At 62.8% G+C, this 55,451-nt stretch carries 53 protein-coding genes, 1 tRNA gene and 10 pseudogenes (2 of these 64 cut by a window edge); 27 read left to right on the forward strand and 37 right to left on the reverse strand.

The genetic code is table 11. The features are described 5' to 3' along the window. Positions 1-349: the 3' portion of a zinc-binding dehydrogenase gene (locus ACFQH2_RS00305; RefSeq protein ID WP_377055731.1), read on the forward strand. It extends 698 nt beyond the left edge of the window; the window shows 349 of its 1,047 coding nt (coding positions 699-1,047); the start codon falls outside the window, past its left edge; it ends in the stop codon at positions 347-349. Further along, a complete protein-coding gene (locus tag ACFQH2_RS00310; RefSeq protein ID WP_377055733.1) occupies positions 333-689 on the forward strand; it encodes a hypothetical protein in 357 nt (118 codons plus the stop codon). Before ACFQH2_RS00305 ends, ACFQH2_RS00310 begins: the two co-directional genes overlap by 17 nt. On the opposite strand, the gene ACFQH2_RS00315 is transcribed toward ACFQH2_RS00310, so the two are convergent. The 3 genes and pseudogenes from ACFQH2_RS00315 to ACFQH2_RS00325 all read right to left on the reverse strand — a co-directional run bounded on the left by ACFQH2_RS00315 (position 686) and on the right by ACFQH2_RS00325 (position 2,382). Next, complete coding sequence (locus ACFQH2_RS00315; RefSeq protein ID WP_377076313.1) at positions 686-991, reverse strand: hypothetical protein; 306 nt, start codon at positions 989-991, stop codon at positions 686-688. The two genes, ACFQH2_RS00310 and ACFQH2_RS00315, sit on opposite strands and share 4 nt — an antisense overlap. Positions 992-1,280: 289 nt before the next feature. Continuing rightward, positions 1,281-1,848, reverse strand: a pseudogene (locus tag ACFQH2_RS00320) (NUDIX hydrolase). Between the two features lie 120 nt (positions 1,849-1,968). Next, positions 1,969-2,382: an Lrp/AsnC family transcriptional regulator gene (locus tag ACFQH2_RS00325; protein WP_377055739.1), complete on the reverse strand. Its 414-nt coding sequence runs from the start codon at positions 2,380-2,382 to the stop codon at positions 1,969-1,971. Positions 2,383-2,486: 104 nt separating this feature from the next. Here ACFQH2_RS00325 and carA point away from each other — a divergent pair, with 104 nt between their 5' ends. After that, the gene (carA, locus tag ACFQH2_RS00330; RefSeq protein ID WP_377055741.1) at positions 2,487-3,554 is read left to right on the forward strand and encodes a glutamine-hydrolyzing carbamoyl-phosphate synthase small subunit; all 1,068 of its coding nucleotides are present in this window, start codon (positions 2,487-2,489) and stop codon (positions 3,552-3,554) included. Between the two features lie 53 nt (positions 3,555-3,607). Here carA and ACFQH2_RS00335 read toward each other — a convergent pair. From ACFQH2_RS00335 to ACFQH2_RS00350, 4 genes and pseudogenes are all read right to left on the reverse strand, one after another. Then, positions 3,608-4,794 (reverse strand): annotated as a pseudogene (locus ACFQH2_RS00335) (ABC transporter ATP-binding protein). Between the two features lie 4 nt (positions 4,795-4,798). Next, positions 4,799-5,817 (reverse strand): annotated as a pseudogene (locus ACFQH2_RS00340) (carbohydrate ABC transporter permease). Next, positions 5,814-6,824 (reverse strand): carbohydrate ABC transporter permease, encoded by a 1,011-nt coding sequence (locus ACFQH2_RS00345; protein ID WP_377055747.1) that lies wholly within the window; start codon positions 6,822-6,824, stop codon positions 5,814-5,816. Before ACFQH2_RS00345 ends, ACFQH2_RS00340 begins: the two are co-directional and overlap by 4 nt. 125 nt (positions 6,825-6,949) lie before the next feature. Continuing rightward, the gene (locus ACFQH2_RS00350; protein WP_377055749.1) at positions 6,950-8,392 is read right to left on the reverse strand and encodes a substrate-binding domain-containing protein; all 1,443 of its coding nucleotides are present in this window, start codon (positions 8,390-8,392) and stop codon (positions 6,950-6,952) included. Positions 8,393-8,594: 202 nt separating this feature from the next. Between ACFQH2_RS00350 and ACFQH2_RS00355 the strand changes: the two genes are divergently transcribed. The 3 genes from ACFQH2_RS00355 (at position 8,595) to ACFQH2_RS00365 (ending at position 10,114) form a co-directional block, all read left to right on the forward strand. Further along, positions 8,595-9,062, forward strand: coding sequence for a hypothetical protein (locus ACFQH2_RS00355; protein ID WP_377055751.1), 468 nt, complete (start codon positions 8,595-8,597; stop codon positions 9,060-9,062). Between the two features lie 183 nt (positions 9,063-9,245). Then, positions 9,246-9,950, forward strand: a complete 705-nt coding sequence (locus ACFQH2_RS00360) for a hypothetical protein (RefSeq protein ID WP_377076314.1) — start codon at positions 9,246-9,248, stop codon at positions 9,948-9,950. Beyond that, complete coding sequence (locus ACFQH2_RS00365) at positions 9,950-10,114, forward strand: hypothetical protein (protein ID WP_377076315.1); 165 nt, start codon at positions 9,950-9,952, stop codon at positions 10,112-10,114. Before ACFQH2_RS00360 ends, ACFQH2_RS00365 begins: the two co-directional genes overlap by 1 nt. A 466-nt stretch (positions 10,115-10,580) precedes the next feature. On the opposite strand, the gene ACFQH2_RS00370 is transcribed toward ACFQH2_RS00365, so the two are convergent. The 7 genes and pseudogenes from ACFQH2_RS00370 to ACFQH2_RS00400 all read right to left on the reverse strand — a co-directional run bounded on the left by ACFQH2_RS00370 (position 10,581) and on the right by ACFQH2_RS00400 (position 16,663). Then, on the reverse strand, positions 10,581-11,003 hold the full coding sequence (locus tag ACFQH2_RS00370) for a DUF4382 domain-containing protein (RefSeq protein ID WP_377076316.1): 423 nt from the start codon (positions 11,001-11,003) through the stop codon (positions 10,581-10,583). Between the two features lie 23 nt (positions 11,004-11,026). Continuing rightward, the gene (locus tag ACFQH2_RS00375) at positions 11,027-11,551 is read right to left on the reverse strand and encodes a hypothetical protein (protein WP_377076317.1); all 525 of its coding nucleotides are present in this window, start codon (positions 11,549-11,551) and stop codon (positions 11,027-11,029) included. Positions 11,552-11,794: 243 nt separating this feature from the next. After that, positions 11,795-15,012 (reverse strand): annotated as a pseudogene (gene carB, locus ACFQH2_RS00380) (carbamoyl-phosphate synthase large subunit). Between the two features lie 142 nt (positions 15,013-15,154). Further along, positions 15,155-15,496, reverse strand: a complete 342-nt coding sequence (locus tag ACFQH2_RS00385) for a glutaredoxin family protein (RefSeq protein WP_377055759.1) — start codon at positions 15,494-15,496, stop codon at positions 15,155-15,157. 43 nt (positions 15,497-15,539) lie between these two features. After that, positions 15,540-15,785 carry a BolA family protein gene (locus ACFQH2_RS00390; RefSeq protein WP_377055761.1) on the reverse strand — a complete coding sequence of 82 codons (246 nt, stop codon included), beginning with the start codon at positions 15,783-15,785 and terminating at the stop codon, positions 15,540-15,542. Between the two features lie 61 nt (positions 15,786-15,846). Next, positions 15,847-15,969 (reverse strand): hypothetical protein, encoded by a 123-nt coding sequence (locus ACFQH2_RS00395; protein WP_377076318.1) that lies wholly within the window; start codon positions 15,967-15,969, stop codon positions 15,847-15,849. An 82-nt stretch (positions 15,970-16,051) separates the two neighbouring features. Then, entirely contained in the window at positions 16,052-16,663 is a 612-nt protein-coding gene (locus ACFQH2_RS00400; protein WP_377055763.1) for a hypothetical protein, read from the reverse strand. Positions 16,664-16,939: 276 nt separating this feature from the next. On the opposite strand from ACFQH2_RS00400, the gene ACFQH2_RS00405 reads away from it, so the two are divergent. The 3 genes from ACFQH2_RS00405 (at position 16,940) to ACFQH2_RS00415 (ending at position 19,280) form a co-directional block, all read left to right on the forward strand. Next, positions 16,940-18,031, forward strand: coding sequence for a hypothetical protein (locus ACFQH2_RS00405; RefSeq protein WP_377055765.1), 1,092 nt, complete (start codon positions 16,940-16,942; stop codon positions 18,029-18,031). A 143-nt stretch (positions 18,032-18,174) separates the two neighbouring features. Continuing rightward, positions 18,175-18,627 (forward strand): CoxG family protein, encoded by a 453-nt coding sequence (locus ACFQH2_RS00410; RefSeq protein WP_377076951.1) that lies wholly within the window; start codon positions 18,175-18,177, stop codon positions 18,625-18,627. After that, positions 18,624-19,280, forward strand: a complete 657-nt coding sequence (locus ACFQH2_RS00415; RefSeq protein WP_377055769.1) for a flavin reductase family protein — start codon at positions 18,624-18,626, stop codon at positions 19,278-19,280. Before ACFQH2_RS00410 ends, ACFQH2_RS00415 begins: the two co-directional genes overlap by 4 nt. On the opposite strand, the gene ACFQH2_RS00420 is transcribed toward ACFQH2_RS00415, so the two are convergent. Beyond that, positions 19,277-19,573 carry a hypothetical protein gene (locus tag ACFQH2_RS00420; protein ID WP_377076319.1) on the reverse strand — a complete coding sequence of 99 codons (297 nt, stop codon included), beginning with the start codon at positions 19,571-19,573 and terminating at the stop codon, positions 19,277-19,279. The genes ACFQH2_RS00415 and ACFQH2_RS00420 overlap by 4 nt on opposite strands. Next, positions 19,573-20,058 (reverse strand): ABC transporter ATP-binding protein, encoded by a 486-nt coding sequence (locus tag ACFQH2_RS00425; protein ID WP_377076320.1) that lies wholly within the window; start codon positions 20,056-20,058, stop codon positions 19,573-19,575. The genes ACFQH2_RS00420 and ACFQH2_RS00425 overlap by 1 nt, the downstream gene beginning before the upstream one ends. Before the next feature lie 284 nt (positions 20,059-20,342). Between ACFQH2_RS00425 and ACFQH2_RS00430 the strand changes: the two genes are divergently transcribed. The 3 genes from ACFQH2_RS00430 to ACFQH2_RS00440 all read left to right on the forward strand — a co-directional run bounded on the left by ACFQH2_RS00430 (position 20,343) and on the right by ACFQH2_RS00440 (position 23,069). Then, positions 20,343-21,635 (forward strand): ABC transporter substrate-binding protein, encoded by a 1,293-nt coding sequence (locus ACFQH2_RS00430; RefSeq protein ID WP_377076321.1) that lies wholly within the window; start codon positions 20,343-20,345, stop codon positions 21,633-21,635. Positions 21,636-21,658: 23 nt separating this feature from the next. Continuing rightward, complete coding sequence (locus ACFQH2_RS00435) at positions 21,659-22,339, forward strand: ABC transporter permease (protein WP_377076322.1); 681 nt, start codon at positions 21,659-21,661, stop codon at positions 22,337-22,339. Positions 22,340-22,439: 100 nt separating this feature from the next. Then, positions 22,440-23,069 carry a winged helix-turn-helix transcriptional regulator gene (locus ACFQH2_RS00440; protein ID WP_377055777.1) on the forward strand — a complete coding sequence of 210 codons (630 nt, stop codon included), beginning with the start codon at positions 22,440-22,442 and terminating at the stop codon, positions 23,067-23,069. Between the two features lie 83 nt (positions 23,070-23,152). On the opposite strand, the gene ACFQH2_RS00445 is transcribed toward ACFQH2_RS00440, so the two are convergent. The 15 genes and pseudogenes from ACFQH2_RS00445 to ACFQH2_RS00515 all read right to left on the reverse strand — a co-directional run bounded on the left by ACFQH2_RS00445 (position 23,153) and on the right by ACFQH2_RS00515 (position 35,447). Next, positions 23,153-24,148: an ABC transporter substrate-binding protein gene (locus ACFQH2_RS00445; protein WP_377055779.1), complete on the reverse strand. Its 996-nt coding sequence runs from the start codon at positions 24,146-24,148 to the stop codon at positions 23,153-23,155. 37 nt (positions 24,149-24,185) lie between these two features. Continuing rightward, entirely contained in the window at positions 24,186-24,677 is a 492-nt protein-coding gene (locus ACFQH2_RS00450; protein ID WP_377055781.1) for a (2Fe-2S)-binding protein, read from the reverse strand. Next, positions 24,674-25,528 carry an FAD binding domain-containing protein gene (locus ACFQH2_RS00455; protein WP_377055783.1) on the reverse strand — a complete coding sequence of 285 codons (855 nt, stop codon included), beginning with the start codon at positions 25,526-25,528 and terminating at the stop codon, positions 24,674-24,676. Before ACFQH2_RS00455 ends, ACFQH2_RS00450 begins: the two co-directional genes overlap by 4 nt. Before the next feature lie 178 nt (positions 25,529-25,706). After that, positions 25,707-26,504 carry a xanthine dehydrogenase family protein molybdopterin-binding subunit gene (locus ACFQH2_RS00460; protein ID WP_377076952.1) on the reverse strand — a complete coding sequence of 266 codons (798 nt, stop codon included), beginning with the start codon at positions 26,502-26,504 and terminating at the stop codon, positions 25,707-25,709. 132 nt (positions 26,505-26,636) lie between these two features. After that, positions 26,637-27,787 (reverse strand): annotated as a pseudogene (locus ACFQH2_RS00465) (xanthine dehydrogenase family protein molybdopterin-binding subunit); the annotation flags it as partial. Beyond that, the gene (locus ACFQH2_RS00470; RefSeq protein ID WP_377055787.1) at positions 27,774-28,226 is read right to left on the reverse strand and encodes a CoxG family protein; all 453 of its coding nucleotides are present in this window, start codon (positions 28,224-28,226) and stop codon (positions 27,774-27,776) included. The gene ACFQH2_RS00470 and the pseudogene ACFQH2_RS00465, both read right to left, overlap by 14 nt. Positions 28,227-28,346: 120 nt before the next feature. Further along, positions 28,347-28,954: pseudogene (locus ACFQH2_RS00475) on the reverse strand (nucleotidyltransferase family protein). A 71-nt stretch (positions 28,955-29,025) separates the two neighbouring features. Next, entirely contained in the window at positions 29,026-30,174 is a 1,149-nt protein-coding gene (locus tag ACFQH2_RS00480; RefSeq protein ID WP_377076323.1) for a hypothetical protein, read from the reverse strand. Between the two features lie 395 nt (positions 30,175-30,569). Next, the gene (locus tag ACFQH2_RS00485) at positions 30,570-31,100 is read right to left on the reverse strand and encodes a DoxX family membrane protein (RefSeq protein WP_377076324.1); all 531 of its coding nucleotides are present in this window, start codon (positions 31,098-31,100) and stop codon (positions 30,570-30,572) included. Positions 31,101-31,280: 180 nt separating this feature from the next. Next, on the reverse strand, positions 31,281-31,793 hold the full coding sequence (locus ACFQH2_RS00490) for a pyridoxamine 5'-phosphate oxidase family protein (protein WP_377076325.1): 513 nt from the start codon (positions 31,791-31,793) through the stop codon (positions 31,281-31,283). A gap of 67 nt (positions 31,794-31,860) precedes the next feature. Further along, complete coding sequence (locus tag ACFQH2_RS00495) at positions 31,861-32,073, reverse strand: hypothetical protein (protein ID WP_377055797.1); 213 nt, start codon at positions 32,071-32,073, stop codon at positions 31,861-31,863. Positions 32,074-32,159: 86 nt separating this feature from the next. Then, entirely contained in the window at positions 32,160-32,693 is a 534-nt protein-coding gene (locus ACFQH2_RS00500) for a DUF5815 family protein (protein ID WP_377055799.1), read from the reverse strand. A gap of 77 nt (positions 32,694-32,770) precedes the next feature. Beyond that, the gene (locus ACFQH2_RS00505) at positions 32,771-33,187 is read right to left on the reverse strand and encodes a DUF7124 domain-containing protein (protein WP_377055801.1); all 417 of its coding nucleotides are present in this window, start codon (positions 33,185-33,187) and stop codon (positions 32,771-32,773) included. Positions 33,188-33,239: 52 nt separating this feature from the next. After that, a complete protein-coding gene (locus tag ACFQH2_RS00510) occupies positions 33,240-34,151 on the reverse strand; it encodes a universal stress protein (RefSeq protein ID WP_377055803.1) in 912 nt (303 codons plus the stop codon). A gap of 52 nt (positions 34,152-34,203) precedes the next feature. After that, a pseudogene (locus ACFQH2_RS00515) lies at positions 34,204-35,447 on the reverse strand (NAD(P)/FAD-dependent oxidoreductase). Between the two features lie 138 nt (positions 35,448-35,585). Between ACFQH2_RS00515 and ACFQH2_RS00520 the strand changes: the two are divergent. Further along, positions 35,586-36,206 (forward strand): DUF6149 family protein, encoded by a 621-nt coding sequence (locus tag ACFQH2_RS00520; RefSeq protein ID WP_377055807.1) that lies wholly within the window; start codon positions 35,586-35,588, stop codon positions 36,204-36,206. Here ACFQH2_RS00520 and ACFQH2_RS00525 read toward each other — a convergent pair. Then, a complete protein-coding gene (locus ACFQH2_RS00525) occupies positions 36,185-36,709 on the reverse strand; it encodes a hypothetical protein (RefSeq protein ID WP_377076326.1) in 525 nt (174 codons plus the stop codon). The two genes, ACFQH2_RS00520 and ACFQH2_RS00525, sit on opposite strands and share 22 nt — an antisense overlap. 138 nt (positions 36,710-36,847) lie before the next feature. On the opposite strand from ACFQH2_RS00525, the gene ACFQH2_RS00530 reads away from it, so the two are divergent. Then, positions 36,848-37,099 carry a hypothetical protein gene (locus tag ACFQH2_RS00530; RefSeq protein WP_377076327.1) on the forward strand — a complete coding sequence of 84 codons (252 nt, stop codon included), beginning with the start codon at positions 36,848-36,850 and terminating at the stop codon, positions 37,097-37,099. Here ACFQH2_RS00530 and ACFQH2_RS00535 read toward each other — a convergent pair. Further along, a complete protein-coding gene (locus tag ACFQH2_RS00535; RefSeq protein ID WP_377076328.1) occupies positions 37,059-37,514 on the reverse strand; it encodes an FAD-dependent oxidoreductase in 456 nt (151 codons plus the stop codon). The genes ACFQH2_RS00530 and ACFQH2_RS00535 overlap by 41 nt on opposite strands. Before the next feature lie 78 nt (positions 37,515-37,592). Between ACFQH2_RS00535 and ACFQH2_RS00540 the strand changes: the two are divergent. The 3 genes and pseudogenes from ACFQH2_RS00540 to ACFQH2_RS00550 all read left to right on the forward strand — a co-directional run bounded on the left by ACFQH2_RS00540 (position 37,593) and on the right by ACFQH2_RS00550 (position 39,162). After that, a pseudogene (locus tag ACFQH2_RS00540) lies at positions 37,593-38,470 on the forward strand (homoserine kinase). Next, positions 38,467-38,823, forward strand: a complete 357-nt coding sequence (locus ACFQH2_RS00545; protein ID WP_377055813.1) for a hypothetical protein — start codon at positions 38,467-38,469, stop codon at positions 38,821-38,823. Before ACFQH2_RS00540 ends, ACFQH2_RS00545 begins: the two are co-directional and overlap by 4 nt. Before the next feature lie 30 nt (positions 38,824-38,853). After that, a complete protein-coding gene (locus tag ACFQH2_RS00550; RefSeq protein ID WP_377055815.1) occupies positions 38,854-39,162 on the forward strand; it encodes a lycopene cyclase domain-containing protein in 309 nt (102 codons plus the stop codon). Here ACFQH2_RS00550 and ACFQH2_RS00555 read toward each other — a convergent pair whose 3' ends face one another. Next, complete coding sequence (locus tag ACFQH2_RS00555) at positions 39,163-39,435, reverse strand: HalOD1 output domain-containing protein (protein ID WP_377055817.1); 273 nt, start codon at positions 39,433-39,435, stop codon at positions 39,163-39,165. 149 nt (positions 39,436-39,584) lie between these two features. Next, entirely contained in the window at positions 39,585-39,740 is a 156-nt protein-coding gene (locus ACFQH2_RS00560; protein ID WP_377055819.1) for a hypothetical protein, read from the reverse strand. Between the two features lie 165 nt (positions 39,741-39,905). On the opposite strand from ACFQH2_RS00560, the gene ACFQH2_RS00565 reads away from it, so the two are divergent. The 4 genes and pseudogenes from ACFQH2_RS00565 (at position 39,906) to ACFQH2_RS00580 (ending at position 46,229) form a co-directional block, all read left to right on the forward strand. Then, complete coding sequence (locus ACFQH2_RS00565; RefSeq protein ID WP_377055821.1) at positions 39,906-42,296, forward strand: penicillin acylase family protein; 2,391 nt, start codon at positions 39,906-39,908, stop codon at positions 42,294-42,296. Beyond that, positions 42,293-42,673 (forward strand): hypothetical protein, encoded by a 381-nt coding sequence (locus ACFQH2_RS00570; protein WP_377055823.1) that lies wholly within the window; start codon positions 42,293-42,295, stop codon positions 42,671-42,673. Before ACFQH2_RS00565 ends, ACFQH2_RS00570 begins: the two co-directional genes overlap by 4 nt. Before the next feature lie 198 nt (positions 42,674-42,871). Then, positions 42,872-44,930, forward strand: a pseudogene (locus ACFQH2_RS00575) (hypothetical protein). A gap of 144 nt (positions 44,931-45,074) precedes the next feature. Beyond that, positions 45,075-46,229, forward strand: a complete 1,155-nt coding sequence (locus ACFQH2_RS00580; RefSeq protein WP_377055827.1) for an AI-2E family transporter — start codon at positions 45,075-45,077, stop codon at positions 46,227-46,229. Between the two features lie 153 nt (positions 46,230-46,382). Here the strand turns inward: ACFQH2_RS00580 and ACFQH2_RS00585 are convergent. Next, positions 46,383-46,457: transfer RNA gene (locus ACFQH2_RS00585), tRNA-Val, on the reverse strand. Positions 46,458-46,623: 166 nt separating this feature from the next. Between ACFQH2_RS00585 and trpD the strand changes: the two genes are divergently transcribed. Genes trpD through trpG form a run of 4 tightly spaced genes read left to right on the forward strand, consistent with a single transcriptional unit; the run spans position 46,624 to position 50,573 of the window. Next, entirely contained in the window at positions 46,624-47,688 is a 1,065-nt protein-coding gene (trpD, locus tag ACFQH2_RS00590; protein ID WP_377076329.1) for an anthranilate phosphoribosyltransferase, read from the forward strand. Continuing rightward, the gene (locus tag ACFQH2_RS00595) at positions 47,618-48,286 is read left to right on the forward strand and encodes a phosphoribosylanthranilate isomerase (protein ID WP_377055831.1); all 669 of its coding nucleotides are present in this window, start codon (positions 47,618-47,620) and stop codon (positions 48,284-48,286) included. Before trpD ends, ACFQH2_RS00595 begins: the two co-directional genes overlap by 71 nt. Beyond that, positions 48,283-49,956, forward strand: coding sequence for an anthranilate synthase component I (gene trpE / locus ACFQH2_RS00600; RefSeq protein WP_377055833.1), 1,674 nt, complete (start codon positions 48,283-48,285; stop codon positions 49,954-49,956). The genes ACFQH2_RS00595 and trpE overlap by 4 nt, the downstream gene beginning before the upstream one ends. After that, positions 49,953-50,573 (forward strand): anthranilate synthase component II, encoded by a 621-nt coding sequence (gene trpG, locus ACFQH2_RS00605; protein ID WP_377055835.1) that lies wholly within the window; start codon positions 49,953-49,955, stop codon positions 50,571-50,573. The genes trpE and trpG overlap by 4 nt, the downstream gene beginning before the upstream one ends. Here trpG and ACFQH2_RS00610 read toward each other — a convergent pair. Continuing rightward, on the reverse strand, positions 50,570-50,776 hold the full coding sequence (locus ACFQH2_RS00610) for a hypothetical protein (RefSeq protein WP_377055837.1): 207 nt from the start codon (positions 50,774-50,776) through the stop codon (positions 50,570-50,572). The genes trpG and ACFQH2_RS00610 overlap by 4 nt on opposite strands. A 394-nt stretch (positions 50,777-51,170) precedes the next feature. On the opposite strand from ACFQH2_RS00610, the pseudogene ACFQH2_RS00615 reads away from it, so the two are divergent. Beyond that, a pseudogene (locus ACFQH2_RS00615) lies at positions 51,171-51,677 on the forward strand (ribonucleotide reductase N-terminal alpha domain-containing protein); the annotation flags it as partial. Between the two features lie 39 nt (positions 51,678-51,716). Then, positions 51,717-55,451 carry the 5' portion of an LAGLIDADG family homing endonuclease gene (locus tag ACFQH2_RS00620; RefSeq protein WP_377057122.1) on the forward strand. 30 nt of this gene lie beyond the right edge of the window, so only the first 3,735 of its 3,765 coding nucleotides appear in the window; the start codon lies at positions 51,717-51,719; its stop codon lies off the right edge, out of view.

Raw genomic sequence — 55,451 nt, forward strand, 5'->3', positions numbered from 1 at the left:
ACGAGGGGTCGACGTCGTCGTCGACCACGTCGGCGCGGCGACGTGGACCGACTCGCTGGCGAGTCTGGCGAAGGGCGGCCGCCTGATCACCTGTGGCGCGACGACCGGCCACGCGCCCGAGACCAACATCAATCGGATCTTCTGGAACCAGCTTTCGGTGCTCGGATCGACGATGGCGACGCCCGGCGAGATAGACGACGTCCTCGAACTCGTCTGGGACGGCAGCTTCGACGTGCGGATCCGCGACCGACTGCCGATGAGCGAGACGGCACAGGCCCATCGCATACTGGAGAACCGTGAGGGCTTTGGGAAAGTAGTGATAACTCCTGACAGTGAGTTCGACGCCTGACGCGGAGACCGACGGGGAGACGGCCAGTGATGGTTCGGGAGCCGAGGCTATGGATGCGAGAGAGGACGCCACGGACGGCGGGTACACCCACGAACCGGGCACGTTCGACGAGGACGGTGAGAGCGTCGACGAGTCAGTCCATCCCGCCACGGTCGACCGCGAGTTCGGCTGGCGTGGCTGGGTGCTGATCGGTACACTGATCCTCGCGTTCGTCATCGCGCCGGTGACGGTGTATCTCCGCCCGCCAGCACTGCCGTTCTGGGTCTCGTTGATCGTGATGCCAATGGTCCCCGCGCTGGTACTGGGTGCGGTCGCAGTATGGGCGACGACCCGCCGCTAGCTGATCGCTGTCGGGGGTTCGACAAAGGACTCGTCGAGGCGCCGTGCGACGTCGATGGCCGCCGTGACGTCTTCGGTCGGCGTGTCGGGAGATTCCGCGTACTCCCTGAGTGCGCGTCGCACCCGCCACGCCTCGTAGCAGGTGAACGAGCGATCCCCGTCGTCACGCTCCGTTACCGGCCGGTCTTCTAGCTTTTCCAGGACCGCAAGTGCCCACCACGGCGGCGACTCGTCGTCGTCATAGCGTGCTTCGACCTCGGCGAGCATGACGTGATGGACGACCCACTGTTCGGTTCTGCTCATGCTGATGCGGGTCCGGCCACGGCGCGTTGCGGTCGTACTCATTGTGGACTCATCTGGATGGGTCGCCGTCTCGGCGACGGCTTCCCTACCTGTATCTACGGTTAGGTGCCGTTGACTTATAAACCCTTGTCGATTGATAGCATATATCACAACACCGTCGAGAAGGGGAGATGTCGTCACGGAACGACGCCCACAGGGAGGCCAGACGAACGAGATCAGATCGCCGGAGGAGCCGTCACTCCGGTAGCTGTGTATTCCGTTTCGAGGAACAGCGAAGAGGGTTCCGACGCTACTGATTGAGGTCCCGGCGCATCGCGATTTCTGAACCAGGGGCAGAGACGCAGTTGTCGGTACCACTCGGGGTGTTCGTGCAGGCGCTCGTACGGCACCCACATCAGGCCAGCAACCTCCTCCTCGTCGGGATCGAGGCTGGTATCGTCGAGAGTTATCTGGAGGACGGCACAGACCTCGTGTTCGAGGCCCGCGTTCTCGTAATACCGTTTGTACTCGAAACGGTCCGTAAGTCGCAGGTCGGAGTACTGGTCGGGTGTGATGCCGAGTTCCTCTTCGAGACGTTCTCGTGTCGCCTCCTTCTGGCTCTGGCCCTCGACGGGGTGGGAGGCGACGGTGCCGTCCCAGTAGGTGTCCCAGAGGCGTTTGTTCGGGGCGCGCTGGGCGAGCAGGATGCGACCGTTGCCGTCGAAGATGAGCGCGGTAAACGCGCGGTGGCGGATCCCGTCGCCCGTATGGGCGTCTAGTCGGTTCACGAGCCCCTCGGGCTCGTCCTCGGCGTCGACCGCAATAACGTCCTGACCGGCATTCTCGTGTACTGGCGCGTCGGCGTCCTCGGTACTCATTATGAAAACGATCGAATACCAGCGTAAAACCGGCTTCGGTTTTGCGTGCGACCGAGAGCGGGACCGAACACCCCTTACTGACCACATTTCGAGACTCGAAGGACCTGACGAGAGATGCCGTTAGCCCAACTGCTCGTCGAGAATCAGGCGCGTCTCGGTGCTCACGACGTCGTCGAGTTCGCGGGTTTTCGTGATCAGTTCGTTGAGATCCTGTGTGTCCGCGGCGTCGACGACCAGCACGACGTCTTCCTCGCCGCTGACCTGCCAGACGAAATCGACCTCCTTCCAGTCGGTCATGCGCTCGGAGACGGCAGTCGTGTCGACGTCGACTGCGACGCTGACCTCGATCATCGCTTTGACGTTTCCGGTGCGCGTCGTGACGGTAAAGCGCTCGATAACGCCGTCCTCGGTCATCCGCTCGACGCGGTTACGGACGGTGCCTTCGGAGGTATCGACCTGTTCGGCGATCTCCGTGTACGGCGTCCGGGCGTCCCGCCGCAGGACATCCAGTATCTCTCTGTCGAGGTCGTCCATGATACACCAACGTTTCATCTCGGTACACTTACCGATTACGAAATTCGTAGCCTGGCTTCGAAAGAAATCTTTATGAGCGGTGAGACTGTACGCATTTCGTAACGATGGATGCCTACGTAGCGCTGGAGGGTGGCCATGTCGTCGAGGCACGTGGTCGCGTTCCCGGAAGTACACACGGCGAACTCGTTTTCACGACAGCATACACGGGCTACGAGGAGAGCCTGACCGACCCCTCATACGAGGAGCAGGTGCTCACTTTCTCGTACCCGCTCATCGGCAACTACGGCGTCCGAAAGGAGCGATTCGAGTCCGGACGCGTCCACCCCAACGCCGTCGTCGCCCGAGAACTCACCGAGGAAATCGTCGAGTGGCTGGACGAAGAGGACGTCCCCGCCGTCGACCACCTCGACACGCGTGACCTCGTGACCGACATCCGCGAAGAGGGTGCGATGAAGTGTGGTATCGTCGTCGGCGAGGACGTCACCGAGGCGGACGCGCTGGCACAGCTACACGCCTGCAAGGAGATGAGCGAGCACACGGATATCGGTGCACAGGTGAGCGTCGATGAGCGCGAGACCCACGCAGGAGACGGGGAGGCCTCGATCACGCTGATCGACTGTGGCCACAAGGGTTCGATCGTCGACTCGCTACTCGAGCGCGGCGCTGACGTCGACGTACTCCCCTACGACGCCACCGTCGAGGACGTCGCGGCGACCGAACCGGACGTGCTCTTCATCTCGAACGGCCCCGGCGATCCGGCCAACTTCGAGAGCGCCGTCGAACTGGTAGACCACTACGCGGGCGAGGTGCCGATCGCGGGGATCTGTCTCGGCCAGCAGATCGTCGCCCGGGCGCTCGGCGGCACCACCGAGAAGATGGACTTCGGCCACCGCGGCGTCAACCAGCCAGTCATGGACGTCCGCACCAACCGCGTCGTCATGACGACCCAGAATCACGGTTACACCGTCACCGACCCCGGTGAGAACCTCGATGTGACCCAGTTCAACGTCAACGACGACACCCCCGAAGGACTCGACAACGACGACCTGGAGATCATCACGCGCCAGTACCACCCCGAAGCCAACCCCGGCCCGCACGACTCGCTGGACTTCTTCGACGATGTGCTCGGGATGGTCGACGCTGCGACCGATCCGGTCGTCGCGGACGACTGACTGCGCGCAGTTTTTTCCCACAGAGAGCAACCGCGAGCGGCGGCTACTGGCAGTCATTGATACGGAAAACGAACGCGAGTCGAAAGGGAGCGTCTGGGTTCGGGCACTGACTTCGGTTCGAGGCCGTGGACGATGGCGTCCCCGGTGTTCGTGTCGAAGAGGTGGATCTTCTCGCGGTCGAGGATGACCGTTACCTCCTCGTCCTCGGCGATAGTCGTGTCCGGGCCGACGCTCATCAGCAACTGCCCTTCGCCGCGGCCCTCGGCGCTTGCTTCGACGTCACGCTCCATCAGCAGGTAGACGAACAGTTCGTCGCCCATCGGTTCGAGCACGTCCGTCACGACGTTGAACGTCCGGGTCGCCACGGCGGCGTCCGACTGATCGCGTTCGAGGTGGACGTCCTCGGGACGCACCCCGAGCGTGACCCGCTGGCCCGGTTCGACATCGTGTGTCGTCGGATCGAAGTCGATCGTCGCGTACTCGGACGTGAAACCGTCCTCGGTGATCTCCCCGTCCATGAAGTTCATCGACGGCGAGCCGATGAACCCGGCGACGAAGAGGTTCGTCGGCGTGTTGTAACACTCCAGCGGCGACGCGACCTGCTGGAGATTACCGGCGTCGATCACCGCGATCCGATCGGACATCGTCATCGCCTGAGCCTGATCGTGCGTGACGTAGATGATCGTCGTATCCAGTTGTTTATGGAGCCGCTGAAGCTGGGTCCGCATATGGACCTTGAGTTCCGCGTCGAGGTTCGCCAGCGGTTCGTCCATCAGGAAGACGTCCGGATCCCGAACGATCGCGCGTGCGATCGCGACACGCTGGCGTTGGCCGCCGGACATCTCGGAGGGCATCCGGTCCATCATCCCCTCAGCTGGACGATGTCGGCGGCCTCCTCGACGCGCCGGTCGACCTCCTCCTGGTCGTACTTTCGGAGCCGGAGCCCGAAGGAGATGTTGTCGTACACGTCCATGTGCGGGAACAGCGCGATGTTCTGAAACACCATCGAGATGCCCCGGTCTTTCGGCGGGAGGTTCGTGACGTCCCGTCCGCCGATGTGGACGGTGCCCTCCGTCGGGAGCGTGAGCCCCGCAATCGTTTCCATCGTGGTCGACTTCCCACAGCCCGAAGGCCCGACGAGCGTGACGAACTCGCCGTGTTCGATATCGAGGGTCATGCTGTCGACCGCCGTTACGTCTTCGTACCGTTTCGTGACGTTGTCGAGTGTTACTTCTGCCATTGGTTTACTCCTTGACTGCTCCTTGTGTAAGTCCGCTCACGATCTTTTCCTGTGCGACGATCACCAGTATCGCGATCGGCAATACGGCGATAATACTGGATGCCGCCATCAGATTGAACAGGGTCTCGTACTGGCCCTGAAAGCTCAACACGCCTTCGAGCATCGGTGCCCAGTCGTCGGGACGCCCGGACGTCATCAACGAGGAAAAGAAGTACTCGTTGTAGATGGTGATAAACGACAGCACACCAGCGGTCGCGACGCCCGGAGCAGACAGGGGAACGATGACGCGGAACAGCGCGCCGAGGCGGGTCGTCCCCTCAACTCTGGCGGCGTCCTCTGCCCATCCGGGATCTGGGAGTAGAACACCATCAGGATGAAGATAGCGAGCGGGAGGTACAACGCCGAGACCGGAATGATGATCGCCGATGGATGGTTGTACAGCGAACCGTTCGAGACGATCGGTTCCAGCACGGCGAAGTTCCGGCTGAACAGCCGGTTTAGTGGCACGAAGAAGGCTGCTGGCGGGAAAAAGGACACGACCAGCACGGTCAACAGTAGCGGCGTCTTCCCCCGGAACTGGAGTCGTCCGAAGACGTAGCCTGCCAGCGATGCCACAAAGAGGACGAGCACCGTCCCGATCGTAGCGATCAGGAAACTGTTGAACACGAACCGGTGGAACGGGAGCGTCGTGAAGACGTCGATGAACGCACCCGGATTGGTCCCCATGGCGATATCACCCTCTGTAAGCAACGAGGCGTCGAATCCGCCGGGCGTGAGGACGATACTGTCCCGTCCGAACTGGCCTGACGGCGTCAGCGCGAGCATCAGTAGCCAGTAGAACGGGAACAGCGTGGTCAGCAAGAACGCGATCGTAAAGGTGTAAAACGCCATCTTGTAGGCGCGTTCGGGGTTGCTGATCATCCTCGCAACCCACGCCTCTACGAGACCCCGATCGATCTCGGGTTCGTCCGTCATCTGTTGCTGTGCGGCGATATCTGGGTGTTCTTCGGTATCGGTACTCATGATAGACTCTCACCTCCAGTATCTCGCAGGAAGATCAGGTAGACGAGGACGAACAGCGAGATTACGATGGCGGTCAGGAACGCCACCGTCGACGCCGTTGCCCAGCGTCTGGTCTGATCCAGCGAGATAATCACAAGACAGGTCATAGATGGGACCGTCGAGCAGCCGACGCTGGCGTCGATGAGCCCGTAGATGCGCATCGCGTCCATCGTTCGGAACAGCATGGCGACGATCAGTGCGGGTCCGACTAGCGGTAGCGTGATGTATTTGAACCGCTGCCACGGCGTCGCCCCGGACACTTTTGCGACGTCGTACAGGGATCGATCGATACTCTGGAGTCCGGCGAGGATCAGCAACGCCATGAACGCCGACGTCTTCCAGATATCGGCCACGGTGACGATTATAAACGAGTCGCGCGTGCTCGCCAGTGGATTCGCTCCGAACAGCCCAAGCGATTGCATCGGATCGCTCAGGAAGCCGACGTTCGGGTTGAAGACCAGGAAGAAGATCATTGCCTGGATGACGATCGGTACGGCCCACGGGATGATGACCGCGACCCGGACCCACCGGTTACCCCGGAAGTCCTTATCGAGAACGAGCGCCTGTCCGAAGCCGATCAGCGTCTCGAACAGGACGCTGATGATCACGAACGCGAGCGTGACGAACAGCGCCTGCCGCAGGAACGGCGCTCCCATCTCGATATACGGGAATCCGCTCGTAGTCGTGATGTCGATGAACTGTCGTGGCACTCGTGCATCACCCGTCAGCACGTCGATGTAGTTGTCGAGGCCCACGAACCCACCGAACACTTCGACCGCCGCAGTCTGGTCCTTGAGCATCGAGAACCGGAGCGTCTGGAGTAGCGGATAGAACGCCACTAACCCCAGCAACGCGAACGCTGGCGCGAGCAAGATGTAGGCGTACACCTCTTCGGTCTGTGTTTCGAGCCAGTTGAGCGGCCGCATCAGGAGCCGCGAACTCTGGCCAGATTGTTGATCTGTTGACATGATTCTGGTTATCCCCCGGTCATCAGTGATCGACTGTTGTGCGCGATCATCTGTGTTGATTAATAAGTAACATTGGAAATGAGTATTAAACCTATCGGGGAGCGGGTCCGACAGGCGTTACACCCTTACTGTTCGGAACTTTCGAGCTGGGTTTGGAGTTCAGACATCGCGTCTTCGGGAGTCTTTTCGCCCCTGTAGGCATCGTGGACCTCCTGGTAGACGAGTGCGGACTGCTCGGGCCAGAGATCGGTCACCGGCCGCGGAACGGTGTTCTCGGCGATGAACGACAGGGTGTCGAGGTGATCGCCGATCGGTCCGACCGCCTCCGGGTCGGCGTTCGACAGGACATTCGGGTCCGGCGGGAGCGTCGCCTGCAACTCGAAGACCTCGAGCATCACGCTCTCGTTGGCAAAGGCCTCGAGCACCTGCACAGCGTCGTCGACGCTGTCCGAGTTGGGGTTGACAGTGAAGTGCCAGCCGCCAAGGGCGTGAGAGCTACCGCCAGCACCCTCGTACTCGGCTTCCGATTCTTCGACCGCGTAGGGGAGCGGCATCGTTCCGACCTCGCCGACACCGTCCTCGGCGTGGATCGGGATGACGTACGGCCAGTTACGCATGAAGATCGCGTTCCCGCCTGTGAACGGGGCCCGGGCCTCCTCTTCGCCGAATTCGACGAGATCGCTGTTGGTGATCTGTGGGTAGCCGTCGAGGGTGTTCTCCTCGTCGGGACCGTACATGAACGACCGCATCATGCGGATCGTGTCGTACATCGGCTCGTCGTCGACGGTGACCGGCCGGTCACCGACCGGCCCGAAGAGGTTCTCGTGGTCGCCGAAGTACGCACCGCCCCACGAGGTCATCGTCTCGTTGAACGTACAGCACGAAAGGCCCTCGTAGGCCTGTGCCTGCGTGGTGAACCCGTAGTCGTAATCGCCGTCGGAGCCGCCGTGGTACTCCCAGACCTCGGCGGCGACTTCGGCGAACTGCTGCCAGGTCATCGGCTCGGTCGACCAGTTCTCGGCTTCCGGATCGAACCCGGCCTCCTCGACCAGATCCTTCCGGTAGTTCATCATCGGGTAGTCCGGGAAGAACGGGAGCGCCTGCAGTTCGCCAGTTTCCGGATTGGTTGCGGTGTCGACCGAGGCCTGCAGGTAGTCGTTCTTGACGGACTCGAGCGTCTCGTCCGAGAGTTCCTCTTCGAGGTTGACGACCTGCTCGCGGAGCATAAACGGAATCGTCCAGCCGGAGTCCATCATGAAGACGTCCGGACTGGCACGGCCCGCGTCCAGTGTATTCGTGTAGTCTGCCCGTCGTGAGTCAGTCTCGAAGTCGCCTGGCAGGATCCGGATTTCGATGCCCTCGTCGAGACCCGCGTCCCAGAGCGCCTGCTGAATCTCGTCTTCGATTCCGGCGAAGTTGTCGTCCGCCGAGATTTCTATTCCCTCGAATTCGTCCCCGAGACAGCCAGCAACGCCCATTGCGGCGCTCGCCGCTCCTGTAGCTTGCAGGAACCGGCGTCGGGAAACGCCACTCGGCTTTCCGTCAGTGGTCGGATCGTTTTCAACCATTACACCTGTTGTTAATGATACTATCCTACTTATAGATACCGCAAGTCTCGAATGATCAATCATCAAATACGAATAGCGAACAGTAAGATTCGTCTCCGAGAACCCGCTCTTCTGGCGCACCTCAGAGACTCACAGTCGGGAGAGTAGCCACCTGGTGACGCTGAAAGCGTTAAGTCGGTGGATGCAGAACACGATACTGATTGTGACGACCTCAGAGAACGCGGCCGACGACGCGATCGAAGAGAGCCTTGGGCTGTTTGGCTGGCTGGAGGAGATTTTCTTCGCCGGGGTCGAGCTATCGGTCCTGGCGACGCCTGGCTTTCTGGCAGTGTTCCTGCTGCAGTACCAGTATCCCGATGCGGTCCCGCTGGCGGGTCTCATGGCACTGTTCGTCGGCTATCTGTCGCTCGCGGGCTTTCGCCAGCAGACGATCGATGTCGGGAAGTGGCCCCGTCGCGGCGAGTTGACGAGCGCGCCGCTCCGGGTGCTGTACTTTAGCGTCCTGTATTTTATCTCGTCGTGGGGCGTCGGAGCGGCGGCGGTTTCGCTGGGATCGTACTGGTATACCCTCTTCGGCGGCGTCGTTATCGCGCTGGGACTGGCGGCGTTCCCGAGCGTGTACCGACTCGTCCACGGCGATCCGACGACGAAACCGGCCGAAATGGTCTGATCGCCACCGTAGTCGATATTTTTACAACACCTGAAGCAAACGATTTGGTATGTCACTGATCGATAGCCTCGCGCGGGGGCCGAGGCGATTCGTCGTCCGGAGTACACCGGCGAGAATCGCTGCGAGTCGTGTACGGTTGTCAACGCCGCGATAGTCGCGATAATCGGCCTGATCCTCTACAAGGTGCGAAAGCCGCTCGGCTATCTCGCCGTCGGCGTCGGGAGTGTACTGATCTACCTCCGTGGTTACGTCGTTCCGGGCACGCCGTCGTTCGCTCCCGATCTGGTTCGCCCACTCCCGGTCGACTTCGACCACGACGAACCGGAGGGCGTCGGGTCCGGGTCGCTCACCGGGAGCGACGACACGGAGGCCGATCCGGCCAACTTCGAGGGCGAAGAGATCATTGAGGCACTCGCCGGGGCAGGCGTTATCGAAGCCGGCGAGGAAGAGCTATTCCTGAACGAGTCGTTCCGGGATAGCTGGGAAGACCGGATCGAAGAACTCGCCGACCTCGAACCGCAGGCGCTGGCGGACCGAACGGCGGCGGCCTCACCACACGACGTCGAAGGGGAGGCCCACGGCAGTCGGATCCTGATCAAGGGCGCGGGCCGCGATATCTGGCTCAGCCACCCGATCGCGATCGCCGAGGTGGCGGCAACCGAGACGCTCGCTAACTGGGACGTGGACGCCGATATGCGCGCGGCGGCGGCAGAGCCGCTGCGAACGTTCATCGAACTCTGTCCGAACTGTGGCGGCGACGTCATCGAGACGACGATCCGGAACTGCTGTGGCGGCCCCGGCACGTATCAGCGCCGACCGGGACAACTGGTGCTCGCGTGTGAAGACTGTGATACCGTCCTCTTCGAGTTCGACGAGGCCGCTGTCTAGTGGTAGCCGACCCGGGCCGCCGTTTCTTCGGCGACGCGGGGGAACAGCAGGATCGAGACGATAGCCACGGGACCAGCCCAGAGAACACCCGCGGGCGGCCAGCCGAGGGCGGCGGCGACCACGACCCCCCAAAGGCCGACACCACGAAGGCGAGATTGAAGTAGACGACCCGAAGTGCGAGTAGCCAGGGCGAGAGCGTCACCCAGCCCGCAGTCTCCGTCGCAAGGGGCTGGATCCACCCGCCCCGGATCAGCGTTCCGACGGCCGTCATCAGCATCCACGCGACAAGCGCGGTCGCCGTGGCATCGTACCAGACACCGGGCGGGAGCAACATCACGAGCACCAGCACTGGCAACGATAGCACCGAAATCTCGGCGTAGATTCGGATGACGTCCTGCAGAAGCATGCCGAGGGGATCTTTTTCGACCCGCCTGAGCGTCCCGTGACCGTACCAGATGCGTCGCTCCGTAGAGTCGGCAGCCTGCGTTTCCCGCCCGGGCGCTCCGTCACGACGTCTCATACGCGATAGTTACGACGCGCTGAGTAAGGAGGTATGGGGTGGGACGTCGATATAGGGTACAAAGGGACGTCAACTACTGTACTACGGCGTCAGAGACCGGAGTCGATACGTTACTGGGTAGAGTTGTCAGTCGAGTCATCCCCATCGGCGTCGTTCGAATCCTGCTCTGTGTTCTGTTCGTCGCTGTCATCCGCGTCTTCGGCGTCTGCTTCGTCGGCCGCTTCATCGTCTTCTTCTTCCTCTTCGTCCTCGTCATCGACCTCTTCGACGTCGACGTCTTCGCCGTTGACACCGCTCCCCGAGATGACGGGGCGCAGATTATAGCCGCCGTTGCCTTTCCGGACGACGTGAATGTCGAAGACGAAGGTCGTGGTCTCCTCCGCACGAACCTCGAACCCGTGGACTATCTGGAGTTTCCCGCTGGGAATCTTCACGTTGACCTCCTCGCCGTCGACCATTCCCACGATGTTCTCCGCGTAGAGTTCGACTTTGGAGTACTTGCCGGCGTCGAGTTCGCCCTCGAAGACGGCCATCGCTTTGTCGCCGACGACCTGGGTTAGATCGACGGTCGCGCTGTCCAGTTCGATGTAGAAGGAGTCCCGATCGTCTCCTCTTCTTCCTCTTCGTCTTCTTTTTCACCTTCTTGCTCGTCTTCCTCGTTCGCGCCGTCCTCGTCCGGCACGTCTTCTCCGTCTTCTTCGCCGTTTTCGGCTTCCCCATCGTTCTCTTCGGCGTCCTCGCCGTTTTCGGCTTCCTCGTCGTCCTCTTCGTCTTCTTCGCCGTTTTCGGCTTCCCCATCGTCCTCTTCTTCGCCAGGGAACACGCGCGCTTCGTCGAGCGTAACCTCGAGGGAGTCGAAGTCGCCGATATCGGCCGGCAGGTCAGTGACCAACAGACGGAACATGCCGCTTTCGACGTTCTTGTCGTCGGTCGTGGGTTCGGTATCGCCGCCACCCGTACAGCCAGCGATCAACGCGGCACCCGCTGCCCCGCCGGCCGCGAGTACACTGCGGCGGTGCATACCGTCGTCGTCGTCCGACGTGCGATTCTGTCGTTCGTAATCCGCTCGGTTGTTCGTCATGCATCCAGACCCAGGTGCTAATCGGGGTAATAAGAGGCAGTTTGTTTGCCCGAATTGCACCATATTTATCCGAATTTAGTTAGTTTATATCCGATTGTACACGGAGGTTTCAGGCCCTCTTTAGGCATATTTCGGATAATACGGAAATTGGTGCCGCTAGAAGAGTCGTCCTGCCGCCAGCGACTGGACAGTAACTTGCAAGTCTGGTCCGCCGGACGGTCAGTCAGTCGTGTGGGCCGTCAGCTACTGTTTGGGCTGGCCCCAGTACTCCTGACGCTGTGGGCGGTCGGTAACCGGTCTGACGTCGATCGGATCGTCCTGTTGCTTGCGTGCTTCGAGCGCCGCCTTCGCGGAAGCGGTCGTCGAGAAGTACGTGACTTCCTCCTCGACGGCCGTCTCCAGCAGATCGCGGTCGCGCGAGATGATCAGATCGACCTCGCCGCGCTTGACTGCATCGATCAGATCGACTGCTTCGCAGAGATCGTAGTAGTTGGTGAACCCGTCAACCAGAGCCTCGCCGGTCTCGCTGTCCGGGCCGGGGAACTCGTCGGCCGAGAGATCGATGACGACAGTCCCCGATTCGGGGATCGGCTTGCCGACCGAGTCCTGGGCTTTGTCGTAGGCTTTGCCGAACGTGTCTGCGGTCCCCATGACCTCGCCGGTCGATTTCATCTCCGGGCCGAGACGCGGGTCCGACCCCGGCAGACGGTCGAACGGCAGGACGACCTCCTTGATCGAGGTCTGGGCGGGAACCTGCTCTTGCACGTCGAGTTCGTCGAGGGGGTGCCGTTCATCACCTTCGCCGCGAGCTTTGCGATCGGAACGCCGGTCGCCTTCGAGACGAACGGGACGGTACGCGAAGAGCGTGGGTTCGCTTCCAGCACGTACACTTCCTCGTCCTTGACTGCGAGTTGGACGTTCATCAGGCCGACCGTATCGAGCGCGTGGGCGATCTCTTCGGTCACTTCGCGGACGCGGCGGTTGACGTCGCGGCCGAGCGACCGGGGCGGGATCATACACGCCGAGTCGCCGGAGTGGACCCCGGCGCTTTCGACGTGTTCCATGATACCGCCGATGATGACGTTCTCGCCGTCCGCCACGGCATCGACGTCGAGTTCGATGGCGTCTTCGAGGAAGTCGTCGACGAGGATCGGTTTGTCCGGTGCGACACGAACCGCCTCCTCGATGTAGGTCTTCAGTTCGGCGTCGCTGTAGACGACCTGCATCGCGCGACCGCCGAGTACGTAGGAGGGGCGCACGAGAACGGGGTAGCCGATCTCGTGAGCGAGTTCGATCGCTCCCCCTCGCTGGTGGCGGTACCACCCTCTGGCTGGGCGATGCCCAGGTCGTTCATCAGGGCGTTGAACCGGTTGCGATCCTCCGCAAGGTCCATCGCCTCGACGCTCGTGCCCATGATCTCGCAGTCCAGACCGCGGCGCTCGATCTCGTCCTGCAAGGGTTCGCCGATGTTGACCGACGTCTGCCCACCGAACTGGACCATCACGCCGTCAGCACCGGTGGCCTCGGCCACGTCCGCGACCTCTTCGGCCGTAATCGGCTCGAAAAAGAGGCCGTCGGAGGTGTCGTAGTCGGTCGAGACCGTCTCGGGGTTGTTGTTGACGACGTAGGCGTCGATACCGAGTTCGCGTAGCGCACGGACCGCGTGGACCGAACAGTAGTCGAACTCGACGCCCTGTCCGATGCGGATCGGACCACCGCCGACGACGATCACGCTCTCGGCGTCGCGGTCGACTTCGAGTTCGCCCGCCGCGGCGTCGCCTTTCAGCGGCCCGGACTCGAACTCCGACTTGCGCGAGGAGTAGTAGTACGGCGTCTCGGCCTCGAATTCGCCGGCACAGGTGTCGACCTGCTTGTAGCTACGGCCAGGCACCGACTGCTCGACGCTCTCGACCTCTGCGCCCCCTGCCGCGGCGATAGTCGCATTGGTGTGACCCGCGATCGCCGCCTCGGTAAAGTCGCCGTTCTGGGCCGCTGCGTCGAGTCGGCAATGCGTTTGTACCGCTCTGTGTACCACTCGAAGATGCCAGTCAGTTCGACGACCTCGTCGACGTCGTAGCCGCGCTCGAACGCCTCGAACATCGCGTACGGACGATCCGGCGACGGTCGTTCGAGGTAGTGTTCTTCGAGTTCCCCGTCGTCGACCTCGGCCCAGTCGGCCTCGGGGTCGTACTCCGAGGAACGAAGCGCCTTCAGCAGTGACTCCTCGAACGTGCGGCCGATCGACATCGCCTCGCCCGTCGATTTCATCGCCGTCGTCAGCTCGAAGTCGACGTCCTCGAACTTGTCTTTGGGCCAGCGCGGCACCTTGGTGACGACGTAGTCGATCGCTGGCTCGAAGGCGGCGGTCGTCTCGCCGGTGATCTCGTTGTCTATCTCGTGGAGGCGCTTGCCGAGCGCGACCTTCGCGGTCACGCGGGCGATGGGGTAGCCGGTCGCCTTCGAGGCGAGCGCAGACGAGCGGGAGACGCGTGGGTTGACCTCGACCACCCTGTATTCGCCACCAGGCGTCCCGTCGTCGTGCCACGCGAACTGGATGTTACAGCCGCCCTGGATGCCGAGTTCGCGGATCACGTCGAGTGCGGCGGTGCGCATCTCCTGGTGGCCCTGGTCGGGGACGATCTGGGAGGGCGTGACGACTGTCGATTCGCCCGTGTGAATGCCCATCGGGTCGATGTTCTCCATGTTGCAGATGATGATACAGGAGTCGTCGGCATCCCGCATCACCTCGTATTCGTACTCGACCCAGCCGGCGATCGACTCGGTGATCAGCACCTCACTGTTGCGCGAGAGGCGAAGCCCTTGCGGACGCGCTCGATCAGTTCGCCCATCTCGCCGACGACGCCGGAGCCGGAGCCACCGAGCGTGTAGGTGGTGCGCGCGATGACCGGCAGTCCGCCGACCTCGTCGACCGCGTCGTGGACTCGGTCTTCCAGGTCGGCGTCGGTGAGTTCGGCGACGGATTCGCCCTCGTCGAGGGAGATCGTCGTCGACGCGGGAACCGGCTGGCCGATGTTCTCCATGCGCTGGCGAAACAGATCACGGTCCTCGGTCGCGTAGATGGTGTCCAGCGACGTGCCCATGATCTCGACGTCGTACTCGTCGAGGACGCCCTCTTCGGCGAGTTCGGCGGTGACGTTCAGCCCAGTCTGGCCGCCCAGTCCGGCGATAACGCCGTCGGGCCGCTCAGCGGCGATGATCTCCGAGATGGCCTCGGTCGTGATCGGTTCGATGTACACTTCGTCGGCCATCTCCGGGTCCGTCATGATCGTCGCGGGGTTGGAGTTGACCAGTACGACCTTCGCACCCTCCTCCTGGAGCGCGCGGCAGGCCTGTGCGCCCGAATAGTCGAATTCGGCAGCCTGTCCGATCTGTATCGGACCGCTCCCGATGAGCAGGATCGTGCGATCCTCCTCGTCGCCGGTTGTCCCGTCGGTAGTCATTTCTATCTACTCGAAGTCCGTACATCGTAATAAGCCCGGCGAAAGATTACGAACAGCGAAATCGAGTTTCGAATTTCGAATTATCGGAGCGACGAACCCGGGGTTGCTCGCATCGGTACTGTCTCCCCCGCGTCTCTGCCCCTCAGACGTCGAGTTTGGACTCGAGTTCGCCACGCTCGTCGAGTTCCTCGACGATATCACTGCCGCCGACGAACTCGCCGTCGACGAACGTCTGTGGAATCGTCTCCCAGCCGCTGTGGTCTTCTAACGCCGCACGATACTCGTCGAGGGCCTGCAGTACGTCGACCGTCTCGACGTCGTCGCGGTACTGGCTAAGCAGACCGAGCGCTTTGCGGGAGTAACCACACTGTGGCATTAGTTCGGTGCCTTTCATGAAGAGGACGACGTCGTTCTGCTCGATGACTTCCTCGACGCGCTCTGCTACCTCGTCCGCGGACAGGTCAGTTTCTGGCTCGAACGTCATATGGCGGGTACTCGTGGCTACTCATTAAAAGGCCTGCCGCCGCTTACTCCTCGTACTGCTCGGGCGTGTACGTGCTCAGTTCGATAGCGTGGATGTCGGTCGTCATGTGCTCGCCCAGCGCGTCGTAGACGAGTTCGTGCTGTTCGACCAGTGATTTCCCCTCGAACGCCGGGGAGACTATCTCGGCCGCGAGATGGTCGTCCTCTTCAACGCCGCGCGGGCGCGTAACTGTTGCCTGTGCATCCGGAAGTTCGGCTTCGATAAGGTCGGCGACGTCCTGATGGTCCATACAGGTCGGTGGGTATGCAGAGAGAAAAACGTGACTCAGTGGTGGCCCGGCGGTCGAGCGCTCACTCGCCGCCCATCTTGCGGCCCGACTTCGTCTCGACGTCTAGCGACCGGACAACTGGGTCGGAGTGAACGTCGATATGCATCAGGAGGTCCGGCCGGGGGTAGTGGTATACCTCACGCAAATGCGGCTGGAAGAGAAAATCCCCACCCTGGCTCGGGCTCGCTGGGCGCGACCAGAGTTCGCAGTGGTACAGCTAATCGCGGCTAGACTATCGTGAGCTGGTCGGTGATCCGCTCCGTTCCGTCGATGCTCTCGCCCTCGACAACGATTTCGTACCGATACGTCCCCGACGAGACGTCGTCGTCGGTCGAGAGTTTCCCACCCCACTCTTCAGGTCTGAACTTCTCGTGAGGTCCCGACCAGTCGAGGTTGATCGGATCGAAGTCGGCATCCGGGAACTCGACGGTCACGGACTCGAGCTCGCCGGCGCCCAAGTGATCGCCGGACACCTGATCGAAGACATCGACGTTCATTGCGATGTCCGTCCCGGCCGCGAACCGACCGATGCTCGCACAGGACTGTCCTTCCTCTTCGCCACCGTTTTCGCCCCCATTTTCGGTCGTCGTCGTCTCGTTCGAGACCGTCGTATTCTCTGACGGCGTCTCATTCCCACCATCGTCACCATCGTCACCACCGTCACCACCAGCGTCGTCTTCGGGGCCCGGATCAGTAATATAGTTACAGCCAGCAAGACCGATCGTCGCCCACGTCGCTGCACCGGACGCAACGAGTCGACGTCGCGTGAGATTCGATCGCTGATTCGGGCCCGTCTCCTCATTGTTACCTCCAGAAGGTTCAGGATCGTCGTTACTCATACTGCCTTATGATAGCGATGCAGCCCACATAAAGCCGTTCCCCTATTACAAGAATCTGGGACGGTTCACGCGACAATTATCTCCCGGATCGAACCCTGTGGCATCCATCTGCACAAACGAATAGTCGACCGGAGTTAAACAACTAAACATTTGTTTTCTTCGTGGGTAATTTCAAAACTTTGTTCTATTTAGCCGATACCCCGACATACATCTGATTCCCATGGAATAAAAGAAACAAGAGTATTTATTACGGTGCGGATTGGTGTTCAGTACATAATGGGAGCTAACAACGACCGGAACAAAGACGATGATTCGTTTAACAAGAACGACGGCTCGCGAGGGAGTCGACTAACGACACGTAGAAAGGTATTGGCCACGGGCGCAGCGACGTGGGCGACGGTCGGCCTCGCCGGGTGTACCGGCGGCAACGACGAGAACGGTGGCGAAAACGGCACCGAAAACGGCAACGAGAACGATACCGAGAACGGTGGCGAAAACGGTACCGAGAACGGTACCGAGAACGGTTCGGCATCGGACCCGCAAAACTACATCGTCTCGACGAACACCTACTGGAACGGCCACCCTGCGCCGGAGGGCACCGGTGGATACGTGGGTACGTGCTCGCCTGAACAGCAGTTCCGCCACGACATGGACGTCACCTTCGTTATCGGAGTCTACGACTCTGACACCGGCGACATCGTCGGCGACGACGCCGTCGACTCGGCGACAGTCTCGTTCCCGGACCGACAGTACGACGACGTCGAACTGGAGTTCGTTCCCGCCGAAGAAGAGGGTGACAAACCGCAGTGGAACGGCACCTTCGATATTCCGGACGACGCCGAGACCGGCTCGGTCGCCTACGAAGTGCAGGTCTCGAACGACGAGGCTAACTTCTACGAAGTCGGGATCGCCGCGGCCTCGTTCTCGATCATCGACCCCCAACCGGTCGGCCAGACGAACTACGTCGCCACGACCGAGACCTTCTGGAACGGCCACCCCGCGCCGGACGGAACTGCCGGCTTTGTCGGCGCGTGTTCGCCCGAACGGCAGTTCCGCGCAAGCGACATGGACGTGACGTTCGTTATCGGCCTCTACAACGGCTCGACCGCCGGGTTCGTGGGTGCTGACGCTGTCGACTCGGTGACAGTCACCTTCCCGGAGACCGATCAGTTCGACCCGGTCGAACTCGGGTACATCCCCGGCGAGGAGGAGAACACTATGGAACAGTGGGCAGGGACGCTGGAGCTGACCACCATGGACTCGGTCCCGGCCGGCACGTACGCCTACCAGGTCGACGTCCAGGGTGCCGACGGCACCGTCACCAAAATCGGTGTCGCCTCGGACACCTTCACCGTCATCGAAGAGTAACTCCCGACCAGTTCTCAGTTTCTCGCATTCACCGAAGAATAGTAACCCCCTCCGTTTGTACAGTCCGCGTAGAGCCAACTACGTATGATTCAAGAGAACGAAGAATCCTCCGATGAGGAGCAAGTCGACGAGGCAGCAAGCGCCTGGAGTTCGCCGATACGGTCGAACTCGCCACAACCAAAGACGATCTCTGGTCGACCATCTCCGACCCGGAGACGCTGACAGAGTGTGTTCCGGGGGCAGAGTCGATCGTGCGCACCTCCGAGCAGAAATACGAACTGGACATCACGCGTGGAGTCGCTCAGATGTCGCTCTCGCTGACCGGCGAAGCCGAGTTCGTCGAGATGAGTCCGCCGGACTATATCGTAACGACTGGCAACGCCTTCGATACGAAGACCGGTAGCGACTTCGAGATCCTCGCGGCGATGGAGATGGAGGAAATCGACGACGAGACCGTTCAGTTGACCTATCAGGCCGAAGTCGAGTACAGCGGTGGCGTCGCGTCGGTTCCGAAACGCGTCATCTCACCGATCGTGAAACGCGACGTCGATACCTACTTCGACAACGTCCATCGGGTCGTCGAAGACGACCAATGACGGCCATCGATCCCACCGAGCGATTCGAGGAGATCTCCGAGTTCGACTCGAAGTCACTGTTCAAGCCCAAGGTCGTCTCGCTGGTCGTCACGAACAGTCCCGATCGAGGACCGAACCTCATGACCGCTTCCTGGTGGATGCTGGCGGGCTACGATCCGCTCCGCTACCAGCTAGCGGTCAGTCACAAGACCTACACCCACGAACTCATCGAGGAGAACCCGGAGTTCGTCCTGGCCGCTCCATCGACGGACATGATCGACGCATTGACCGTGGCTGGATCGGTCAGCGGCCGTGACGTCGACAAAATCGACCATCTCGATATAGAGACGGTTCCGGGACAGAGCGTCGACGTACCGCTTTTGGCCGATGCAGTCGGCAACATCGAATGTTCGGTGATGGATTCGTTCGAGTTCGAGAACTGCAGCTACTACTTCGGTGAGGTCGAACACGCCTACGTGACGGCGGATGGGCTGGACGGCCGGTTGCTCTCGCTGGAGGAGGCTGACGTGCTGGCGTACATGGGGAGCGACTGGGACGAGGGAGATACCGAGGCCAAATCCCGCTACTACGCCGACCTGTCTCCCGAGACCCTCGAACGCTATCCCGGTGAGGCAGTCCTCGACACGCTGCCAGAAGAGGCAACAGACGACTAATCAGTCAATCCGAGATCACGCCTGAGCCGTGATTTGATCCGTTTGAACGCATCACTGCTCTCGATATCGAGTCGTCGCTCCGTCCGTGGCCGCTCGAAATCGACCGTAACGCGGTCGACGATCGTAGCCGGTTTTGTCGAGAGCACGAGGATGGTATCTGCCATGTAAATGGCTTCGTCGATGTCGTGGGTCACGAACACGACCGTCTTTCGGTCCTCCTGCCACAGTTCGAGTAGTTCGGTCTGTAACTGGTCTTTCGTCTGGGCGTCTAGCGATCCGAACGGTTCGTCCATCAGAAGGATTCCCGGGTCGACTGCCAGCGCTCGGGCCAGGCCGACGCGCTGTTGCATCCCCCTGAAAGCTCCGTCGGATAGCACGTCTCGAAGCCCTCGAGACCGACCCGCTCGATCCACTCCTGTGCGATCTCACGCCTGCGTGACTTATCGACGCCGCCCTGGACTTTCAGCCCCAGGGCGACGTTCTCCAGGACGGTCTTCCAGGGGAGGAGTACGAAGTCCTGAAAGACCATCGAGATATCCGCGCTCGACCGGACATCGCCTGACGACGAGGCCCCCTGCAGCGAAATGGCACCGTCTGTTTGATCGACGATTCCGGCGATGATCTTCAACAGGGTCGTCTTCCCACAACCGGAGGGACCCAGAATAACGAGGAATTCCTCGCTAGCCACGCTGAAGTTCACGTCCTGGAGGACGGGAAGCGTGTCCGGCCCCGACCCAAAGGACTTGCTGAGTGCGTCGATCCTGATCGACTCGGCCATAATCATGCTCAGTGCCAGCCGATACTTAAGTCAACGGCTCCGGTCGACTGCGTATCCGACGCTGTCCTAAACAGGTCTGTTAAGCGAGTGTTCATTCAATTAAATATTGTTTAGTCTCTTTTCGAATGAGGATTATATTGCCCCATAATCTACACATTGCATAAGATGTGTTTTACGGCCCTATAGCGCCTGTGACACCAGTTCATCACTAAGTATTGAGTTCTCAGACAGCTGGAATCGCCCATGATTTATATATAACCGAGGCATAGATATTAAGATACAACATGGAAAACACCATCCATACTGAGAGTGATGCCAAATCGCGACTCCGATCGGTAGCAGCATCTCGACGGGAGTTTCTGGTTGCTGGTGGGGCAACCGCAGGCGTTGCGCTATCAGGATGTCTGGGCCAAGGGAGCGAAGATGACGAAAACGGAAACGCTGACGAAGACGACGACAACGACAACGACAGCGACGACAACAACGGAAACGGTAACGAGGACGATGGGCAGGAGGAACTGACCGATGTCACGTACAGACACCGGTACATCCGTACCGGGATCGGAACCGGTCTAAACGACGCCGGCGTCGAACTCGGAACCTGGGAAGAGGAGGGTTTGAACGTCGATTTCCAGACTTCTAATGGGGGAGCGGCCAAAGCGGTCGCCAGCGGCAATGACATGTTCGGCAACGATGGGATCAGTGAAGTCCTCGGCTTAAATGAGGAGGGCGGGGACCTGGTAGTCATCGGCCAGTTGCTTGATCCGATGGGTGGGGTCGTCACGACAGGCGAGCAGGGGATCACGACCTGGTCGGATCTCGAAGGAAAAACTGTTGGCGAGTTCCCGTTCGGATCGACCGGTCCCGAAGCAAAGGCGGCTATGCGCAAGAAGGATGTCGACATCTCGTCGATCACCTTCCAGAACGTCCAGCCGGGTAACGGCGAGCGCCTCCTGCGTACCGGAGACCTCGACGCGATGATCAAGTTTTTCCCGCTGGCCGCGGCCCGACTGGAACACGCGGGACTCTCACCGAACGTTCTCATCACGTCTCAGGTGTTGGATTATCTGGGTATCGTGCTTTACACGCGGCGTGAGGTGGTCGAGAACAACCCAGATATGGTCAATAGCTTCGTCCGCGGATGGCTGAAGGCGTACCAGATTTTCGCCAACAGGATCGACGAGGTGCTTGAGATCTACAAACCGCTGGCCGCCGAAGGGTTCGACGAGGAGATCCAGCGCGGTGCCCTCGGGGAGTACTACGCCGCCCAGGTGCCGGACCCGTCGATCGGGACCGAACAGGGCAAAGGCTGGATCTCCCCGAAAAGATGGAACAGACCATCGACACGTTCACCGAGGCGGGCCTCATCGAGGGGGACGTCTCCGCCGAGGAGATGTACGACAACCAGTTCATCGACAACAATCAGGAACTGGCGGTCGAGACGGCCAACGAGATATACGACGCCCTCGAACAGTACGACATCGGTCCGAACTACATATAGTCTATGCGCTCGCTCCCGGCCCCCGGTTGGCGGCAGATACGCGCTCCCGAGGTCCTCCTGCCAGCCGCCGTTCTAGTCGTCGTTCTGGCCGGCTGGGAGTTGGCCGTTCCTACGATGGACATCCAGGCGTACATCCTCCCGACGCCCTCGGATATCGCAGCCGCGTTTGTCGACCACCACGAGACGATCCTCGCCGAGTTGCAGGTGACGCTTCGTGAGTTTGCTATCGGCTTCGGGCTAACGCTGGTGTCGGGCTACCTGCTGTCGCTGGTGATGTTCGAGTGGAAGGTCATGGAGATTACGTTCTTCCCCTACGTGATCGTGATCCGGTCGATCCCCATCGTGACGTTGCTACCGATATTCATCGTCTGGTTCGGCTTCGGGATGAACACCGTCATCACCGTGAGCTACCTCATCAGCTTTTTCCCGATGGTCGTCAACACTCTGTCAGGCTTCCAGGAGACTGACGAGCAACTCGTGGAGATGCTCGAGAGCTTCTCGGCCAATCGGTGGCAGGTTTATAAGAACATCTATCTTTACTCGTCGCTCCCGACCGTCTTCGCTGGCATCAAAATCAGTGTCATCCTCGCGTTCACCGGCGCTATCGTCGGCGAGTTTCTCATCGGCAATCAGGGCATCGGCACGCTCATCCTCGAGTACAACAATGGATTCGGGACGACTGCCGCGATGTTCGCAGCCGTTTTTACGGTCTCGATTAGCTCACTCGCCTGTTTCGGTGCAGTAGTCGCCCTCGAACGGTTCGTCATCGACTGGGTGTAGATCGGTTGTGTCGGTCCTTGCGATGGGCGAGGGACGGGGTCACGGCGGCACGCTCCTATGAAGCTTTTTAGTATGGCACCGGTTACTCTTACCCGAGCATATGAATCACTCTGGGGACCCGTCGTCGACCGTGCACGATCGCGTACTTGAGGCCGCAACGGCGGACCCGTACGCGTCGCCGTCGGAGCTCGCGGAACGGCTCTCGGATGTCTCTCCAGCGGTCGTCAAGCGAGTCCTGGCAGAACACAACAACTCGGACTCCTCGACGGAGGAGTACCCCGACCCCGAGGAGATCTCGGAGAGACAGATCAGGACATTACAGGCAATTGCTGCCCATCCCGATGCGACCCAGCGCGATATAGCGAGCTTTCTAGACGTCACGGCTGCGACAGTGAGCAACCGCGTCAACAGTCTCCCCGGGTTCGAGTGGGACAAGCGTCGTCAGTTCGTCAAAGAAGTACTGGACCTGGACTCTATCCCTGGCGGCGACCGCTCTAGCATGGGCGACACGAACGCTGTCGAACTGTCAGAGACGACACAGAACCTCGTCGAACGTGTCGACCAGCTAGAACGCCGGATCGACTCGCTCGCCGCGGAAACGGCTGACGGAAACGGGACGTCGCTCGACGATCCCGAACTCATCCGCAAGGTCGTCCACATCTGTATGGACTCCGAGGAGATCACTGACGAGGAGGAAGTCCGGATTCTGCAGTACCTCCTCGACAGGTGATAGAGACACTACGGATCGTATGTGACCGAAAACGCTCTGGATCGCTGGGCTACTAAGAGTTATTTGTCCAGGATCGATAGCCCCTACAGATCGAGCGTCGTTTCGAAGAACAGGTCATCGACATCGTACGACCGGGAGATCAACCCCTGATCCGCCGCGTAGCCGAGGAACGTTCGGAGTTCCTTCCGGGTCTTGGGTCGCAGTCCGTACTCCCAGGCGTCCTCGCCGAGTAGTTCGTGTTGTTCCTTGTAGTGGAGATGGTTCCAGGTGAGCGAGGTGTGGCTACTCGGACTGACGTTGCGCTGGATGCACCGATCCAACGCTTCGGAGAAGGCGTCGTAGATGCTAACCGCGACCCACGGGTTCTCTTCGAGGACCTCATCTCGGATAGCGACGGTATGCATCGGCGGGTGCATTCCCGTCTGTTCGAAGAACTCGATCTCCTCGGCTTTCGGGTCCTCGAACATGAACTCGGCCTCGTCGTTCCGGCAGACCGCACGAAACAGCGACCCCGAGGGATCCATCGCCGCATCCAACTCGCCCGAGAACAGCATGTCCTGCATGTCACGGGGCTCGTAGATGGCGTCTCCTGCCTGTTTTCCCGGCACGCGCTGGATGTCGAATCTCTCGGGCAGGTCGACGGGCACGTCGTCTTCCCGACGGCGGTACCACTGGACATCGGTGAGATCCAGCCCGTAGTGTTCCTGGGCGATCCCGCGGACCCAGACGTCGGCGGTCGTCTGCCAGGACTGTGTCCCGACTTTTTTGCCCTCGAGATCTTTGGGCTTCTCGATGCCGGCGTCGGCGTTCTTATAAAAAAAGGCCAGGCGGAACTTCCGGTTCGGAAACACGGGGATCGCGGTATAGGGGAACTCCTCTCCCGCAGCCATCGAGGAGACGTAGGACGCGATACACACCTCACAGATGTCGAACTCGCCGTGGCGGAAGAACCGACGGTGACGCCTGGGTGGGTACTCACCGACAGTCGTCAGATCGATCCCGCGCGGTTCTACCTCTCCGGTCAGCAACGCTTGTACGGTGTCCATATCACCGACGCTACAGGACAGTTCCACGGTCATACGGGATAGCGGACCACCAGCATATTATCTGTTTGGATCAGTCACGGTCGGCGGAACCCTGGTAGGGGTCGTCCTGATCGGCGGCCACAACTTCGATGGCGTCCAGAATGTTCTCGTAGCCGGTACAGCGGCAGGCGTTACCCGCAATCGCCTCCCGGATCGCCGCCCGGTCGGCGTCCGGATCGTCCTGGAGATATGCCAGCGCAGTCATCACGAACCCGGGCGAACAGTAGCCACACTGCAGCGCGAACTGTTCCTCGAAGGCGTCCTGTATCTCCCTGCCCAGAGTCCCGTCCTCGATTCCCTCGACAGTGGTGATCGACGTGCCGTCGGCCTTGCCTGCGGGGACCAGGCAGGACTTGACCGCCTCGCCGTCCAGATGCACCGTACAGGCCCCGCAGCGGCCGCTGTCACAGCCAGATTTGATCCCGGTTCTGTCACACGTCTCGCGGAGCACGTCCCGGAGGGGTTCGTCCGGCGCGACCTCGACCGTCCGCTGCTTGCCGTCGAGCTCGAAGGCGAGTCTCACAGCGAACCACCCGCCCGTTCGACGGCGCGTTCGAGCGCGCGTTCGACCACCACTGGAGCCAGACGCTCCGTGTACGTCGCCGATCCCGAGAGGTCGTCTACCGGGTCGATATCCGCGACGACAGCGTCGCTGGCGGCCGCCACCGCGTCGTCGGTCACTGGCTCGCTGACGAGGGAGTCCTCGACCGCCGGCGACCGGACCGCCGTATCCGCGACAGCCGCGAGAGCGATCCGGACATCCGCAAAGCGGCCATCAGCGAGCGTGACCGCTGCGGCAACGCCCACGGTGGCCCAGCCGTTTTCGGTTTCGGCGTGTTTCTCATAGGCCGAGCCGTCAATTTCGAGACCGACCTGAACGCCTTCGATCAGTTCGTCGGGCCGCAGGTCGGTCGTCATGTGTCCAACCAGAAACTCGGATATCGGGACCGTTCGCTCGCCCTCGACGCTCCCGACTCGGATCTCGGCATCGAGACAGCATAGCGTCGGTATCAGGTCGAAGGCCGGGTCGGCGTGACCCAGCGCGCCGCCGATCGTCCCCATACCCCTGATTTGCCGGTCGCCGACGACGCCACAGGCGTCCCCGAGCATCCCGATCCGGTCCGCGAGGTCGTGACTCCCGAGGTCGCGGTAGGTCGTCGCCGCACCGATCCGCGCCGTTCCGTCCTCGGTCTCGATCCCGGAGAGGGCCGGTATGTCGCCCACGTCGACCAGCACGTCGGCGTCGAGCAACCCCTGTCTCAACAACAACATCAGGGTCTGCCCACCGGCGACAACCGTTCTGAAACCATCGCCGTCGAGCCGTCGGCGGGCATCGTCGACAGTTTCGGGCGTATAGTAGGTGGTTTCGCTCATCGCTCACCCTCCCGGAGCGCGAAGAAGACGTCCTCGTCGCGGACCGGTGCGGTCGTGAATCGCGTGCCGACGGCGTCGCGGATGGCGTTGGTGATCGCCGGCGCGACGGGCGTGATCGAGGGCGTTCCGACCCCTTTCGCGCCGTAGGGGCCCGACGCCTCGTTCGATTCGACGATCTCTACTGCAGCTCCGCGGGCATCTCGTGTGGCGAACTCACAGGGTAGTCTGCGAGGTTGGGGTTCTCCGGGATCCCGCGATCCAGCTGCAGTTCCGAGAGCGTGGCGAACTCGACGCCGTCCTGGACCGCTCCGTGAAGCTGTCCCTCGACCATCGCGGGGTTGATCGCGTACCCAACGTCCTGGGCGGCGACGTAGGTCCGGAGATCGACTCCACCCGTCTCGGGATCGATCGTAACACCGGCGAAGTGGACGCCGAACGATGACGGTGCGCGGGTCGTCTCGGTCCGTCCCGTCGCCGATACGCCCTCGGTGATCAGTTCGGCCAGTTCAGTCGCCTCCGCCCCGTCCCGGATCTCGCCGTCCGCGACCGTTAGCTCGTCCATCGGAACGCCGAGACGGTCGCTCGCCCGCTCTCGAAGGGTCGCGGTCAACTCTTCGGCAGCCTCGGCGATCGCCCGGCCCATCAGATATGTCGACCGGCTGGCAATCGAGCCGTACTTGTCGTCGACGTCGTCGGCGTGAGTCTTGCTCCGGACTGTAACGCGCTCAATCGGGATGCCCGTCCTCTCGGCCGCGATCTGTGCGAGCGCCGTCTCCGCACCCTGTCCCAGTTCGACCGCACCGACGACGGCGGTCATCGCTCCCTCGGCATCGAGGACGAGTTTCGCCTCCGTATAGTCGGTGTTCCTCGCCGAGGCGGGCGTCGTCGAGTGCGCTCCCGAGGCCATTCCCCAGCCGTACAGCCGGTCCTCGTCGGCGTCCTCGGACAGGCGCTCGAACGTCTCGCGACCGCGCATCAGACAGTCCTGCAGGCCACAGCTCGTGACTGGGACACCGGTGTGGGGGCGCTCGTAGCCAGTCTCGACCCAGTTCTTCCGGCGGACTGCGACCGGGTCGATCCCGGCCTGCCGGGCGAGTTCGTCGACGTGTGACTCCAGTGCCCACGTGATCTGGGCGACGCCGATTCCACGATACTCGCCCGAGGGCGTGTTGTTCGTAAACGCCGAGACCCCCTCAAACCGGTAGTTATCGAGGCGATAGAGGTCGAGTGGCCGATCCTGGCAGTTATGCAGAACGATGTGGCCGACCCCGTTCGGGTACGGCCCGGTGTCCGTGACGATGTCGACGTCCAGCGCCGTGAGTGTGCCGTCTTCGGTTAGCCCTGCACGGAGCGTGAGCGTTGTCGGGTGCCGGGAATCCCCGGCGGTAAACTCCGCTTCCCGGTCGAAGACGAGTTTGACCGGGCGACCGGTCTCGCGGGCAGCGTCGCCGCGACCGGTTCGAGCGTCAGCGTCTCCAGGGAGTGACCGCCGAAACTCGACCCGGCAGCGGGTGGGGTCAGTATCTCGACCTCGAACTCCTCGTCGAACAGCCGTTCGAGTGCGTCTTCGGTGTGTGTCCGGTTTCCGATAGTTTCCGTCAGTTCGAGTTTATCGCCATCGAACTCTGCGAGACAGCAGTGCCGATCGAGGTTGCAGTGGTTGACCCGCGGCGTCCGGTAGGTGCTCTCCAGGACGTGGTCGGCCGCCTCGAACCCCGCCTCGACGTCCCCAACCGACAGTCGGTGGTAGTCGTCGACGTTCTGCTCGTAGTCGTCGTTCTCGACGTGGCGGGGGTGTCGGACCGGCTGACCGTACGCCGGCGTCTCGGCGTGAATCCTCGGCGCGTCTGCGCGGACGCTCCGGGCCGGGTCGTGGACCGATTCGAGCGGATCGAGTTCGTACTCGATAGCGTCCAGCGCCCGCGCTACGGCGGCGGGCGTCTCTGCGGCGACGGCGGCGACGACGTCTCCGTAGTGTCGAACCCGGTCGTCGAAGTCGCCGAGCAGATCGGTCCGGGAGACGACGCTGGCAACCCCGTCGATCGCTGTCGCATCGTCGAGGTCGACACGTTCGATCCTGGCGTGGGACTGCTGGGATCGGAGGATCCCCGCGTGCAAGAGGTTCGGCCGGTCCAGGTCAGTCGGGTACCTGGCCTCGCCCGTGAGTTTCCCCGGGCCTCTTTTCGGTGGGTGTTCCGGCCGACAGTTCGATGGCGCTCGCGTTCCGGCTGTTCTCGCTGGCGATTCATCCGTCTTCACCGGCGTACGCCGCCAGGTTGTCGAAGTACGTTTCGATGTTCGCCTTGATCTGTCGCCGGAGGATCCGCGAGCCCAGCGTCGCCAGTTTGCCCGCGAACCGGACGTCGACGATATAGTCCATTCGCGTCTCGCCCTCGCCGGCCTCCGACAGCACCACCTCGACGTCGGCATCCATCCGGGCGTTCGTCCGCGAGTCAGTACCGACTGCCGAGAAGGTCAGCCGCTCGGGTGTCACCATCGTCTCGATCTGTACCTCGCCCGCCAGCGAGACGGTGATTCCCGCGACGGACTGGCGGATGACGCCCTCGTACCGGCGCTCGGAGACGCGTTCGATCTCCTCGGCGCCCATGACACACGCCGTCAGCACTTCGGGATCGGTGATCGGCTCCCAGACCGCATCCCGCAGCGCAGGGATCGTCGTCGTCCCATCGTATTCCATACGAGCCAGTCGGTCGTCGTGGTACTAAATCCTCCCGGCAACTCTCCGCGACTGGGAGAGCAACGGAACGCTCGACTGACTCGGCTGGCAAGCCCCCACATGTCCCCTGCCGACTCGTTCCTAGACGTCCGTCGGTCGGTCGATATCCTGTAAGACCCCCGGATCGCCGGTCTCGACGAGGGCCGCATCCGTCGCCGACAGAAGCACGTTTCGCCCACCACAGTCACCGTCGAGCAGGGCGAGGCTTCCGAAGTGACTCCCATCGAACAGCACTGGATTACCACGCTGGCCGTCGTAGCCGGCCGCCAGCGCGCTCCCGCCCCCGGCACGATAGGTGTCTACGAGGCGCTCGACAGTCGCCGTCGAGACGGCCGGCATGTCACCGAGCGCGATCAGGGCGGCGTCAGCACCTGCCTCTCGGACAGTCTCGACGCCTGCGGCCACCGAGCCCCCTGTCCCTCGCCGGTAGCGGTCACGAACGTCACGTCGAGGTCGGCGAGTACGGCCCGGACTCGGTCAGCCTCGTGACCGAGGACGACTGTCACACCTTCGAGAGATGCTTCCGCGAGCGTTCGCACTGCTCGGCGGATAATCGGTTCACCGCCGACCGTGGCGAGGAGTTTGTTCCGGTCACCGAACCGGTCGCTCGTCCCGGCCGCGAGGACGATCCCGTGAATGGCGGGATCCGCACGGGATCGCCCGTCGTTCGGCTCCGCGGGTTCGATCACTGGTAGCGTGTTTTGCTCATCTGGTGATCGGTTCGAGAACGTGGAAAATCAAGGGTCGTGTCGCGGCCGATCTATTCTTCGGTCACTTCGAAGACGAAGTGGGATGCTGGCAGCGGTCTAACAGGGTGGTTGTCGAGATACGAGAGATGCGGGAAGATCTCGAAGTTTGGCTCGTCTTCCTGCATTTCGTAGATCGTCGGATAAATGTCTATGAAGTGATATCCTGGCTCACCGGCCGCCGGGATATCTAGCTTGATAACGCCCCCTTTATCATCGCCGCTCGTCCCACAGGCGTAGCCCAGTGGTTTGTTATCGTAGACGAGGAACGGGCCGTTCTCGTACATCGTCCAGCCGACGCCGGACAGTTCGATCTCGATCGTGGATCCGACCGGTCCCTCGTGGGGCGTGAACTTCTCGATGCGGGGCTGGACGACGAATCCAGTGACGGCGATCTCCTGGCCGCCGACCTCGGCTGTGATCGGGCGGGTCGACCCTTCCTCGGGCGGGATCTCGACCTCGACCTGGAAGCGACCGTTGGCGTCGGTCTGGACGGTTGGCAGGACGTCGCGATGGGCTTCGGGCGTGATCGGGATGCCTTTGACGCGGTGTCCCTCATGGCGGTACCAGATCAGGTCGACCGTCTCGTTCGGCGGGAACTGCTCGCCAGTGATAAACGCTTGCGTCCCAGCCTGACCGGAAGTAGGGGTGACTTCCAGAGTGGCATCGCTCTCGGCGTCGAGCTCGGGATAGTGGAGTTCCATCGGCTTCTCCTCGAACTGCTCGTCCATCCAACAGCCGGCGAGGTCTTCCTCGGTGTCGGTCACTTCCACGGTCCACCGGGACTGGCGGTCGCCACAGACCTCCCCGTACGGTGACTGGGTGTTGTTCTGGAGATAGGGGATTCCCCGGTAGTTGCGCCAGACTTCAAGAGTGTGCTTGCCCGGCGGGCCGACTGCACGGATCTCGGCAGTGGCGGTCCCGCGGTTCATCACACCGGTCATAAACCCGAAGGTGGAGTTGTCCCAGGAGACCTGATAGTTGTTGGTGACGACGTTCGGTCCGAGACCGTAGCCTTTGAACGTGAACGTCCCACCGAGCGGGACTGATTCCTCCTGGAGTTCGAACCACGGCGTGATCTCGATCTCAGCACGATCGATCGTCTCGCCGTCCTGCTGGAGTTCGATCTTGTGGGCCCCCCGTAGTCTTCGGGGATCGTCCACGTTTCATCAAAACGCCCCGACTCGTCGGTCGTAACCGTTGTGATGTGGTCCGTTCGTGGTCGATACTGTGGGCCGACGATCTCGTTGCCTTTGAGAACGCCCCAGCTACCGTCCGTCGAGTGCCAGAGCAGGTCCAGTGCCGCTGTTTCCGGGAGGTTTCGCCCCTTGATCGTGATCGTGTCATCGACGTAGCCCTGCTGGTCGCTCAACACGAGGGTCCCGGACGTACTCGCGCCGGTTCGATGCTGTTCGAGCGTCTCTTCGAGATCCGAAGAAAGTGACGGTTCCTCTTCCATGGAACTCGATTACAGGTGTATGCAGATATACTTACTGTCGGCTTTCGACATCTGAGAAACGGCGAGGCGGAAACAAAACGGTCGCCGGATCGAGATAGATCAGCCCAAGAGTAGTCGCAGATTCGGGTACTTTTCGAGGTACGGTTCGACTTTTGGGTGGTTCTCGATTATGGCGTCGAGACCGAGGATACGACCAGTGCCAAACGCACCGACGGCGAACAGCAACAGGACATATACCAGGTGGAAGTCGATGAGTATCGACCCCTCCAGCGGGAACGACGCGAGCCAGTAGAACGTCATCATCGTCCCGCCCCAGAAGGCACTGAGTCGGACGAACAGACCCAAGATGAGCGCGAGTCCGATTAGCGTCAACCCGACCTGGTTCAATGGTGTCAACAGCCAGTACCAGTCGTTAGCCATGACCGCCCAGAGATCCGTCCCAGCAATGCTCCGGAGGAAGTTCTCCTGACTGATCGCAAAATTCAGGTAACCACGGACGCTCCACTCGGGATCGATGACCTTTGTGATCCCAGCATAGAGAAACGTCCAGCCCATGATCAGTCGCAGGCTGAGTAGCGAGTAGCCGATCCATGTCTCTGAGTATCTGAACTGTACATCGCGACCAAACATAGTAGATTCGAGCGTTCTGGAACTCATGGTTGCTCTTTCACAGCTACTAGTATATAGCCGTCTTGTATAAATCATTAAGCCGTTCTCAGATTTCGGGAAGTACAGCTGCTATCGGCAATCAGCCCGTCGCAGATCCATCTCGACAGGGCTGGCGAACCCACTCTGACACCGAGTTCGCCGTCAGCGTGCCACATTTGTCGGCACTCTGGCGTGGCTCAGTGCTGGCCCGGCGGCCGAGCGCTCACTCGCCGCCCATCTTGCGGCCCGACTTCGTCTCGACGTCAGCGACCAGACCCGCGGGTCGGACTGGATGTCGATCTGCGTCAGGAGGTCCGGGCGATAGGCGTTGTCGATCATCGCCTCTCTGGCTCTGTCCCACTCCTTGGGCGTGATGCGGTCGAGCGCGCCGGTGACGATGACGCTTCGCCATTCTTCGTCCGAGGCAACGTCGTAGACGAGAAAGCTCGCTTCCTCACTCTCCTCGGCGAACTCCATCTTCTTGCCCTCCTCGGAGTGACCCGCAAGCAGAAAGTACAGCGAGCCGCCGGACGCGAATCCAAAAGACATCGGGATGCTGTACGGCGTCCCCTCGATTGCCATCGAAAGCACGCCGACACCGTTTTCTTCCAATACCTGGTCGATCGCCTCGTCCTCTATCGTATGTCCCTGTAGAACGCCGGGATTCGGTGACATATATCACGCAAAAACGGTTGAAAGATAAAAATCCCCACCCTCGTTCGGAGTCGCTGGGAACCGTCTGTCACAGTTCGTATCGGTAGGGCTGATCCCTGATAACCGTCACGTCGCCGTACTCGGCGCGACGACCCAGTACGGTCGCGATTCGGTGGGGACTCTCGAACTTCGCGTCAGCGTCGTCGACCAGTTCCAGGATCTCTCGGGCAGTCAGTGGCTCCTCGACGTCCGCCTCCTCGAGCGCTCGTTCGATTCGCTGGTACTCTCCCCGAGCGTGCATAGCTGTGTGCCATACGTCGACATGCTAGATAATAAACCCCTGTCGCACAGCCGTCAGACGCCTGTCGGTGGTCCGACAGAGCGCACTCAGATCGCCCGGTCGTGCTCCGTCTCGAACTCCCGTTCGTCGCGGTACTGCTCAACGAACTCGCTAACGTCGAACTCCAGCATCTGCTCTTCGAAAGCCGACATCGCCTCTGTACTGTCAGCGTGACTAATCGCGTGTTCCATCAGTTCGACGAGCAACTCGACGACGATCTCGTGGAGTTCGCGGTCGTCGAACTCGGTCACCCACAGCAGTCCGTAGCCGACGTTACCGTCGTCGCTCTTGTCCAACGTCACGACGTCCTCGGGGAACTCCTCCATGAGCACACCCATGACATGTGGCGTCCCGAACTCGTCGAACTCGTCGTCGGTCTCGATCGTCTCGCGCAGGATCTCGACCAGAAACTCGGGGACGAATCGGGATGGAGGGTGGACGTCCATGACGACAGCGTGGGTCTCGCCACAGTCACACTCGAATGATCGCATCCCCAGGTCGAGGCGGCGGGGATCGACCGACTCGCCACACGCAAGGGAGAGTTCTTCGCTGCCACCTCCGGGGACCCGCGGCTCAGGCATACCTACTGGTCGGCGTTTCCGACGAATAAACTCCCCGGGTTCGGAGATGCTCACGAGACCGGGGGACCCGAACCGGGTCAGGGCCAGTCGTCGCGGCTCTGTTCGGTTTCGATCTCACTGTCGTCCTCGTCCTCTGCGAGCGTCCAGCCGGCAGCCTCGGCGGCGTCCTCGACGGGCAGGTACTCCCAGCCGACCTCGTCGGCCAGTCCGGCGTCGTCCTCGTCGGTGCCGACGAAGACGTGCCGCTCGGTGTCGAACTGGTCTTTGACGCTTTCGAGGCTCTCCGAGCGCCCGCGTGGGCCGGAGAAGAAGTCCTGTCGGATGCGATTCTTCCGGGTGAAGTTCGTCACGACGTAGGTCGGCTTCTCCGAGACGACGCCGACGTACTCGCTCCAGCGCCGCGCGTCGTCGAAGACCGTGCCGGGCTCCGCGAGCGCCTGGAGTGCACTCAACTCGAACGCCAAGGTCATATCTTCGCTTCCGCCGCCGTTCATACCCGATACTCCGCATGGCGCGTGCAAAACCGCTTCGATATCGACGACCGGCTCACGGCCACCAGCGAGCGAGCAGGTTGCCGAGTCGCGAGCGGTCAGGACGACGTTTCGTCATCACGAACGGGCGATCGGTCTCGGCACCGACCGTCTGGGGGATGCTCCCGGCGATCCGCCGGGTCAGTGCGCCCTGTCGGGTCGCGCCGAGGACGATCACGTCGTGATCGCTGCCGACCTCCAGAATCGTCTCGGCGATAGCATCGGACTCGATCAGTAGTCGTTCGGTCTCGACGGAGTCGGGTAGCAGTTCGAGACTTCGATCGAGATGGCCGGTTGCGGCGTCGCGGGACCGGTCGTCGGCGTCCGGATCGATCACCGAGAGGACCTCAACCAGGGCGTCGTTCCGGGCCGCAATCGCACCCGTCACCTCGGTCGCCAGTTCGGCGTGCGGGCCGCCGACGGTCGGCAGAAGGATCGAATCGACCGTGCTCGCGGTGAGGCCGACCCGCTCGACCAGCACGTCACAGCGCGCGCGGCGGACGATGGGATCGATCGTCGTCCCGAGAACGATATCCGAGGGCTTGGACTCGCCACGCCAGCCGAGCAGGGCGGCGTCGGCGTCGACCTCGTCGATCGCATCGAGGATCGACCGCGAGACGCTACTGCCGACGAGCAGGCTGTCGGCGACCGGTACGCCGGCCTCCTCGGCGACGGATTTCGCGCGGTCGACGAGCCGTTCCCGGTCGCCCGAGAACTCCTCTTTGATGTAGTCGTCGTCGAATAGCAAAAACGGAGAGGTGTGATGCTTGTGGATCACGCTGACGACGTGGACCCGGCCATCGTTGGCGACCGCGAGGTCGACGGCCGTGCGCATCAACTGCTCGGCGTTGTCCGGTTTGTTGATAGCGACGAGGACGGTGTACTCGTCGGTCGGCGTGAGTTGTTCGCCCGCGATCGTCGATGACATCTATGTTTATATAGGGGCGGCAAACTGAAAAGGATTCGCGTGCGGCCGGGGGTTACTGTTCCTGAGCGGGCGCGTCGAGCATCTCGATGTCGACTTCCTCTTCGAGGAGTCGTTCCTTCTGCCCGGAGACGTCGCGTTCTTCTCGCATTAGCTGTTTGAACGTGGTCTGGGGAGCGAGGTCGCCGATCAGCACGCCGCCGACTACCTTGCCGTCTTTGAACGTGATCCGTCGCCACTCGTGGTCGTTGTACTTCTTCTCGACGTAATCGTCGCCGAGCGTCGGGTGACCGAACGAGAGGAACGGGAACTCGAAGTGGGTGATCGAGTACGAGGAGACCCAGCGGAACGCCTCGGCCGCGTCGTCGGCGGCCATGTTCTTCGCGGCGACCTGGCCCTGTTCTTTGGCCGACCCCCACGAACCGTTCTGGGCGTGTTCGCCGAGGATGGTGTCGTAAAAGCGGGTGAGGTCGCCCGCGGCGTAGACGTCGTCGAGGTTGGTCTGCATATACTCGTCGACCAGGATGCCGTCGTCGGTTTCGAGATCGGTGTCCTGCAGATACTCGATGTTGAAATCCAGGCCGATCGCGATGCCGACGAAGTCGCTCTCGTAGCGCTCGCCGTTGCTGTCTATCGTCGCCTCGACGTGGCCGTCGTCGTCGGTGACGAACTCGTCGACGCCGCTACCGAAGACGGGCGTGACGCCGACACCGCGCATCCCCTCGTGCATGATCTCTGCTCCTCCGGACTGAGTGCATACCGCCACCAGCACTCGCCGCGCATCAGGTAGTGGGCGTCGACGTTCTGGGCCCCGCAGATCGCTGCGAGGTCGATCCCCAGCAGTCCTGCACCGACGACGACGCCGGTGTCGGCCTCGCTGGCGTCTTCGTTGATCGCGCGAGCGTCCTGGAACGTCCAGAAATGGTGGATGCCGTCAGCGTCTGCGTTGTCGACCGGGAGTTTGGAGGGCGTCCCACCGGACGCGACGAGCAGTTTGTCGTACTCGATCGTCTCGCCGCTGTGGGTATGAATCTCGTGGGCGTCGGGGTCGACGTCCGTGACGTGTGTGTTCAGGGACAGGCCGATGTCGCGCTCGGCGTACCAGTTTTCCTCGTGGATCGAAACCGGCGCTTCGGGGAGTTTGCCCTTGGCGAACTCCTTGATGAGGATCCGATTGTACAACGCCTCACCTTCATCGGTGACGACGGTGATATCGGACTCCGGGGCTTCCTCGCGGAGGGTCTCGGCCGCGGAACTCCCAGCAATCCCGTCACCGATGATGACGTACGACTCGGTCATATTGTATTGATTGTATCGCCCGGGTTAAAGTGGATTGCTATCTCGGCCATGTTCACACTCGCACGGGTAACGAGGCCGTCTTCGGGGGCACTGGCCGCTTCGGGAAGGTTCAAGGAGTTCACGACCATACTGAGGGTCATGAAACTTCGGCAGAACATTCGGCACTTCGCGGCCAAGCAGGCGCTGACCGCGCCGATCATCGGCGACCTCGCAAACGACAAACTCGTCGATCTTCATACCGGCATCTTCGCCGACAAGGCCGACGAACAGCACCGAGACGAGCGCCGTGACCATCTCGATGGCTTCTTCGACTGCACGATGGACACCTACGTCGCGGCGCTCGAGGCCGGGTTCACCGAGGCGAAAGCGCGCGAGATCACCCACATCCAGGCGAACTTCGACTTCTACAACCACGGCTGGACCGAGATGATGGAGTTCCCCGCCGACGAACTCGAAGCGCACTACGAGCGCTACGGGAAGTTCTTCGAGGCCCACGGGATCAGCATCGACGACCCCCTCGGCGAGTTCCGAACGCTGGAGGTCCCCGAAGCCCCTTCGACGCCGGAAAAGCTCGACGACCCCGAGCATCCCCACGCCGCGGCCGGGTTCGCGGACGACGTCTACGTCGAGGGGCCGGACGGCGAACTACGGGTCGGCGGCCAGGAGGAACCGGACGATGTCGATCCCGCGGAAGCGCCGGGACTGACCGAAGACGAGATCGAGGCGGCCGACAGCGATCACGCCGAGTCCGACGACTGAACGGCGCTTTCGAGTCGCTCGCTCGCGGCGCGTGCCGCCTTTCTCCCAGCGCGAACCACCCCGTCGAGCGACTGGTGCGGATACCGCTCCGGACTCGCGCTCCCCGCGTAGAAACAGCCCTCGGCGACAACTGACGGACGTTCGTACGAAACGACGTGATCGGCGTAGCCGACGGTCGGCAGTGGCTCCACACGGTTGTCGACGGCCGACCACCGCACGGATTCCGGATCGAAGTCGGGGAACAGCGACTCGATCCCACGCCGGAACGCCGCCACGGTGTCCTCGCGCACTGGACGTTCGGACGGTGCGATGGCGTACAGGAACTGCTCGATTTCGGCCGCCCCTCCGGAAGCCGGCACCGCGGCAAGCCGGCCGAACGGCGCGTCGTCGACGACAGTGAGTCGATCGATCGCAGCAGGGACTCGTCGAGCGCGAAACAGACCGTCGTCTGCGGGACTCGCTCGCCCGGCCAGTCGAAGCGGGTGAGTCGGTCCAGCGCCCACGGCGACGTCGCGAGCACGACGGCGTCGACCTCCTGCTCGGTTCGGGTGCCATCCTCGACTGCGGCGATGTGATCGACCGCGCCCGCACGGGTGCCGAGCGGGAGGACCCGAGTGTCGGTCCATAGATTCTCTTGGCCGATGGACTCGACGAGCGCGTCGACGAGCGGAACGGCGGAGAGGGCAGTGCCGTCGCCCAGCGACCGGCGTCGGGAGAGTTCGGCGAGTAGCCACGCCGCGCTGATCCGGTCGGCCGCGTCGCCGAAGCGTGCCCGGAGCAGTGGTTCGATTGCGTGGTCGTACAGCGAGTCGGTGGCGTGGTCGGTGACGAACGAGCGCGCGGTGACGTCCGTCAGCGTCGTCGGATCGGCGACGGCGTCCTCGGTACCGTGAACGGTCCCCGACCGCCACCGGAGAGCGACCGGAGATGCGATCTATCGCGCAGACTCAGCGACGGGAAGGCGAGCAGTTCCCGAAGCCGGTCGGTCGGGTGGGCGATACCGTCGACGTAGTAGCCGGTGCGAACGCGTCCGTGCGGGAGGGCGGCTTCGACTCCGAGCGAGCGCGCCAGCGAGCGGGCGGCGTCGTCGTCCGGCGCAATCGTGTGGGGACGACAGGGGGCGGTAGCGCGAGGGTCGATTCGCGAGAGCGCGCCGCCGACGCGGGGGCTGGACTCGAAGACGCGCACCGAGTGACCGCTGGACTGGAGTTCGTATGCTGCCGTGAGTCCCGCCAATCCGCCGCCGACGACCCCGATCATAGCATCGCGTACGGAGGGCATCGGGTTGTGTTTTGTGATCAAACCCATCTCGACACGCCCGCCGCCATCCATCGAGGGGCCCGCTTTCCGCTGGCTTTTTAGCCGCGGTCCGGTTACCCCTCGGATATGCTTACAGTGCGGGCTCCCGCGACGAGCGCGAACCTCGGGAGCGGCTTCGACGTCTTCGGGGCCGCACTCGAACGGCCCGCCGACATCGTCCGCGTCGAGCGCGCCGAGGAGACGACAATCGAGATGACCGGCGCGGGAAGCGAGTTCATTCCCGAAGATCCGGAGAAAAACACCGCCGGAGCCGTCGCCAAGGCGCTCGACGCGCCGGCACGGATCAAGATCGACAAGGGCGTCCGCCCGGCCTCGGGACTCGGCTCTTCGGCCGCGAGTGCTGCTGGCGCGGCGCTCGCACTCAACGAACTGTACGACCGGGGACTCTCCCGGTCGGAACTCGTCCCCATCGCCGCGGAGGGCGAGGCGCTCGTCTCCGGCGAAGCCCATCAGGACAACGTCGCACCGGCACTGCTGGGCGGCTTTACCATCGTCGCCGAGGACGGCGTCACGCAGGTCGATAGCTCGATCCCGCTGGTCGTCTGCCTGCCCGACATCGTCGTCTCGACGCGGGACGCCCGCCGGGTGGTCCCGGAATCGACCTCCGTCGAGAACATGGTCGACACCGTCGGCCGCGCGGCGACGCTCACGGTCGGGATGCACCGCGAGAACCCAACGATGGTCGGCCGGGGGATGGAAGATAACGTGGTAACCCCGCTCGCGCGAAACTGATCGACGGCTACGACGACGTCCGGGAGGCCGCACTCGACGCCGGCGCGACTGGCGTGACCGTCAGCGGTGCCGGTCCGGGCGTTATCGCCGCCTGTCACGAGGCCGACCGGCGCGCCATCGCCGCGTCGATGCTCGACGCGTTCGACGACGTCGGCGTCGATAGCCGCGCCTACCAGACTCGAATCGGCGACGGCGCGACCGTCTACTGGTGACGACGGCCCGCCGGGACGGCGCGCTTGCACTGCTGTCCCTGCTCGGCTACTGTGGCGTGCTCGTCGCCACCGAGGCGTCGCTCGCGCCAGCCTGGTTTCTCCTCGGCGCGCTCGGCGCAGTCGTGCTCGAAGCGCTGACACTCCGCTACCGTCAGCCGGTACGCTCGCTCTGGGAGCGGCAGGTGGTGCAACTGGCCGCCATCATCGGTGTGCTCGGTGTTGCGCTCCTCGCGGCCCTCGCCGCGGCGACGGCTCTACCGAACCTCGTCGCCGGCGGCCTCGTCGCCTACCTGCTCATGCTCGGACTCGTCAGTGTGGGCGTTGTCTCGCCGGGGAGAGTGGACAGGAAGTAGTTTGATGAGCAGGGGGTGCCAAAAACGCCTGTGCGACCCGACATTAGCGTCTTTGGCCGGTACACGTATCTCGCGACCGAGATCTTCTGGGGCGCGATCGCGTTCCTGTTGCTCAGGCGGGCGGGCGCGCTCCGTCGCGCCGCCAGAACCGTCGTTGCTCTGTATCCGATCGCCTACGTCTGGGACTGGTACACCCTCGAAATCGGCATCTTCGACATCGAGCTACGGACCGGGAGGGATCTCCTCGGCGTCCCCGTCGAGGAGCACATCTTCATGGTGGTCGTGCCGTCGCTCGTCGTTGCGTTCCACGAAACCCTCCACGATGTCGTTTCCGACTAATTATTGTCGCTCGACGAGGACAGTGTCGTCCGCACGGACTTCGACGGCGTAGTCGTCGACAGTAAAGCTAACCTCGACCCCTTCAGTTGGAGCCGTGTAGAGCGAATCGAGGGCATCGAGATCGATGGCGTCGTACAGCGTCACGTCGAGGGCCATCGGTCGAGTGCTCTCTAGTTCCGCGATTGCCTCGATGACGGTCGTGCTCATCGGGACGTCTTCCGCGGTGGTTACGACAACTCGAGTCTGTGCAGAATCCGCTACTTTCGCTTCCATACTGAGGATCTCAGGATTGGCACATAAAAGTATTTGTCAGACAATCGTATGACGGACCCCCAATCGAGGCCTGGCAGGCCCGAACAGAACAACAGCCAGTGGATGGAGCCAACTCGGGCCGAGAGAGCAGTCACGACCACCCGCCGAAGTCACTCGATCGGTATCACAGTTCCCTCGTCGTCGACCAGTGCAGGCTCGGATCGACGCTGTGCACGTTTGTGAAGCAGATATACACCGGCCGAGCAGGCGGCGACGCCCGAAGCGAACCCGGAGATCCATGCTGTTGTTTCGTCGTCGAGACTCATCGTACCCAGTGGTGGATACGCATACTATATTAATGTATTCGCCACTTGTACGACACGCTGACCAGTTTGTTGCGTAACAGTATGGCCCACTCACGCCGAGGCCAACGCCAGCGTGGGTGTCAATCACCGAAATTATCATTATAGATCGGTGTCTGGACTGGTACAGTGACAGACAACACGACACGCCGTCGCGTCCTCGCCGGAATCGTCGCCGCGGGGACCGGCGGGCTTGCCCTCTCATCGGCCCGCGAGTTGCTCGATTCGTTCGCACCGCTGTCGGGCGACACGTGGGACGCGGCCGGCCGGTCCCTCACGGAGACGGTCGAAAGCCCGTACGGTGACGGGAGCCTGCACGTCGACGAGTTCGGCGTCCCGCACGTCGACGCCGACGACGAGCAGGCAGCCTACTTCGCCGTAGGCTACGTCCAGGCGTTCGATCGGCTGTTCCAGATGGACCTCCAGCGGCGGGTGATGCGGGGCCAGCTATCGGAGGTGATCGGCGAGGCGACGCTCGAAGACGACGAGTTCCACGTCGCGATGGACTTCGCCGGCGCGGCGGAAGCGACCTGGGACCTCGTTCGCGATACCCGCGCCGGCCCGCTCGTCGAGGCGTACGCCGACGGGGTGAACGCCGCGATGGACGGCGAGGCGCTCCCACTGGAGTTCGAGTTGCTGGGCTACGAGCCACGGCCGTGGACGCCAGTCGACTCCATGCTGATGGAAAAACAGATCTCGTGGGATCTCACGGGACAGTTCGGCGAACTGCGGCGGGCGCTCCTGATCGACCGCCTCGGCGAAGACCGGGTCGCAGAACTGTTTCCCCGACAGTACGATCACGACTACCCGATTCTCGACAGCGACGCCACTGCGAGCAGTCACGAGTGGAACGGCGACGCCGCCCGGACGGACAACCGGACACCGATCGATTCCGAACTGACCCGGTACCTCTCGGCGTTCGAGTCGCCGACCGGCGTCGGTTCGAACAGTTGGGTCGTCTCCGGCGAGCACACCGCGAACGGCGATCCGATCGTTGCCTACGATCCACATCTCTCGCTGATGACGCCGGCGCTGTGGTACGAACAGCACGTCGAGACGCCGGAGCGCTCCGTTCGCGGGGCGACCTTCCCCGGCGTCCCGTTCGTCATCGCCGGGGCGAACGACCGGGGCGTCTGGTCGTTCACCAACGTCGGTGCGGACGTGCTCGACAGCTACCGCTACGAGACCGACGAGGACGGCGAGCGCTACCGCTATCGCGGCGAGTGGCGCGAGTTCGCAACCGAGGAACACGAGATCCAGGTCAGCGGCGGCGAGAACCGGAGCCTGACCGTCGAGAAGACGGTACACGGCCCGATGATCGAGCGGGAGGGCCAACGGGTCGGCATCGCGTGGACGGGCCACAGCGCGACGCGGACGACGGTCGCTATCGAGGAGTTCGGCCGGAGCGAGGGGCTCGACGACCTCCGCGAGTCGACCCGGAAGTTCGACCTGCCGACGCAGAACCTCGTCTACGCCGACGCCGACGGCCGGACGATGTACTACGCGACCGGGAAACTCCCGATCCGCGAGATAGACGGCGAGGCTGTGCCCGGCGATCAGATCTTCGATGGCTCCGCCGGCGAGGGTGAGTGGCAGGGCTTCGAGCCGTTCGGTCGCTCCTCGTGGGACGGGTTCGTTCCGTTCGAGGAGAAACCACACGCCATCGATCCGGACGTCCTCTCGACGGCCAACCAGCGTGTCGTCGACGACCCGGAACACTACGTCGGCGTGAGCTACGCGACGCCGTATCGGGGGATGCGGATCGCGGACCGGCTTGACGAGGCAATCGCTGGCGGCACCACGGATCCCGACTTCCATCGGGCGTTACAGAACGACGTCCGGGACGGCCGGGCCGAGGATCTGGTCCCGGAACTTGTAGCGGCAGTCGAGGGAAGCGACGACACTACGGACCGACTCGCGACGGCGGCCAGCACCCTCGACGAGTGGGAGTACCGGATGGAGCCCGATTCCCGGGCGGCGCTCGTCTTTGCGCGCTGGATCGCGGCGTTCCGTCGCCGGGTCGTCGAGCCCACGTTTGGCGACGCGGAGTTAGACGAGTCGTACTACCCGAACGACTGGGTGCTCGCGGGGCTTCCCGCCGAGAGCACGCTGTTCGACGAGCGCTCGCGCGAGGAGACGATGGTCGCCGCGCTCGCCGACGCCCTCGACGAGATGGCGGCTGAGGGCTGGGAGCGCTACGGCGACTGGAACTCCACGCGTTCGATCACCCATCCGCTCGGCGTCGAAGCAGGCTTTCTCAACTACGGAGCGCGACCGGCCGACGGCTCCCGGGTGACAGTGAAGAACTTCCGCGTCGACTCCGCGGTCGGGTCCAGTTGGCGGATGGTGGTCCAGCCTGGCGGCGACGCGACAGCGATCCTCCCGGGCGGGAACTCGGGCGACTACTTCTCGGACCACTACGACGACCAGTTCGACCGCTGGCTCGACAATGACCAGAAGCCGATGGACCTGACGGTCGATGGCGACCAGCGGGTTACCTTCCGGGGTGAGTCCTCGTGAGCGAGCACGACACCGCAGGAACTACCGAGGAGGCCGATAACGCCGAACAGCCTGCAGGCGTGCTCAGGCGGGTCCGATCCGAGCCGCGAGTGCACGCCGCGGCGCTGGCGCTGGCGGCCATCGCCGGACTCGTCCTCGCGTGGCTCCACTGGATCGGGCTGATCGCTGCCGGTGCGCTGGTCGCGTTCGTCGCGCCGTCCGTTCGCCGCGGCCTCGCCTACGGATTCGGCATCGGCCTGCTCGTGCTGGTCGTCTTCGCGCTCTCGCTCGGCGACGCCGCTGCCCGGACGCCAGCGATGCGACCGATCGTCTACGTGACTGCCGGTAGCGCGCTCGTCCTGCCGGTACTCGGCTCGCTGGTGCGAGCTATCGAGTGAAGACACGGAAGAGGTTGCTGTCGAGTCACACCATCGGGGAGCCGGGCATCGGTTCAGTGCTCCCCGGCCGCTATCGGCCGGAAAGGCTTTGCCGGTGGGCCACCGGAACCAATATATCATTATGAGGAAGCTATGTGTCCGCCCAGGAGACCGACGTCTATCGCGACCCCGGCAGAGTCGGACGATAGGAGCTGACAGATGACTGAGAACAGCTCTCGACTACTGTCCCGGCGCACAGTTCTTGGCGGTATCGCTGGCGGTGCCAGTGCCTCTCTTGCGGGCTGTTCACTACTCGACGGGGAGACCGATGCTGGAACCAACGAGGTTGACGACGAGCGGGCACGAGCGCTTGCCGAGCGGTTCGCACCGACGCTGTACTTCGATCAGGACGAGCAGTGGTTCCCGACGGATCCGCGGACCTACGAGAGCGAGCAGGACGGCAACACCGTCGTCGATGGGTTCGACGCGCTGGACGGCTACGTCGAGCGCGGCGGCGACGACCCGCCGGAGACGAGAGCGTTCTATCACGCCGTCGAGTACGAGGAGTCGCCGCTCGAAGTCATCCAGTTCTGGTTTTACTCCGTGTTCGACCAGTTCACCGCGAACTTCCACTGGCACGACTGGGAGCTACTCCAGGTGTTCGTCGACAGCGAGACTGACGAGCCACAGCTGTACGTCGCCAGTGCACACTCCCGCTCCGCCCCGAACAACGAGTTCCTCGACCCGGACCCGGAACGGCGACCGAGAGTGCTCGTCGAACTCGGATCGCATTCGAGCGGGCTCTCGGTCAACGACGAAGCGGACCGCTTCCAGCGGTTCCCGCTGGACGGCGGGTTCGCTGACATCACGAACAGCGCTATCGACGGCATCGAAGACATCGTCTCCATCCCGGTGGCGTACGGGCTTCCGCGGGACGAGGGGCTGTCGCTACCGTACGCCGTCCCGGAACTCGACGGTGCCCCGCTTTACGAACACGACCGGCTCCCCGCCGTCGACGCCTCGGATCTCGTCGACGAGGCGGTGACGATCCGCTCGTTCGAGGACCTGCGGTCCCCGCCCACGGACCTTCCGAGCCGAGAGACGGGCCTGGAGTTCGATTTCGCGGGCCGCGACCAGAGCGACGCGGACGTGACATACGATCTGGCACCGACGACGGAACTGGAACACATCGAGGATTTCACCGGCCCGCAGTTGAGCTTCGAGTTCGCGATTCCCGAGTTCGCCGAGGACCTCGTCGCCGGGCACATCACGACCACGGGCGTCCCGTGGAAGGGCCCACGATACGAGGAGCCGGCGACCGACATCACCGAGGCAACGCACAGACAGGCGCTCGCGGAGCGGTACGACGCCATCGCGAAGCCAGCACCGATCAATCGGGTAATCGCGGGCGTCACGAACGCGGTCTCCTCGGACGACGCGCCGGAAGACGAGGGACTGACGACCGTTAGCTCCCCCTAGAGATGTTCGCCCTGTTACAGAGCGATCCCGAAGCGGTGCCGACCTTTCAGGGGATCGCCGTCCTGCAGGACGTGCCGGAGGAGAGCACACCTTTACGATCAACGGCGCAGGGGTCGAACCGCACAGCGAGACGGTCACGGTCTCCGGAGACGACGAGCCGACAGTCGCCGGCGTGGACGGCGAAATCCCGGTCGTCGCCCGCGAGAACGCGACGAAGATCGAGGTCGACCCGAGCAACGCCGACAGCGACCTCAGCGACCTGGCGGTCGAGGACGACTTCGCCGGACGGATGTACGACGCCCCGCTCTCGGAACCCGATGCCGTCTACGTCCATCGAGGGGGAGCCTACACGACCGAAGTGATCGACACCGACGGCGAGATCGGCGCGTTCCGCGTCAATCCTGACGAGGAAGAGCGAGTCCGGATCGACGAGCCCCGGACTGGAAAGGCCTCGCTCGCGACCTATCTGGCCGATATCGCCGAGGAGACGCAGGCCCAGGTCGCGGCCGTCGACGGCGACGATGACGACGACGGGCAGAGCAACGCAGTTAGAGGCCTCGCACAGGCACTCGAAGCCGTCTCCGAAGCGGGGCGGCGGGCTGCCGAGAACGCAGCGTCGGGCTCCAAGAGGAACGCGGACCGAGAGCTAGAGACGGTCGCATCCCGGCTAGAGCGCGTCGAGACGCGTCTACAGGAGGCCCGAGGAGCGCTTCCCGAAGGGCTGGCGAACGCGAGCGACAAGCGCCTGGAGCAGGCACAGCGGAGGACTGAGCAGGCCCAGAACGCCGATAAGCTCTGAGTTCGGCGTGACGTCGCGCCGGGACAATACAGCTAAACTATAGATCGGGGGAGCGTGCTCTCCGCCGTCGTCGACGAACGTCCGGACTCGGCCCTGCCGGATTCGGCGTGAGAATAAAATACTGGGTGTGTCTATGTCGAACCAATGAACTATGATCGCTCGTTCGGCCGCCGACTGCTCGTGGGCGGCTTCGTCGCCGCGCTGTTCGTGCTCGTCGCGTACGTCGCCTACTCGTTTCTCGCCGTCCTCGTGTTCTCGGTGTTTCTGTACTACGCCGTCCGTCCGATCCATCGGTCGCTCGCCCGGTTCGACCTCCCGACACGGGTCCGCGCGATGCTCGCGCTCGTCCTATTCGGAATCCCGTTCGTCCTCCTCATCGGCTACACCCTCGCTATCGTCGCCATCGAGACGCAGGACTTTCTCATGACCTACGACGTCGAGGCAAGCTATCTCCAGCAGGTACTGGAGGGGAGCGACCTCGCCGCCCTGGACCTGACCCAACTGCAGGGGCTTCTAACCGACGCAGCGACGCCCGGTTCGATCGGCGTCCTGCTGGCGAATCTCGGGGTAGTCATCAGCCTCGTTAGCGGCGCAATCGTCCAGTTCCTCGTCCTCGTCGTGCTGACCTACTACATGCTGGTCGACGGCCCCCAACTCGTCGACTGGCTATTCACGACCTACGACGAGTCCGGTGTCGGCCGACGGTACGCCCAGGCCGTCGACCCCGACCTCTCGCTGACGCTCTTTGGCAACATCGTAAACGTGTTCATCACGGCTATCGTCGCCCTCGTCACGTTCTACGGCTACAACCTGTTCGCTCCTCCCACGATAGAGATTCCCTACGCGGGACTGGTCGCCGCACTCGCCGGCATCGGGAGCCTGATCCCAGTCGTCGGCATCAAACTCGTCTACGTCCCCGTCGTCGGCCTGCTCGCGGTGAACGCCTGGACCGCCGGCGACCTCTCCTTGCTCCTGCCGGTCGCTGGACTGCTGGCGGTCAGCGGCGTCCTCGTCGACTTCATCCCCGACTTCTTCATCCGGGCGCACATCAGCGGTGCGGAGACCCACACCGGACTGTTGCTGCTCTCGTACGTCGTCGGCCCCGTCGTCTTCGGCTTCTACGGGCTCTTTCTCGCGCCCATCCTGCTGATCCTCGTGCTCAACGCGGTGCGGATTCTGCTACCGTACGCGCTCGCCGGGGAGTCGGTGGGGATGCGTCAGGCGCGACTGGAGGAGTTCGGAGAGCGTGGAGAGATGGGGGGTGAATCGGTGGAGGAGCCTGTGGGGGTTCAAGACTGAGAGCCTGCGCTCGTCGAGTAGCGTTCGGAAAAGTGGGTTTGGGCAGATTTGAACAACGCGAACGCCTCGTTGCACTCGGCGTTCTCTCGTTCAAAATGCCTGCACGTAATTCAAACACGCGCCGCTCGAAGGTGAGCGGCGCGAGAATTGGAGTGGGTTTGGGCAGATTTGAACTGCCGGCCTCCTCCATGTCAAGGAGGTGTCATAACCAGACTAGACCACAAACCCCGTCTGGTGCGCTTCTTTCTGCACTCACAGATATCCCGGGGACACAATTGAAGGTTTCGGATTCGGCCGCCGGGTGCGGAATCACCACATGGTGAGAGTGCGACACGCTTAAGTTAGTGTACGAAGTTGTACATTGTAAGACTAAACAGTTCATTGGTGACCTCTAATGCAAGACTACATCGAACGTGTGACCGAGGGCGAGGACCTGACACAGACGGAAGCACGGCAGGCGGCGAGCGCCGTGTTCGAGGACGCAACGGAGGCGCAGATCGGTGCCCTGCTGACCGCGCTCCGCTCGAAAGGCGAGACTGAGACCGAGATTGCGGGCTTCGCCGAGGGGATGCGCGACGCCGCGCGGACGATCACGCCCGACCGGACGCCGCTGGTCGACACCTGCGGCACCGGCGGCGACGACTACGACACGATCAACGTCTCGACGACGAGCGCCATCGTCGCCAGCGGGGCCGGCGTCCCCGTCGCCAAGCACGGCAACTACTCGGTGTCGTCGAACTCCGGCAGTGCCGACGTGCTGGAGGAGGTCGGCGTCGACGTCGAGGCGGAGCCGTCAGCCGTCGAGGGAGCTATCGAGACCGACGGGATCGGCTTCATGCTCGCGCCGGTGTTCCACCCCGCGATGAAGGCCGTGATCGGCCCGCGTAAGGAACTCGGGATGCGAACGGTCTTCAACGTGCTCGGGCCGCTGACGAACCCCGCCGGAGCGGACGCCCAGATCGTCGGCGTCTACGATCCGGACCTCGTGCCGGTGCTCGCCCAGGCGCTCGCGCAGATGGACGTCGAACGCGCGCTCGTGGTCCACGGTGCGGGGATGGACGAGATCACGGTCCACGACGAGACGACCGTCGCGGAGGTCGACGGCGACCGGATCGAGGAGTACGTGCTGACGCCCGCCGATCTCGGGCTGGACGTTCACCCCATCGAAGCAGTCTCGGGCGGAACGCCGAGCGAGAACGCCGCCGATATGCGCGGAATCGTCGAGGGTGACGTGCAGGGCGCAAAACGTGAGATCATCCTGGCGAACGCCGGCGCGGCCATCTACGTCGCGGGCGAGGCCGACTCGCTCGAAGCCGGCGTCGACGCCGCCCGACAGGCGATCCAGTCGGGTGCCGCCGCCGAGAAGCTGAACAGCTACGGACCGGCGTATGACGCGGGTCAAGATCTGTGGACTGACGAGCGAGCAGGACGTCGAGACGGTCGTCGACGCCGGCGCTGACGCACTGGGGTTCATCGTCGACGTGCCGGTCGATACACCGCGCGACCTGACGGTCGACCGGGCCACAGACCTCGTACGCGAGGTTCCACCCTTCGCCTCGACGGTGCTGGTGACGATGCCCGAACGCGCCGCGCGCGCCGTCGACCTCGCGGAGCGGATCCAGCCCGACACCGTCCAGCTACACGGCGACCTCTCGCCCGCCGACGCGGCGACGGTGACGGAGCAGGTCCCGGCGACGGTAGTCAAGGCAGTCGACGCCGACGAACCGGAACGCTGTGAGCGCTACGTCGATGCCGTCGATGCGCTGCTCGTCGACTCCGCGGACGGCGAGGGTGGCGGCGGCACCGGCGAGACCCACGACTGGGACCGGACCGCCACAGTGGCCGCCGAACTCGATGCCCCGGTGATTCTCGCGGGCGGTCTCACGCCCGAGAACGTCGCCGCGGCCGTCGAGACCGTCGAACCGTACGGCGTCGACGTCGCGAGCGGCGTCGAGCGCGAGACGATAGGCGAGGACGACTCACGGAAAGATCCCGACGCAGTCGCGCGGTTCGTCGCCCGTGCGAACGCGGCCGAAGGGATGGAGACGATAGCATGACGGAACTCACACCCGACAGCGCGCAGTTTGGACAGCACGTCTCGGATGCAGTCAAGGGCGACGGGGCGGACGCAGTTGTCGTCCGGACGGCAGTCGACCTCGACCTCGACGTCTCGCCGCTGTCGGCCTACGCGGCGCTGACCGGCCGGACAACGGAGACGGCCCCCGCCGACTACGCTTTCCTGCTGGAGAGCGCCCAGAAGACGGCCTCCAGCGATCCGGATGGGGCCTTCCGGCCGGCCAGCGCGTCGGCGGATCGACACGCACGCTACTCCTTCGTCGGCTACGACCCCGCGGCGGTCGTGACCGTCGACCCGGACGAAACCGACGTGGAGGTGCTTGGCGACGAGCGCTACGGCGACCTGATCGACCCGACTGGCGAGGACGCGACCGACTCGTTGCGTTCGGCGCTCCCCGACGCCGACCTCGCCGGGTTCGAGAACGGCGACCGCCGCCAACTCGACGGGGGACTCGTCGGCTTTCTCGCCTACGACGCCGTCTACGATCTCTGGCTCGACGACGTGGGCGTCCTGCCGAGCGAAGAGAGTCAGGGCTCGACGGACGAGGAGTACGAGTCCGTCGGCGTCGAGCGGCCCGACTCCCGGTTCCCCGACGCGCAGTTCGTCCTGAACACGAAGACGCTGGTGTTCGACGAGGTCGCGGGAACGCTCTCGCTCGTCTTCACGCCGGTCGTGCGCGAGGACGACGACGTCGACGCTATCTACGAGGACCTCGTGACGGAGGCCGAACGCGTGGAGGAACTCCTCGACGGGGCGAGCGACCCCGACTGCGGACCGTTCATCCGAGACCGCGAGGTCGCCGGCCCGCAGGACGAGTACGAGGACGCGGTGCGCGCGGCGAAAGAGCACGTCCTCGACGGCGACGTTTATCAGGCAGTCGTCTCCCGAAAGCGCGAACTGTACGGCGATATCGATTCGCTCGGGTTCTATCGCGCGCTCCGCGAGATCAACCCCTCGCCGTACATGTACCTGCTCGGCTACGACGATCTGACCATCGTCGGCGCGAGCCCCGAGACGCTCGTTTCGGTCGAGGACGAGGAAGTGAAGGCGAACCCCATCGCCGGCACCTGCGACCGCGGCGAGAGCCCAGTCGAGGACCGTCGACTGGCCGGAGAGATGCTCGCGGACGCCAAAGAGCGGGCCGAACACACGATGCTGGTCGATCTGGCGCGAAACGACGTCCGGCGGGTGAGCGAACCCGGATCCGTCCGCGTCGACGAGTTCATGAACGTCCTCAAGTATTCGCACGTCCAGCACATCGAGAGCACTGTCACCGGGAAACTGGCCGCGGATTCTGATGCCTTCGACGCGACGCGGGCCTCGTTCCCCGCCGGAACGCTCTCGGGCGCGCCGAAGATCCGCGCGATGGAGATCATCGACGACCTCGAACGCGAACCTCGGGGAATCTACGGCGGCGGCGTCGGCTACTTCTCGTGGACCGGTGACGCCGACATGGCGATCGTCATTCGGACCGCAACGATCGAACACGGCGACGAGGACCGGATCACCGTGCAGGCGGGCGCAGGGCTGGTCGCCGACAGCCAGCCAACCGCCGAGTACGAGGAGACTGAAAAGAAGATGGGCGGCGTCCTGGCGGCAATCGATCGGATCGAGGAGCAAGCAGAGGCGGCCTCGGAGGTACGCCGATGAGCGACGCAACCGAGGCGACGGGGACGACGGCGAAAGACCGGCCGAAAGTCCTCTTCATCGACAACTTCGATTCGTTCACCTACAATCTGGTCGAGTACGTCAGCGAGTACGCCGACACCGCTATCCTGCGAAATACGGCCTCACCAGCGGCGGTTCGGGACGAAGAACCGGACGCGATCATCATCAGTCCCGGGCCCGGTCACCCGAAACACGACCGGGATGTCGGGGTTACGATGGACGTGCTCCGCGACGTCAGCCCGGAAGTGCCGACGCTCGGCGTCTGTCTGGGTCTCGAAGCGGCAGTCTACGAGTACGGCGGGACGGTCGGACGCGCGCCATCGCCGATCCACGGCAAAGCGTCGTCGATAGACCACGACGCGACTGGCGTCTTCGCCGGTCTCGACCAGGGATTTCGCGGCGGGCGATACCACTCGCTGATCGCGACGGAGGTACCGGACTGTTTCGAGGTCACGGCGACCGCAGAACACGACGGAGAAGAACTCGTGATGGGGATCCGTCACCGCGAGTATCCGATCGAATGCGTCCAGTTCCACCCGGAAAGCGTGCTAACCGGCGTCGGCCACGACCTGATCGAGAACTTCCTCGAGAGCCTCTAGATTCCGACGAGTGTCAGTCCATAGAGGACACCGATAACGACCGTCGCGATCAGAAGTAGCTTCCAGGCGAGACTGAGGAGAAACCGACCGACAATCGTTACGAGCGCGAGAAGGGCGAGGCCGACGAACGCCTGCGCTAGCGGGTTGGAGGGCACGGCGTCGAAGGCCGCCGGCAGCATCGACGTTGCAATCGAACTGAGCATGGAACCTAACAGTTCAGCACGCATGATAACCTTTGTGGGAGGCATCTGGTACGTCCGGGCAGTCCCAGCCTACCGAAAGTAAAATCCACAGAGGGAGTCGAGACGGCTGGAGACGATATCACTTTCACCGCGAATGACCTAGTATTAATATGCCGCCACGCTACTGTACGTACAGACCCGGACCGGCGACTGACAGGGACAGTGGTCGCACTCAGATCCAACCGGAGAGCCATCTGTGAAACTAGAGTTGTATTAGTGCAAACACGTCCCGATTCAGTCGTTTTATGAGGATGGAATCAGTAGCAATGGTCCGTCACCGATTACCCCGAACTATGACGCACACAAATTACAAAAATGCCAGACAGCACGACGATTCGACGATGGTGAGCGCCGCATGAGCGATGTGGAGCTCTCCGCCGACGAACTCACGCTTCCGATCAAACGCACGGAAGGCGATACCCTCGAGGACCGACTAACGGGGAACGCCTACAACAACATCCTGCCCGCACGATACCTGCGCAAGGACGCCGATGGCGAACTCATCGAGACGCCCGAGGGCCTCTTCGAGCGCGTCGGCGAGAACGTCGCGCTGGCCGAGGCGGTGTTCGAGGCCGAGAAACAGGACACCGAGATCACGGTTACACCCGATCAGCTCAAACCTGACCACCCACGTCGTGACGAACTCGCCGCCGAAGTGTTCGGCAAAGGAACGACCGCCGAGGACTGGGAGGCCGACAGTGAGGAGGCCTCCGAACATGCGAGCGGTGAAACCGCGAGCAGTGCCAAGACGACGCTTTCGGTATACAACGTCAACAAGTTCGCGTACGAAACCATCGTTCCCGAACTGCCGACGGAGATCCGCGAGCACGTCGAGGACGTCTCCGACGAGTTCGTCGAGATGATGGAGTATCTCGACTTCATGCCGAACTCGCCGACGCTGATGAACGCCGGCGACGAACTCCAGCAACTGTCGGCCTGTTTCGTTGACTCGCCCGAGGACGACATCGACGATATCCACCAGACAGCCAAGGAAGCCGCACAGGTGTTCCAGAGCGGCGGCGGCATGGGCTATGCCTTCTGGAAACTCCGCCCCTACGGCGATCCGGTCGGCTCGACCGGCGGCATCGCATCGGGGCCGATCACCTTCATGCGCACCTACGACCAGATGTGCGAGACGATCGCACAGGGCGGCGCGCGCCGCGGCGCACAGATGGGCGTCATGCGCGTCTCCCACCCCGACGTCATCCAGTTCATTCACGCCAAGAACAAGGACGTCTCGCTGGCCGAGACGCTTCGCCTGAACGACCCCGACGACTTCACGCACAACTCCTTCGCCGAGGCGCTCGAGGAGTCCCGTGAACTGATCGACGAGGACGGTAAAGTGCCCAAGCATCTCCGGAACGCCGTCGAGGGGCACCTCTCGAACTTCAACATCTCCGTCGGCGTCACCGACGGCTTCATGGAGGCCCTACAGAACGGCGAGGAGTTCACCTTCACGAACCCCCGGACCGAGGAGCCTCACATCGCGACGCCGGAGACCGTCGAACTCTACGAGATGTTCGACCTCGGCGAGTATGTCGAGGCCGGCGAAGTGCTATCGATCCCCGCAGAACTGATCTGGGAGCGGATCATCCAGGGCGCACACGAGAACGGCGAACCGGGCGTCATCTACCTCGAACGCGTCAACAAACGGCACTCCTTCGACGTCGAGAAACACCCCGACCACCGCATCCTCGCGACGAACCCGTGTGTTACGGGAGAGACGTTGATTAGCACCGAAAACGGGCTTGTTCCGGCTGAAGAACTGTATGAGCAAGGCGTTGCGCGTGATGTCGTCGTCGACGGGCGGCTCAGCGAGGACCGCGTAAAAGAAGCATCCAGTGTCTACAAGACTGGCGAAAAGGACGTTTACAAGCTAACAACAGAGGAAGGATACGAGCTACGTCTGACCGCAGATCACCGCGTAATGACGGATAATGGCTGGATCGAAGCTCAGAACCTCGATGCAGGTGATACCGTCAACGTCCAGAATCGCAAAGGTGAATTCGGACAGCACGGTAGCGCCGAGGAGGGTCGTGTGCTCGGGTGGCTCGTCGGAGACGGCCACCTCAAACACGACGAAGAGCGCGCCGTTCTCAACTTCTACGACGAAGACTCCGAGATTTCCGAACAGTTCGCAGACGACGCTAATACGATCGTGCGTGAGCCGACGGGTAACGCTGATTACGAGATCGGCGTCAACGATATTTCACGGGACGAGGAGTATCGTGGTCCACAGGCGATCGAGCAACGGATCCGTTCGACCCGGCTCTACGAGTTCGCCGAACAGGCCGGGCTTACGGAGAACAAACTACAGGTCCCCGACACCGTTATGCGCGGTAGCGAAGAGATAGCTCAGGAGTTCCTTCGGGCGCTGTTTACCGCCGATGGTGGTGTGCAAGGCAACGTCGAAAAGGGCGTCTCGGTACGGTTGACGAGCACGGAGACCGACCTGCTCAAAGATGTCCAGCGCCTACTGCTGAACTTCGGCATCTTCAGTAAGATCTACGAAGAGCGTCACGAAGCGGGTCTACAGGAGATGCCGGACGGCAACGGTGGTACGGCAGAGTACGAGCGTCAGGCCGATCACGATCTCCTGATCTCGAAGGACGATCTCGTTCGGTTCCGTGAGGAGATCGGGTTTATGATCGACTCGAAGAACGAAGCCCTCGATGAACGGCTCGATGCCTACGATCGTGGTCCGTACAGCGAGTCTTTCGACGCGACCGTCGAGTCGGTCGAACATGATGGCCACGAAGCGGTCTACGACCTGACCGAACCTGACACGAACTCGTTCGTCGCTAACGGTCTCGTAGTTCACAACTGCGGTGAGCAACCCTTGGAGGAGTACGAGGCCTGTAATCTCGGCCACATCAACCTCTCGACGCTCGCAGCCCAGGACGCCCCCGACTGGCGAATCTGGTACGACAACCACGGCGACGAGTATGCGAGTCAGGAAGCCGCAATCGATGCCTTCCTCGACGAGGCCATCGACTTCGAGGAGCTCGATCACCGCATCGCATACGGCACCCGCTTCCTCGAAAACGTCGTCACGATGTCCGATTTCCCCGTCGACAAGATCGAGCAGAAGGTCCGCGAGATGCGTAAGATCGGACTGGGAATTATGGGACTGGCCCAGCTATACATCCAGCTCGGCATCTCCTACGGGAGCGAGGCCTCGAACGAGGTCGCAAGCCAGCTGATGACCCACATCAACCACGGCTCGAAGAACGCTTCCCACGAACTCGCCACCGAGCGCGGTACCTTCGCCGACTGGGAGGACTCGAAGTACGCCAACCCGACCGAGTACCGCGAGTGGTTCGAGCGCCAGACCGGCCTCGACGCCGACGACTGGGAAGACGGCTTCCCGATGCGTAACCACAACACGACGACCATCGCGCCGACCGGCACCACCTCGATGATCGGCAACACGACCGGTGGCTGTGAACCGATCTACAACGTCGCCTTCTACAAGAACGTCTCCGGTGACGTCCAGGGCGACGAGATGCTCGTCGAGTTCGACGACTACTTTCTCCGCACGCTGGAGGACAACGGCATCGACGTCGACGCCGTCAAAGAGGAGGCCCAGGAGCAGATGGCCACCAACGAGTTCGACGGCGTGGACGGGCTGACCACCGTCCCGGACGCCATCGGCGAACTGTTCGTGACGACCGGTGCCCTCACCGCCAAACAGCACGCCGCGATCCAGTGTGCCTGCCAGACTGGCGTCGACTCGGCCATCTCGAAGACCGTCAACGCGCCGAACGACTCGACCACCGAGGACGCCAAGGAAGTGTTCGAGTGGGTCTACGATAACGGTGGCAAGGGCGTCACCTACTACCGCGACGGTACCCGCTCGAAGCAGGTACTGACGACCCGTGCACAGAACGCCGAGTTCGCCGACGAGCAGGAGGCCGCGGCGGCCCTCGTCGAGCAGATCGAGGAAGTGTTCGGCGGACTCGAAGGCTTCCTCGAGAACGAGGACGTCCAGGCCGCGCTCGACCGGGAGGTCGAAGAGCTACTCAGCATCGCCGACGGCGAGGAAGTCGACGGCGAGTACGCCAGCAAGCGCGCACGACCGGACGTGCTCCACGGCGTCACCCAGCGCATCGACACCGGCTACGGGAAACTCTACGTCAACATCAACGAGGATCCCGAGGCCGAGCGTCCGTTCGAGCTATTCGCCAACATCGGCAACTCCGGCGGCTTCACCGCCTCCTTCACCGAGGCGCTCGCGAAGACGATTTCGACCGCGCTTCGGTCGGGCGTCGACCCCGAGGAGATCGCCGACGAACTGCAGGGCATCCGCTCGCCGAAGGTCGCCTGGGACAAGGGCGAACAGATCCAGTCCATCCCGGACGCCATCGGCACCGCGATGCGGCGCTATCTCGACGGCGAAATCGAGAAGGCGTACCCACAGCAACAAAGTCTGACCGAACTCGAAGAGGAGGCTCGCGAGACCGACGGCGGCGTCGACGCCGAGAGCGGGACGGAACTCGACGTCGGGACGCCCGACGGCGCGACCGAACAGGTCCAGGAATCCGACGCCTCACAGGACCTCATCGATGCGGGCGAGAGCCCCGAGTGTCCCGAGTGTGGCTCGCTGACGCTGCACTACTCCGAAGGCTGCAAGACC

It is taken from the genome of Natronoarchaeum sp. GCM10025703 (assembly GCF_042661985.1).
GTDB lineage: Archaea > Halobacteriota > Halobacteria > Halobacteriales > Natronoarchaeaceae > Natranaeroarchaeum.

What these genes read in the sequence shown, in the direction of transcription:
- ACFQH2_RS00315 (WP_377076313.1), bottom strand. Translation starts at nt 991, where the DNA reads ATGAGCAGAACCGAACAGTGGGTCGTCCATCACGTCATGCTCGCCGAG.
- ACFQH2_RS00325 (WP_377055739.1), bottom strand. Translation starts at nt 2,382, where the DNA reads ATGGACGACCTCGACAGAGAGATACTGGATGTCCTGCGGCGGGACGCC.
- carA (WP_377055741.1), top strand. Translation starts at nt 2,487, where the DNA reads ATGGATGCCTACGTAGCGCTGGAGGGTGGCCATGTCGTCGAGGCACGT.
- ACFQH2_RS00345 (WP_377055747.1), bottom strand. Translation starts at nt 6,824, where the DNA reads ATGTCAACAGATCAACAATCTGGCCAGAGTTCGCGGCTCCTGATGCGG.
- ACFQH2_RS00350 (WP_377055749.1), bottom strand. Translation starts at nt 8,392, where the DNA reads ATGGTTGAAAACGATCCGACCACTGACGGAAAGCCGAGTGGCGTTTCC.
- ACFQH2_RS00370 (WP_377076316.1), bottom strand. Translation starts at nt 11,003, where the DNA reads ATGGCCGTCTTCGAGGGCGAACTCGACGCCGGCAAGTACTCCAAAGTC.
- ACFQH2_RS00375 (WP_377076317.1), bottom strand. Translation starts at nt 11,551, where the DNA reads ATGACGAACAACCGAGCGGATTACGAACGACAGAATCGCACGTCGGAC.
- ACFQH2_RS00385 (WP_377055759.1), bottom strand. Translation starts at nt 15,496, where the DNA reads ATGACGTTCGAGCCAGAAACTGACCTGTCCGCGGACGAGGTAGCAGAG.
- ACFQH2_RS00390 (WP_377055761.1), bottom strand. Translation starts at nt 15,785, where the DNA reads ATGGACCATCAGGACGTCGCCGACCTTATCGAAGCCGAACTTCCGGAT.
- ACFQH2_RS00400 (WP_377055763.1), bottom strand. Translation starts at nt 16,663, where the DNA reads ATGAGTAACGACGATCCTGAACCTTCTGGAGGTAACAATGAGGAGACG.
- ACFQH2_RS00405 (WP_377055765.1), top strand. Translation starts at nt 16,940, where the DNA reads ATGGGAGCTAACAACGACCGGAACAAAGACGATGATTCGTTTAACAAG.
- ACFQH2_RS00415 (WP_377055769.1), top strand. Translation starts at nt 18,624, where the DNA reads ATGACGGCCATCGATCCCACCGAGCGATTCGAGGAGATCTCCGAGTTC.
- ACFQH2_RS00420 (WP_377076319.1), bottom strand. Translation starts at nt 19,573, where the DNA reads ATGGACGAACCGTTCGGATCGCTAGACGCCCAGACGAAAGACCAGTTA.
- ACFQH2_RS00425 (WP_377076320.1), bottom strand. Translation starts at nt 20,058, where the DNA reads ATGGCCGAGTCGATCAGGATCGACGCACTCAGCAAGTCCTTTGGGTCG.
- ACFQH2_RS00430 (WP_377076321.1), top strand. Translation starts at nt 20,343, where the DNA reads ATGGAAAACACCATCCATACTGAGAGTGATGCCAAATCGCGACTCCGA.
- ACFQH2_RS00440 (WP_377055777.1), top strand. Translation starts at nt 22,440, where the DNA reads ATGAATCACTCTGGGGACCCGTCGTCGACCGTGCACGATCGCGTACTT.
- ACFQH2_RS00445 (WP_377055779.1), bottom strand. Translation starts at nt 24,148, where the DNA reads ATGACCGTGGAACTGTCCTGTAGCGTCGGTGATATGGACACCGTACAA.
- ACFQH2_RS00455 (WP_377055783.1), bottom strand. Translation starts at nt 25,528, where the DNA reads ATGAGCGAAACCACCTACTATACGCCCGAAACTGTCGACGATGCCCGC.
- ACFQH2_RS00460 (WP_377076952.1), bottom strand. Translation starts at nt 26,504, where the DNA reads ATGCGCGGTCGCGAGACGTTCGAGCGCCTGTCCGAGGACGCCGACGAG.
- ACFQH2_RS00470 (WP_377055787.1), bottom strand. Translation starts at nt 28,226, where the DNA reads ATGGAATACGATGGGACGACGACGATCCCTGCGCTGCGGGATGCGGTC.
- ACFQH2_RS00485 (WP_377076324.1), bottom strand. Translation starts at nt 31,100, where the DNA reads ATGTTTGGTCGCGATGTACAGTTCAGATACTCAGAGACATGGATCGGC.
- ACFQH2_RS00490 (WP_377076325.1), bottom strand. Translation starts at nt 31,793, where the DNA reads ATGTCACCGAATCCCGGCGTTCTACAGGGACATACGATAGAGGACGAG.
- ACFQH2_RS00495 (WP_377055797.1), bottom strand. Translation starts at nt 32,073, where the DNA reads ATGCACGCTCGGGGAGAGTACCAGCGAATCGAACGAGCGCTCGAGGAG.
- ACFQH2_RS00500 (WP_377055799.1), bottom strand. Translation starts at nt 32,693, where the DNA reads ATGCCTGAGCCGCGGGTCCCCGGAGGTGGCAGCGAAGAACTCTCCCTT.
- ACFQH2_RS00505 (WP_377055801.1), bottom strand. Translation starts at nt 33,187, where the DNA reads ATGAACGGCGGCGGAAGCGAAGATATGACCTTGGCGTTCGAGTTGAGT.
- ACFQH2_RS00510 (WP_377055803.1), bottom strand. Translation starts at nt 34,151, where the DNA reads ATGTCATCGACGATCGCGGGCGAACAACTCACGCCGACCGACGAGTAC.
- ACFQH2_RS00520 (WP_377055807.1), top strand. Translation starts at nt 35,586, where the DNA reads ATGAAACTTCGGCAGAACATTCGGCACTTCGCGGCCAAGCAGGCGCTG.
- ACFQH2_RS00530 (WP_377076327.1), top strand. Translation starts at nt 36,848, where the DNA reads ATGGACTCGACGAGCGCGTCGACGAGCGGAACGGCGGAGAGGGCAGTG.
- ACFQH2_RS00535 (WP_377076328.1), bottom strand. Translation starts at nt 37,514, where the DNA reads ATGGGTTTGATCACAAAACACAACCCGATGCCCTCCGTACGCGATGCT.
- ACFQH2_RS00555 (WP_377055817.1), bottom strand. Translation starts at nt 39,435, where the DNA reads ATGGAAGCGAAAGTAGCGGATTCTGCACAGACTCGAGTTGTCGTAACC.
- ACFQH2_RS00560 (WP_377055819.1), bottom strand. Translation starts at nt 39,740, where the DNA reads ATGAGTCTCGACGACGAAACAACAGCATGGATCTCCGGGTTCGCTTCG.
- ACFQH2_RS00580 (WP_377055827.1), top strand. Translation starts at nt 45,075, where the DNA reads ATGAACTATGATCGCTCGTTCGGCCGCCGACTGCTCGTGGGCGGCTTC.
- trpD (WP_377076329.1), top strand. Translation starts at nt 46,624, where the DNA reads ATGCAAGACTACATCGAACGTGTGACCGAGGGCGAGGACCTGACACAG.
- ACFQH2_RS00595 (WP_377055831.1), top strand. Translation starts at nt 47,618, where the DNA reads ATGACGCGGGTCAAGATCTGTGGACTGACGAGCGAGCAGGACGTCGAG.
- trpE (WP_377055833.1), top strand. Translation starts at nt 48,283, where the DNA reads ATGACGGAACTCACACCCGACAGCGCGCAGTTTGGACAGCACGTCTCG.
- trpG (WP_377055835.1), top strand. Translation starts at nt 49,953, where the DNA reads ATGAGCGACGCAACCGAGGCGACGGGGACGACGGCGAAAGACCGGCCG.
- ACFQH2_RS00610 (WP_377055837.1), bottom strand. Translation starts at nt 50,776, where the DNA reads ATGCTCAGTTCGATTGCAACGTCGATGCTGCCGGCGGCCTTCGACGCC.